The following is a 57,671-nucleotide window of genomic DNA, read 5'->3' on the forward strand; positions in this document are numbered from 1 at the left end:
ACCCTTAAACCCACCGCCCCTATCCACCACGGACAGAGGGATGCCAAAACGTGACGGCTCTTTCGACAAGAGCGACCACGCCATAAAAGACCGAACCCGCAAGTGCTGCAACTGCGATTTCGGCCCAGACCATGTCGATGTTCATCCGCCCGACCTCGGTCGAGATGCGGAAGCCCATGCCGACGACGGGCGTGCCGAAGAACTCGGCGACGATGGCGCCGATCAGCGCCAGCGTCGAGTTGATCTTCAGCGCGTTGAAGATAAAGGGGGCGGCTGCCGGCAGCCTGAGCTTGATCAGTGTCGGCCAGTAGCCCGATGCATAGGTGCGCATCAGGTCGCGCTCCATATGACCTGATGCGGCGAGCCCGGCGACGGTGTTCACCAGCATCGGGAAGAACGTCATGATGATGACGACCGCCGCCTTGGACTGCCAGTCGAAGCCGAACCACATGACCATGATGGGCGCCACGCCGATGATCGGCAGCGCCGAGACCATGTTGCCGATCGGCAAAAGCCCACGCCGCAGGAAGGGCACGCGGTCGGTGAGGATGGCGGTGATGAAGCCGGCGCCGCTGCCGACGACATAGCCGAAGATCACCGCCTTGAAGATGGTCTGCCGCACATCGGCGCCGAGCACCGGCAGCGAACCGGCAATGCGCGCGCCGATGGCGCTCGGCGGCGGCAACAGGATGAAGGGAATGCCGGCGCCGCGCGTCACCGCTTCCCAGATGATCAGGATCCAGGCTCCGAAGATGGCGGGGATGATCAGGCGCAGCGCGTTGCGGGCCGAGCCCGCCATCGGGCGAAGCCCCGACAGCACCGCCACGCAGCGCCAGCCAAGCAGCCAGGCGGCCGTGAGCAGCAGGAAATACGGCGCCAATGCCGTGCCTTCGAACCCCGCAATGCCCGAGATCAGCAGCGAGGCAACGAGATGGGCGCCGACAAACAGCACGCCGGCCTCCGCGAGCGATGGAATCCTGACCATCGAGACCAGCGCCGCCAAGATCGCCAGGCCGAGCATCAAGCCCTTGGTTCCGAGATAGGGATAGTTGATGCTGGCGGTCGGGTCCGCAAGCGCTGCCGCTTCCGGCTTCGACATCGCGCCGAGCGCGATTGCGATCACGCACAACACGATCGCCAGCACGGCTTGCCACGAAGGTTTCAGCCAGTTCATGCCGACCTCCCGCCCATGGCGCGGTCGACGATGCGCCCGGCCATGCCAACCACCATGACCAGCAGTGCCGCCACGATGGAACCCGCGACCAGAGCCGACCAGATGTCGATGGACTGGCTGTAATATGCGCCGGCGAGCAGCTTGGCACCGATGCCGGCGACCGCACCGGTCGGCAGTTCGCCGACGATGGCGCCGACCAGGCTCGCGGCCACCGCCACCTTCATAGAGGTGAACAGGAACGGTACCGAGGCCGGCACGCGCAGCTTCCAGAAGGTCTGCGAGGGGCTGGCATTGTAGGTGTGCATCAGGTCGAGATGCATGATTTCGGGCGAGCGCAGCCCCTTCACCATGCCAACCGTCACCGGGAAGAACGACAGATAGGTCGAGATCATCGCCTTCGGGATCAGCCCGGTGACGCCGATCGCCGCCAACACCACAATGATCATCGGCGCCACCGCCAGGATCGGAATCGTCTGCGAGGCGATGATCCACGGCATCAGGCTGCGGTCGAGCGTCGCCACATGCACGATGCCGACGGCGATGATGATGCCGAGCGCCGTGCCGAAGGCAAAGCCGAGCAGCGTCGACGACAGCGTCACCCACGCATTGTAGACGAGGCTGCGGCTAGAGGTGATGGGCCGCAGAAATGTGTTCTCGAAGAAGTTCATCGCCACCTGATGCGGCGCCGGCAGCGTCGGCTTCGGCTGCGCCAGTGTCTTGCCGATGAACTCGACGGTGCCGGGCGTTTCGTTGGCCCGGGTGTCGAGATCGCGCTGGAACGGCGCGTTGAGGATGACGGCGAAGACGTACCAGAGCACGACCACGCCGGCGAGGATCGAGGTCACGGGGACGAGCTTGTCGCGGAAGCTATCCATCTAGCGCTTCGCCTCAATCATCATAGCTGTGCCCTGCCCTCAAACCATCGCGCACGCGCGCGGCGATCGCCAGGAACTCGGGCGTCTCGCGGATATCGAGCGGCCGCTCCTTGGGCAGCGTCGATTCAATGATGTCGCTGACCCGGCCAGGGCGCGGCGACATGACGACGATGCGCGTCGACAGATACACGGCTTCCGGAATCGAGTGGGTGACGAAGCAGATGGTCTTGTTGGTGCGCGCCCACAACTGCAGCAATTGCTCGTTGAGGTGGTCGCGAACGATCTCGTCCAGCGCGCCGAACGGTTCGTCCATCAACAGCAGATCGGCGTCGAAGGCCAGCGCTCGGGCGATCGAGGCGCGCTGCTGCATGCCGCCGGAAAGCTGCCAGGGGTACTTCTTCTCGAAGCCCGCGAGGTTGACGAGGTCGAGCGTGCGCTTGATGCGCTCCGCCTGCTCGGCCTTCGACAGGCCCATGATCTCCAGCGGCAGGGCGACATTGCGCTCGATGGTGCGCCACGGAAACAGCGCGGCGGCCTGGAAGACATAGCCATAGGCGCGTTTCTCGCGTGCCTGCTCCGCGGTCATGCCGTTGACCGAGATCGTGCCCGAGGTCGGCTTCTCCAGATCGGCGATGACGCGCAGCAGCGTGGTCTTGCCGCAGCCGGACGGTCCGATGAAGGAGACGAACTCCCCCTTGCCGATGGTCAGATCGACATTGGACAGTGCCTGGACGGGGCCGTCATTGGTCTGGAAGGTGAGGCCAAGTTTGCTTGCCGCGACGACGGCTGGCGAAATCCCTGTCATCGGCTGCTGCCTGCCTGTTCCCGCCAAAGGGGCGCCGGCAGGAATCCGATTGCTTTTATCGCGATGTTGTTTTCCACTCGCCCTGTCCCATTGGCCCTGTTCCACGCAAATCGACGCCCGGAGTTCCCCGATGTCGCCCAAACCCACTTGTCATCTTATCCGCCCTGAAAGCACTTATGAAGGCAAGCAGGGATTGACCTATTTCGCCGGCATCGCCACGGAGTCGGTCGGCTCCTCCGGCATCTGCATGCATGTGCTCACCATGCCGCCCGGCGCCCGCGCCAAGGCGCATCTGCACGAGAACCATGAAACGGCGATCTACGTGCTCTCCGGCGAGGTCCATACCTGGTATGGCGACCGGCTCGAGCACCACATCGTCGTCAAGGCCGGCGACCTCTTCTACATTCCGGCCGGCGTACCGCATCTGCCGGCCAATCTGAGCAACGCTCCGTCCTCCGCCGTCATTGCGCGCACCGACCCCAACGAACAGGAGAGCGTCGTCCTGCTGCCGGAACTGGATGCGCTGGTCGCCTGAGGTCGACGGGATCGCCGTCATTTGCACCGCGAGACTTCCCCCATCACATTGCCTTCCGCATCGGCGATCGTCAGCTTCTTGCCGTTCTTGGCACTGCGCTTGATGGTGAAATTGGTCGGCGCCTGTCCCTCGTCGCCTTCCGCCTCACATGTCGCTGTCACCACCAGCGATCCGTCGGCCTGCGCTTGCGTCTTCGTGAACGTGCAGGCGCTGGCGGCGGTAATCAATTCCTTGTCGGTCAAAAGCAGCATCTGATCGGCGGCGACTTCCTGGCCGTTGCGGTTGATGCAGCCATATTTGTCGCCATAGGGTTTCGACAGATCAATGCTTGCCGCGGAAGCCTGACCGGCAGCCAACACAAGCGTCATCGCAACAGACAAGCCGAAACCGCGCATACTCATCCCCCAGGTCCCAATGCTCAAACGTCACGAACATGATTGCAGCGGCCCCAGTTCCTCAAGGCCGGGAATGGTGACGAAGAAGCCATCCGCACCCTTGTTGGTGACCACAATTGTTTCGATCGTCGTTCCTGCCTCGCCTTCGGCGGAACACGTAGAACGCAGCGACTGCGGACCCGGTACCGGGGCCAATTGCTGCTCGAACCGGCAACCGCTGCCATAGGTCTCGATGCCTTCCGCGGTCAGGAGGATGTAGGCATCACTGTTCTGGTAACCGGCCTTGATGCCGGCACAGCCGACATCATTGCCCCAGGAGCCTGCCAGCACGCCAGCCGCGCTCGCCGGGCCACCGGCAACTGCCGCCAAGACCATCGAGATGAGCGCGGCCGAACGCGCCAAGCTTAAACCCCCGTCGCCGGGATGCCGGTGCGTTCCACCTTGCGCGGCGCGGTGATCTCTTTCCACGTCGACAGCGCCCGGTTGACCGCGGCGTTCGGCTCGCGGCCGACGAATTGGCCGTGACCGGGCTTGGCCTTCACCTCCGCCTCCTCGATCGACAATTCGCCGCGCGAGAACACGAAGCGCGGCAGGCCGGTCACCTCGACGCCTTCGAAGACGTTGTAGTCGATCACCGACTGCTGCTTCTTCGAGGTGATGGTTTTCTTGCGCTTCGGATCCCAGACGATGATGTCGGCGTCAGCGCCTTCGACGATAGCGCCCTTCTTCGGATACATGTTGAGGATCTTGGCGATGTTGGTCGAGGTCACCGCGACGAACTCGTTCATCGTCAGCCGCCCGGTGTTGACGCCCTTGGTCCACAGCACCGGYAGACGGTCTTCGAGGCCGCCTGTGCCGTTGGGGATCTTGGTGAAATCGCCGACGCCGAAGCGCTTCTGCTTGGTGGTGAAGGCGCAATGGTCGGTCGCCACCACCTGCAGCGACCCAGCCTGCAGGCCGGCCCACAGCGAATCCTGATGCAATTTGTTGCGGAAAGGCGGGCTCATCACCCGGCGCGCCGCATGGTCCCAGTCCTTGTTGAAATACTCAGTCTCGTCGAGCGTCAGATGCTGGACCAGCGGTTCGCCGAACACCCGCATGCCCTTTTGCCGTGCCCGCCGAATGGCCTCATGCGCCTGCTCGCAGGAGACATGCACGACATAGAGCGGCACGCCGGCCATGTCAGCAATCATGATGGCGCGATTGGTCGCCTCGCCCTCCACTTCGGGCGGTCGCGAATAGGCGTGACCTTCCGGACCGTTGTTGCCCGCGGCCAGCAGCTTCTGCGAGAGGGCCGCGACCACGTCGCCATTCTCGGCATGCACCAGCGGCAGCGCGCCAAGGTCGGCGCAGCGCTGGAACGACGCATACATCTCGTCGTCATCCACCATCAGCGCGCCCTTGTAGGCCATGAAGTGCTTGAACGAGGTGATGCCTTTGTCGACGACGGTCGCCATCTCGTCGAACACCTGCTTGCCCCACCAGGTGATGGCCATGTGGAAGGAATAGTCGCAGGCAGCCTTGGAGGTCTTGTTGTCCCACATCTGCAGGGCCTCCAGCAGCGACTGCTGCGGCGCCGGCAGGCAGAAATCGACCACCATCGTCGTGCCGCCGGCAAGGGCGGCCCGCGTGCCGGATTCGAAATCGTCGGCCGAATAGGTGCCCATGAACGGCATTTCGAGATGCGTGTGCGGGTCGATGCCGCCCGGCATGACATAGCAACCGGTGGCGTCATACTCATGGTCGCCATGCAGGTCCGAACCGATGGCGACGATCTTGCCGTGGCTGAACAGCACGTCGGCCTTCCAGCTGCGGTCGGCGGTGACGACGGTGCCGTTCTTGATGACTTTGGTCATTGTCTTGTTCCCTTGTTCTCTTCGCGCTTCTTTGCGAGCGTCGTTTGGAATCTAGATGGCTAAGTTCACTCCACGATGACGGCGGTCTCCACCACCGCGTGGAACAGCACGTCGGCGCCGGCGCCGGCCCATTCCTTGGTGATCTCCTCGGCTTCGTTGTGGCTCAACCCATCGACACAAGGACACATAACCATTGCGGTCGGCGCGACGCGGTTGATCCAGCAGGCGTCGTGGCCGGCGCCCGAGACGATGTTGCGGTGCGTATAGCCAAGCCGGTCGGCGGCATCGCGGATGGCCTTGACGCAGCCGGCATCAAAAGTGACGGGATCGAAATGGCCGACTTGCTCAACCTTGTACTGGATGTCGAGCGCCTCGCAGATCGTGTCGATGCCTTCGCGGACGCGCGCATCCATGGCGTCGAGCACTTCCTTCTCGGGCGAGCGGATGTCTATGGTGAAGACGGTGCGGCCAGCGATGATGTTGCGCGAATTTGGATAGGCTTCCATATGGCCAACCGCCCCGACGGCGTCGGGCTGGTAGTCCATGGCGATCTCGTGCACCAGCTCGATCACGCGGGCCATGCCGAGCCCGGCATTGCGGCGCTTGGGCATCGGCGTCGAGCCGGTATGGGCTTCCTTGCCGGTCAGCGTCACCTGCAGCCATTTCAGGCCCTGGCCATGGGTGACGACGCCGATGTCGATGTCCTCGTCCTCGAGGATCGGCCCCTGCTCGATATGCAGTTCGAAGAAGGCGTGGATCTTGCGATCGCCGACCTTCTCGGTGCCCTTCCAGCCGATGCGCTCCAGCTCCTCGCCGAATTTCTTGCCGTTCTTGTCCGTGTGTCCATAGACGTCGGCCTGGTCGAGCACACCGGCGAACACGCCCGACGCCATCATCGCCGGTGCGAAGCGCGCGCCTTCCTCGTTGGTCCAGTTGGTGACGACGATCGGATGTTTTGTCTTGATGCCGAGATCGTTGAGCGAGCGCACGATCTCCAGGCCGCCAAGCACGCCGAGCACGCCATCATATTTGCCGCCGGTCGGCTGCGTATCGAGATGGCTGCCGACGTAAACCGGCGGCAGGCTGGGGTCGGTGCCTTCGCGGCGGGCAAACATCGTGCCCATCTCGTCGACACCCATTTCGAGCCCGGCGGCATCGCACCAGCGCTTGAACAGATGCCGGCCCTCGCCGTCCTCGTCGGTCACGGTCTGGCGATTGTTGCCGCCGGCAATGCCGGGGCCGATCTTCGCCATCTCCATTATCGAATCCCACAAACGGTCTGAATTGATTCGCAGATTCTCGCCGGGTGCGGCCATTCAAAGTCCTTCCATTTCAAGATCTGGGCGGGTGGCGGTTCCCATCGCCACCCACCCAGGTAAAAGCAAGTTTAGTCGATCGACCTCAGCACTTCACGCACATGGTCGATCAGTTCGTTGATCTGGCCCTTGGTGATGATCAGCGGCGGCGACAGCGCGATGATGTCGCCGGTGGTGCGGATCAGCGCGCCGCGCTCGAACGCCTTGACGAAGGCCGAGAAGGCACGCTTGGTCGGGCTGCCGGCGATCGGCGCCAGCTCGATCGCGCCGATCAGGCCGATGTTCCTGATGTCGATGACATGCGGCTCGCCCTTCAGCGAGTGCAGCGCGTCTTCCCAATAGGGCGCCAGTTCTTCACCACGGGTGAGCAGGCCCTCTTCCTTGTAGGTGTCGAGCGTACCCAGGGCCGCGGCGCAGGCAATCGGATTGCCCGAATAGGTGTAGCCGTGGAAGAACTCGATCATGTGCTCGGGGCCGGTCATGAAGGCGTCGTGGATTTCCTTCTTCACGAACACCGCGCCCATCGGGATGACGCCGTTGGAGACGCCCTTGGCGGTGGTCATGATGTCGGGCGTGACGCCGAAATAGTCGGCCGCGAACGGCGCGCCGAGACGGCCGAAACCGGTGATGACCTCGTCGAAGATCAAAAGGATGCCGTGCTTGGTGCAGATTTCGCGCAGCTTCTGCAGATAGCCCTTGGGCGGCAGGATGACGCCGGTGGAGCCGGCGACCGGCTCGACGATGACGGCGGCGATGGTCGAGGCGTCATGCAGGGCAACGATGCGCTCCAGTTCGTTGGCGAGCTCCGCGCCATATTCCGGCACGCCCTTCGAGAAGGCGTTCTTTTCCGGCAGATGCGTGTGCGGCATGTGGTCGACGCCGCCGAGCAGCGTGCCGAACATCTTGCGGTTGGAGACGATCCCGCCGACCGAGATGCCGCCGAAATTGACGCCGTGATAGCCGCGCTCGCGGCCGATGAGACGGGTACGCGCGCCCTCGCCCTTCATGCGGTGATAGGCAATCGCCATCTTCAGCGCCGTTTCGACCGATTCCGAACCGGAATTGGTGAAGAAGACATGGTCCATGCCCTTGGGCGCGATGTCGACCAGGCGGTTGGCCAGCTCGAACACGATCGGATGACCCATCTGGAAGGCTGGCGCGTAATCGAGTTCGGCGACCTGGTGCTGGATCGCCTCGGTGATCTTCGGCCGGCAGTGGCCAGCATTGACGCACCACAGACCGGCGGTGCCGTCGAGCACCTTGCGGCCATCGCTGGTCGTGTAATGCATGTCCTTGGCGGACACGAACATGCGTGGCGCCTGCTTGAACTGCCGGTTTGCCGTGAACGGCATCCAGAATGCACTGAGATCGTTCGGCGTGACTTTCAGCCGGTTGGACATGACCAAGACTTCCCCTTGTAACCTGTTTCGGTGCGTCCAACGCTTGGTCCTTGCGCCATTTTCATGCTACGCAAATTTTTGACCGATTGGACAAACGTTAGCACCGCCCTGTCGGCGGTCAAGGGATTACTAGCGGAAATGCGGCTCCTGAAGTGCGTTCCACAGCCTAGGGAAAAACTGGTCCAGAGAATTGGTCCAGATGACCTTGAATGCGAGATTTGGCAACATGAGGGTTCGCAACGGTGAACACCGGCACGGAAGCCCCTCGCCGCACGCGCATCCAGCAGGAAAAGCGCGAACTCATCCTGGAGGCCGCGCTCGAAGTGTTCTCCACCCATGGCTTCCGCGGCTCGACCATCGACCAGATCGCCGAAGCGGCCGGCATGTCGAAGCCCAACCTGCTCTATTACTTCCGCCGCAAGGAGGACATTCACGAGACGTTGATGCAGCGCCTGCTCGACACCTGGCTGGCGCCGCTGCGCGAACTCGACGACATCGGCGATCCGATGACCGAGCTGCGCAGCTATATCAGGCGCAAGCTCGAAATGGCGCGCGATTTCCCGCGCGAGAGCCGGCTGTTCGCCAACGAAATCCTGCAAGGCGCGCCGCGCATCATGCCGCTGCTGGCGGGCGAATTGAAAACGCTGGTCGATGAGAAAGCCGCCGTCATCAAGGGTTGGATGCGCGCCGGCAAGATCGCGAAGACCGATCCCTGGCACCTGATCTTCTCGATCTGGGCAACGACGCAGCACTACGCCGATTTCGACGTCCAGGTGCGCGCCGTGCTCGGGCCGAACCGTGGCGGCGACGGCCGCTTCGAGGACGCGGCAAGGTTCCTGGAGCAGTTGTTTCTTGAGGGGCTGAAGCCGAAGGGCTGACCCTGCCACGACGGCTCAGGCGCTACGCCGCTCGGCGGGGAGCGCGTCCAGCAAGGACTGCAGCTTGACGATCGAGTTCTGCTCGGCGAGCGGCGTGTAGACGATAAGCCTCATGTCAGAACCATCGTCGATCGACAGGCTCATGTGCTCGAATGTCATCGCACCCGCAATGGGGTGCCGCACATGCTTCACACCCGTCAGTCTTCGCGCCACGTCCCGCAGAGGCCACCAGTCACGGAACTCGGGGCTCGAGCGCATCATCAGCGCGATCAGCCGGTCGAAATCGGGATCACCGACATATTTGGCGCTTTCCGCGCGAAACGACGCGAGCACCACGCGGGCGAGTTCTTCCCAGTCGACCAGCAGACGGCGGTGGTGCGGGCTGGTGAACACCATGTGGACGATGTTGCGAGCGTCACCCTCCAGCAGGCCGTAGTCGCCGAACACCGCGACGGCCGCTCTGTTCCAGGCGAGTACGTCCCAGCGCCGACCAACGACGTAGGCGGGTTGCAGGACGAGGCTTTGCAACATGTGCAGCAAGGGACCATCGGCCTTCTCCGGCGCGGCGACGCGGCGCTCCGGCTGCTGACGCCCGGCAAGGATGAACAGGTGCCGCTTCTCGACGGCATCGAGGCGCAGCGCACCGCTAAGCGCCGTCAGCACCTCCACCGAAGGTCGCACGTCCCTGCCCTGTTCCAACCAAGTGTACCAGGTGGTGCCGACACCGGCGATCATCGCCACCTCTTCGCGGCGCAAGCCTGGCGTGCGGCGCCTGAGACCAGTCGAGATGCCGGTCGCCGAGGGTGTCAGCCTTTCGCGGCGCGAGCGCAGGAAAGCCCCAAGCTCGCGCCGGCGGCTGTCTTCAGCGGAATGAGACGGAGCATCCATGACGCGTACTATAGCAGTATTGATACCAGGATAAAGTTTGAACTGTTTGAGATCGGCCAGACGTCCCATCTTGCCTTCAGAGCAGCAGACAGGAGGCTCTGGACATGGACCTGAAAGACAAGACAATCCTCATCACCGGCTCGACCGACGGCGTCGGCCGCGTCGTCGCGCAAAGGCTGGGTGCCGACGGCGCCCGGGTGCTGGTGCATGGCCGCGATGCGGCGCGCGGCAAGGCAGCGGTCGCCGAGATCGAATCGGCCGGCGGCAAGGCCGAGTTCCTCGCCGCCGACCTTGCTTCGCTGGCCGAAATTCGCCACCTCGCCGAGGCGGTACGTGCCCGAACGAACCGGCTCGATATCCTCATCAACAATGCCGGCATCGGCACGGCAGGCGCCAAGCGGCAGGTCAGCGCCGATGGCTACGAATTGCGTTTCGCCGTCAACTATCTTGCCGGCTTCCTGTTGACCTCGGAGCTTCTGCCGCTGCTGAAGGCCAGCGCTCCGGCGCGCATCGTCAACGTCGCCTCGGCCGGCCAGCAGGCGATCGATTTCGGCGACGTGATGCTCACCCACGGCTATAGCGGCGTACGCGCCTATTGCCAGAGCAAGCTGGCGCAAATCCTGTTCACCGTCGATCTGGCGGAACAGCTGAAAGGCACCGGCGTCATCGTCAACGCGCTGCATCCGGCGAGCTACATGAACACCACCATGGTCCGGCAGGCCGGCGTGACGCCATGGAGTTCGGTCGAGACCGGCGCCGAAGCCATCGTCAACCTTGCCGCCTCACCCGCGCTCGCAGGCCGCAGCGGCCTCTATTTCGACGGACTGCGCGAAACCCGCGCCGATGCCCAGGCTTACGACGCCAGGGCACGGCAACAATTGCGAAAGCTGAGCCTCGACCTTATCGGCCCGGCCTCCTCAAAATCGAAGGACCTGAATTCATGAGCGACAGAACGGAACACACAGTCATTATCGGCGGCTCGTCCGGCATCGGCCTGGCGACCGCGCGAAAACTGCTCGGCCCGGGCATGAAGGTGACGATCACAGGGCGCAACCAGGACAAGCTTATCAGCGCCTGGAAGAGCCTCGGCGGCGCCGCCGACAAGGCTGCGTTCGATGCGTCGAAACCGCATGAGGTCCACCAGTTCTTCGAGCGCCTCGGCCCGTTCGACCACCTCGTCCTGGCGGCCAGCGGCGGCAAGGGCCTTGGCCCGTTCGAGACGCTTGACCTTGCCGATATCGGCAGCGGCGTCGAAGAGAAGGTGCGGCCGCAACTGTCCTGCCTGCAGGCGGCATTGCCGACGCTTAACAGATCTGGATCGGTGACCTTCATATCTGCGGTGTCGGCTCAGGCCACAATGCCCGGCATCGCGGGTATCGGCGCGATAAACGGCATGCTCTTGACCGTGGTGCCGATCCTGGCGGTCGAGCTGAAGCCCCTGCGCGTCAACGTCGTGGCGCCCGGCGTCATCGACACGCCGTGGTGGGATTTTCTGGCGGACGACCAGCGGCAGGCGGTCTTTGCTGAATATGCCGGCAAGACGCCGGTCGGCCGCATCGGCCGCGCCGAGGATGTCGCCTCGGCGATAGCCTTCCTCGTCTCAAACGGCTTCATGACCGGCCAGGTGCTGACCTGCGATGGTGGGTTGCGGTTTGCGGCCTGACTCCTGCCCCTAAAGCGACTGAGCGATCAACGTCAGGAAACCGCCGCCCAGCGCGACATTGCCGACGAAGCCGTTGATGCGCGCCGCGCGGTCCGGGCCTTGGTGGTCCCAGAAATTGTGGAACATCGGCGTGGCGGCAATCAGGAACAGCACCAGCACCGCGCAGGCGGTTGCCGTCCACAGGCCGGCCATCACCAGGAGACCGGCGATGATCTGGAGCACAATGCCGGCCCACAGCGCCAATCGCGCTTGCGGCACGCCGCGCGCCGCCATCAGCCCGGTCAGGAAGACCGCGTTCTGGATGTTGCGCAGGCCGGCGAAGACGAAGGCGCCGCCAAGCAGCAGGCGGCCCAGAAACAACAAGGTCGATGGCAAATCGGCAGGCATAAAACACTCCCTTTGAAACAATGGGGAGCGCCGTCTCCTCGACGGCGCTCCAATAGCGATAAGATTAGGCGGCCTTGGCGGCCGGCATCGGATGAATGGCCTGGAACGGGACGCAGAGCCGATTCCAGGTGTTGATCATGCCGAGCGCCACCGACAGCTTGACCAACTCCTCTTCCGAGAAATGCTCAAGCGTGCGGGCATAGAGCTCATCCGACACACCATTGTTGGCGATCAGGGTCACCGCCTCGGTCCAGGCGAAAGCGGCGCGCTCGCGTTCGGAAAACAGCGGCGATTCCTTCCAGGCCGCGACGAGATAGAGCCGCTGCTCGGTTTCGCCGTCGCGCCGCGCCTCGCGGCTGTGCATCTCGACGCAGAAGGAACAGCCGTTGATCTGCGAGGCCCTGAGCTTGATCAGATGCAACAGGCTGACCTCCAGCCCGCATTCGTCGACCGCCTTGTTCAGCGCCGACACCGCTTTCATGATCTCCGGCGCCTTGGCGAAGAATTGCATCCTCTGTTTCATCGAATGTCCTTTCACATCTGCTTTTGGGGGGTTGAACTGGATTTCTGCGGCCGCTGGTGGCGCGCCACGAAAGCGCAACTGGCGGCAAAGGATCGCGGATCGCCTTCTGCCGCGTAATCCGCCACGATGTCGGACAGCTTCACTTCAGCAAGCGCTGCCCGATAGGCGCGCTCGGCCTTGAGCATCGCGGCATTGATGCCGCAGGGTTTGACATAGGCCGAGGCATCGATCTTGACCGGACCGTTGCGGCGGATCTCACCGCAGCGGAATGCCGGTTCGCGCCCTTCTATGGCCAGCACGATATCGAGCAGAGTGATGCGTTCGGCCGCCCGCGCCAGCCGATAGCCACCCGCCGGCCCCGGCACCGATTCCAGGATGCTCGCGGCGGTCAGCATGTTGAGATGCTTTAGCAGATAGCTCGCCGACAGGCCGAAACACTCAGCGAGAGCAGCGCCCGGCATGGTGCTGTTGCCCTCGACGCTCGCCAGCGTGGCGGTGCAGTGGATGGCCGCCTCAACGCCCTCGCCCAGCTTCATGATGCCGATCTCCCTTTCGTGGATATCTTTTATCGTGGATATTTCTTATCTGCAATAGGAAAGTGAAAAACGGCGCCCGAAGGCGCCGCTTTTTTGTTGAATGCCGCCCCTACTCCGCGGCCACCTTGGCCATCGGGTTGTTCGGATGCGTCGTCCAGTTGGCGTAGATCGGCGACACCGGCTTGCCGGTGCGCTGGTCCATGACGCCGGCGGCCAGCGGCTCCATGGTGATGCAGTTCTCGACCGGGCAGACATTGACGCACAGATTGCAGCCGACGCATTCGGCCTCGATCACCTCGAAATGCCTCACGCCATCGACCATGCTGGTGATCGCCTGGTGCGAAGTGTCCTCGCAGGCGATGTGGCAGCGGCCGCATTTGATGCAGGCGTCCTGGTCGATATGCGCCTTGGCGACATAGTTGAGGTTGAGATACTGCCAGTCGGTGACGTTGGGCGTGGCGCGGCCGATAATGTCGTCGAGCGAGCGGTGGCCCTTCTCGTCCATCCAGTTTTCGAGACCCGCGATCATCTCCTGCACGATCTTGAAGCCGTAGGTCATCGCCGCCGTGCACACCTGCACATTGCCTGCGCCGAGCGCCAGGAATTCGGCCGCGTCGCGCCAGGTGGTGATGCCGCCAATGCCCGAGATCGGCAGGCCGTGTGTCTCCGGATCACGCGCGATTTCGGCCACCATGTTCATGGCGATCGGCTTCACCGCTGGGCCGCAATAGCCGCCATGCGAGCCTTTGCCGTCGATGGTCGGCATCGGCGCGAAGCTGTCGAGGTCGACACCGGTGATCGAATTGATGGTGTTGATCAGCGACACCGCGTCCGTGCCGCCGGCATGCGCCGCACGCGCGGGCTTGCGGATATCGGTGATGTTGGGCGTCAGCTTGGTGATGACGGGCATGCGCGTATACTGCTTGCACCAGCGCACCACCATTTCGATATATTCCGGCACCTGGCCGACGGCGGCACCCATGCCGCGTTCCGACATGCCGTGCGGGCAGCCGAAATTGAGCTCGATGCCGTCGGCGCCGGTCTCCTCGACCAGCGGCAGGATGGCTTTCCAGCTTGCCTCTTCGCAAGGCACCATGATCGAAGCGATCAGCGCCCGATCGGGCCAGTCCATCTTGACCTGCTTCATCTCGCGCAGATTGGTCTGAAGGTCACGATCAGTGATCAGTTCGATGTTGTTGAGGCCGAGCAGGCGCCGGTCGGCGCCCCATATCGCGCCATATCGCGGGCCGTTGACGTTGACGACCGGCGGGCCTTCCTCGCCCAGCGTCTTCCACACCACGCCGCCCCAGCCTGCCTTGAAGGCGCGGATGACATTGTAGGCCTTGTCGGTCGGCGGCGCCGAGGCCAGCCAGAACGGATTTGGCGATTTGATGCCGACGAAATTGTTGCGGAGGTCTGCCATGACAGGTCCCTTTCAGCCGAGACGAAGAAGCAGTTCAACGGGTGCGAGAATACCGCCTTCAAGCGCGGCGGTGACATTGGCGATCTTGGTATGGGCGTCTTCGCCCATGACGAGGCCGACGCCGGGCGGCGGCTTCTTGCCTTCCGCTTGCGCGGCGGCCATCCGGGCACGCGTCGCGGCGAAGAATTCGACGGCGAAAGCACCGCGCCGCCGCTCGGCGACGACGGAGAAGCCGGAAGCCGTGGCAGCCGAGCGATAGTCGTCGGGCGTGGCAACGAAGGACATGCTCTCGTCCGAAGCCCATGGCAGCGGATAGGTCAGCGCGCCGTCCTTGAGCCGCATCACGTCGTAGACGGCGAAGACGCCGCCCGGCTTGAGCACACGCGCGGCCTCGCCCATCAGCTTTTTCTTGTCGGGAAGGTTCATGCCGACATGCAGGATCATGGCCGCGTCGAAGCCAGCATTGGCGAACGGCATGTCCAGCGCGCTGCCTTGCACGAAGTGCGTCCTGTCGGCCATTTCAGTGCGCTTCGACAGGCTGGTCGCGATATCGACATAACTTTGCGTGAGATCGATGCCGGTGACATCGGCCCCGGCTTCGTTGGCGGCAAAACGGGCGGGACCGCCCACGCCGGAACCAATATCGAGCAGCATGGCTCCTGGTTTCAGCCCCATCTGCCCGATGAGTTCCCTTGTGGCGGCGATACCGCCAATGTGGAATTCGTCGACCGCTTCGAGATCGCCGGCACGCAGATGGGCAACGTCCAAGCCCGTATCGGCGAGCGCGGCAAGGATGCGCTGCTCGAGACCCGCTATGTCGTAGTGACGGGCGATGCCCGGTTCCACCGTGGCCATGATGCTTATCCCTGCGTCAGACTCCTGTGTATGCTTTCCGCCGCATCGCGCCCTTGCGCCACGGCCGAAACGGTCAGGTCGTCACCGCCAAAGATGCAGTCGCCGCCGGCCCAGACTTTCGCCAGCGAGGTGCGCCCTTCCCCATCGACCTTTATACGCCCGGCTTCGAGCTCGATCGAGGCCTCGCTGCCGTTGAGCGCGGCCGGGACAAAGCTCTGGCCGATCGCCTTGAACACCTGGTCGGCGACGAGCGTCAGCGTCTCGCCGGTACCGGCAAGCTTGTCGCCCTTCAATGCCGTGTATTCGAGTTCGATGCCCGACACTTGGCCGGCGTCAGCGATCACCCGCTTCGGCTGCAGCCAATGGCGTATGGTGACGCCGTTGGCGGCGGCCAGGTCCTGCTCGAACCCGGAGGCGTTCATATGCTCCTGGCCGCGACGGTAGCAGATCGTCACCTCCTCGGCGCCGAGCAGCTTCGACTGCACGGCGGCGTCGATCGCCGTCATGCCGCCGCCGATGACGACGACGCGGCGGCCGACAGGCAGGCTGGCGAGATCGCCGGCCTGGCGCAGCTCGGCGATAAACTCTACCGCATTGGTGACGCCGGCGGCATCCTCGCCATCGGCGCGCAGCGCGTTGACGCCGCCAAGCCCCATGCCGAGGAACACCGCGTCATAATTGCGGATCAGGTCGGAGAGCTGGTAGTCGCGGCCGAGCGCCTTGCCGTTCTGGATGTCAATGCCGCCGATCGCCGTGACATAATCGACCTCGGCCTGGGCGAAATTGTCGACGCTCTTATAGGCGGCGATGCCGTATTCGTTGAGGCCGCCGGCCTTCGGCCGCGCCTCCAATATGGTCACGTCATGGCCATGGCGGGCGAGCCGGTGCGCGGCGGCAAGGCCGGCCGGGCCGGCGCCGACCACGGCAACCGTCTTTCCGGTCGGCTCCGGGCGAGGATAGAACTGCTTGTTCTCGGCCATGGCGACATCGGTGGCGTAGCGTTGCAGGCGGCCGATCTGCACCGGCTTGCCTTCCGCCACCTCGCGCACGCAGACCTCTTCGCAAAGCGTCTCGGTCGGGCAGACGCGGGCGCACATGCCGCCCAAAATGTTCTGGTCGAAGATCGTCTTGGCCGAACCGATCGGATTGCCGGTCGAGATCTGGCGGATGAACAGCGGGATGTCGATCGAGGTCGGACACGCGTTCATGCACGGCGCGTCGTAGCAGAAATAGCAGCGGTCGGATTCGACCAACGCCTCGTGATGATCGAGCGGCGGATGCAGGTCGGAAAAATTGTCCGCATACTGCTCGGCTGGAAGCCGGCCGCCGACGATACCTTCCTTGAACTGGCCTTCTGGCATTGTCAGTTCCCCATGTTTTCGTTTTGGGGAAGGCTAGCACGTTTTATTTTTTTATCAATTGGTCAATTTTTGGCACAAGCTGCTGAAAAGGCTCGATAAAAACATGATTTTTTTACTCATGTTATGCAGTGGACGGCTGCTCTTGCCTGGGTGCGCTACCCTCGTCGACCGGCCGGCCATGGAGTGCCCGGACCTCGTCCGCCACCAGTTCCTGCAGTCGCCACAGATTTCGGTCATGGATGCCGAACGCTTCGAGATGGCTGACCGTGTTGTAGAGATATTCGGCGCCGGAACCGATATGGCCGCAGGCCCTGGCCAATATGCTCGCCACTCTGTCCAGCGGCTGGCTGAGCGACGTTCCCCTGCCCTTCACGCCGACCCAGAAACCCAGCGCCCGCAGCGCGCCTTGCGCCGTATGCACCGGCAGCCACCTGACCGAGCTGACGCTCTCATGGTCGCTGATCTCGCGGCGCAGCAGCCTTTCGATCTGCGCCGGCTTTTCACCCTCCGGTAATCGGTAGATCACGCCGTTGCAGCGACCGCCGCGTTCGAGCGCCATCATCAGCCCCGGCTGCGCAGCACTGCCGCGCCAGCGGACCATGTCGAGGCAGAAGGAGCGATGCCAGCCGAAGGCCGTGGCGAGCCGTTGCTCGACCGATTCGAATTCCGGCTTCCAGATCAGCGAGCCGTAGGCAAACACCCACAGCGGCCCCTCATCCGCTTCGCCGGACAGCCGCGATGCAAGGGTCTGGAAATCCCCGTCCTTCAGCTCCGTCCAACTCAAGTCTGGGCCAGGATCGGCCTCTTCCCTGTGGCACAGTGCGACAAGCTCCGGCGTGAGCGACATCTGGCGCATGAACACCCCCTTTGCCGTAGAGAAATCTAAAATCGCGGGGCACGCAACCGGGAACGCATGTCATGGGCAGGCATTATTGTCCGGGCGGTTGTCGGAATCCCGTATCCTGGATCGTCCTGCGGTGGATCGGACAACGATCGATGCTGAACCGTGAGGAGACCGACCATGCCGAAATCCCCAATGCCCTTCTTCTGGTACGAGCTGATGACTTCCGACCTCGACGCCGCCGAGGCCTTTTACACCAAGGTTGTCGGCTGGACGGCGCAGCCCTTCGACAAAGCGCCCGGCATGCCGCGCTACATCGTCATGAATGTCGGCGAGCGTGGCGTCGGCGGGCTGATGACGATGCCCGAGGATGTCAGGAAGATGGGAGCGCCGCCGGCCTGGCTGGGCTACATCCATACCAACGACGTGGACGCCTCGACCAAATCCTTGAAAGCCGCCGGCGGCGGCGTTCACTGCGAACCCAGCGACATTCCGGGCGTCGGCCGCTTCGCCGTGGTCGCCGACCCGCAAGGCGCGACCTTCATGTTCCTGCAGCCCAACGGCCCCGACCAGCCCGTCGTGCCGGCCAGCACACCCGGCCATATCGGCTGGCACGAGCTCTACACCAGCGACTGGAAGGCCGCGTTCGACTTCTATTCCGGCCAGTTCGGCTGGACCAATGCCGGTGATTTCGACATGGGCCCGATGGGCATCTACCAGACGTTTACGGCCGGCCCCGAGTCCGGCGGCGGCATCATGAACAAGCCTGCGCAAATCCCCGTCCCGGTCTGGCAGTTCTATTTCAACGTCACCGGCATCGACGCGTCCGCAAGACGCGTCACCGACAATGGCGGCAAGATCTTGATGGGCCCGATGGAGGTGCCCGGCGGCAGCTGGATCGTGCAGTGCCAGGATCCGCAGGGCGCGCATTTCGCGCTGATGGCGCCGGTGCGCTGACGGCAGCTTCGCCGGCACGAAGCGGCGGCCTTTCATCTCACCACCGATGAAAGGCCGTATTGCTCTATTTGCCGCTCTATTCCGGCGTCAGCACCGCAACCTTCAGCTCGGCCTTTTTCGCCCCGCTGAACTGAACGATGGCCGGTCCAGCCGCGAGCTTGAAGCGCACGCTCTTGCGGATGCCGGGGCAGGTTTTCACACCGCTGTAGCCGGCCGACTTGATGGCCTTGCCGTCCTGGATGACGTCGATCCAGGCTTCGCCCGACAGGCTGATCTGAATGGCTCCGCTGGCCGGCACCTCCACGCTGGCGACGGCACCGAACGTGCCCCCCGCCGGCGCGCGCTCGGGCGGCAGCGTAAAACCGGCTTTGTCCGCCGGAACCAATGCCAGATCCGCGGCGGCACCCACCGCCAGCTCCGCTCCAGCCGGCGTTGCGGGCGCCGCGGCAAACAGCGCCTGTTCCCGCGTCACCGGCCATTTGAAGGCCTCGCAACCGGCGTCCTCGGCCATGGCCAAGCTGGTGCCTGCAAGGAGTGCGAATAGGCTGACGACGAGTTTTTTCATGGCAAGAGAACCCACAGGTTTAGAGTGCCCACATCAATACAACCATAGCGATACAAATGCAACCCTGACGAGAACGATATGAAAGGGCATACCGGAGCACATTTCCAATCACCGATTGTTGATGGCGCGCCATGGGAAGTGAATGGTCCATCGTCGGACCATGATCTATGGCCGGGCCGGGAGGGCGAAAAGGAGTTCAGATGAAGCTTTTTGATGGCCTCTCCAGATACCTGCCGCAGGCACTCGGCGTGCTGCGCATCATGACCGCGCTGCAGTTCATCGAACATGGCAGCCAGAAACTGTTCAACTTCCCCGTAAGCGCCCAGCCTCACGCCCTCACCGGGTTGACGACAGCCGCCGGCATCCTCGAATTCGCCGGCGGCATCCTGCTGGCGCTCGGCCTGTTCACACGCCCGGTGGCGTTCCTTCTGGCCGGCGAAATGGCGATCGCCTATTTCATGGCGCACATGCCGCGTGACTTCTTCCCGGTCAACAACAGCGGCGACGCGGCAATCTCCTTCTGCTTCATCTTCCTCTATCTGGTCTTCGCCGGCGCCGGCGCCTTTGCGCTGGACAATCGCAGCGAGGCCTGATGTCCCCGCTGGGGATGAACCTTCACCCCCGCATGCGCTCAAAATTCGCGTCGAACAGCGGGGCTGCCTGAATACGCGCCGCATGGCGCTTGCCCAGCAACTCGATCTCGAAGCCGTCGCTCTCGTCGGCGATCTCCTTCGGCACATAGCCGACGGCGACCGACTTCTTTGAATGATGGGCGTAGCCGCCCGACGTCACCCAGCCGCGCACCGCGCCGCCGAACCAGATCGGTTCGTCGCCGATGACATCGGCATCGTCGGCGTCGACAATGAAGCTGCGCAGCCGCAATTTGCCGCCTTGCTTGCGCTCGGCCAGCGCTGCCGTCTTGCCGATGAAATCCGCCTCCTTGCCATAGGCGACGAAGCGGTCGAGCCCGGCTTCGAGCGGCCCGTAGATCGGACGGTATTCGCGTCCCCATGAGCCATAGTTCTTCTCCAGCCGCAGCGCAGTGAGCGCGCGCGAGCCGAACAGGCCGATACCGAATTCCGCGCCCGCTGCCGTCAGCGCATGATAAGCCGCGCGCTGATATTCCGGCGCCACCCAGATCTCGTAGCCGAGATCGCCGGTGTAGCTGACGCGGCCGACCAGGCACGGCGCCATGCCGATATCCATCCTGGCCACCGCCATGAACGGAAACGCCGCATTGGAGACATCGGCGCGGCTGACCTTGGCCAGCACTTCCCGCGCCTTGGGGCCGGCAATGGCAAGGCCGGTGAGTTTCGCGCCCAGCGCCTCGATATGAACCGAACCGTCGCCAGGCAGATGCGCCTCGAACCAGCGCATATGGTACTGCTCGGCAATGCCGGAGCCGGCGAGGAACCAGCCATCGCTGCCCAGATTGGCCAGCGTGAAATCGCCGATCAGCCTGCCGTCATCCTTCAGCATCGGCGCCAGCGTCATGCGGCCGGGTTTCGGCAATTTGCAGGCGAGCAGGCGGTCGAGCCAGGCCGACGCCCCCTCGCCCGTAACCTTATATTTGGCAAAGCTCGAAATCTCCGACAGGCCGACGCCGTCGCGCACCGTCGCGACTTCCCTGGCGACATGGGAAAAATCGCTGGAACGGCGCCAGGAGAACTCGTCCTTGACGCCTTCCGGCGCGTACCAGAGCGGCACTTCCAGCCCATAGGCGACGCCAAACTGTGCGCCCTTGGCCGACAGCAGATCGTAGACCGGCGTCGTCTTCAGCGGCCGTCCGGCGGGCAGCTCCTCATTGGGGAAGCGGATCGAAAAGCGCCGGGAATAGTTTTCGCGCACCTTGGCGTTGGTGTAGGCCATCGTCGCCCAGTCGCCATAGCGCGCCACATCCATGGCCCAGATATCGGCGCCAGGGTCGCCTTCGATCATCCAGTTGGACAGCGCCAGCCCGACGCCGCCGCCCTGTGAGAAGCCGGCCATGACCCCGCAGGCGACCCAGAAGCCCGGCAGGCCGCGCACCGGCCCGACCAGCGGGTTGCCGTCGGGCGCGAAGGTGAAGGGCCCGTTGATGATCTGCTTGATGCCGGTGTTCTGGAAGGCCGGGAAATGCCGGAACCCGACCTCCAGCGACGGCGCGATGCGGTCGATGTCGGGCGCCAGCAATTCATGGCCGAAATTCCAAGGCGTCTGGTATTCCGACCACGGCTTGTTGGCTTTCTCGTAGGTGCCCATCAGCATGCCGCCGCGCTCCTGGCGCAGATAGAGCTCGCCATCGAAATCGACCGCATGGATGATCTCGGTGCCGGTCTTGGCGTTCCAGGCGGCGACTTCCGGCATGTCCTCGGTGATCAGGTACATGTGCTCCATGGCCAGCACCGGCAATTCGAGCCCGACCATGCGGCCGACCTCGCGCGCCCACAGGCCGCCGGCATTGACGACATGCTGGGCCACCACCTCGCCCTTGTTGGTGATGACGCGCCATAGGCCGTCGGGCCGCCGCACAATGTCCTCGACCTTGGTGAAGCGTTCTACTTCCGCCCCAAGCTTCCGCGCGGCCTTGGCATAGGCATGGGTGACGCCGGAGGGATCGAGATGCCCATCCTCCTTGTTGCGGACGGCGCCAACGAACTGCTTGGGGTCGAGCAGCGGCATCAGTTCGGCGGCCTCTTTCGCAGAGATCACTTCCAGGTCGATGCCGAGATAGCGGCCCTTGGCGACGACACCGCGCAGCCAGTCCAGCCGTGCCTCGGTCGCCGCGAGCAGCACGCCGCCGGTCAGGTGCACGCCGGTCGCCTGGCCTGACAGTTCCTCGATCTCCTTGTAGAGGCTGATCGTGTATTTCTGCAGCTTGGCGACGTTGGGGTCGCCATTGATCGTGTGCATGCCGCCCGCCGCGTGCCAGGTCGAGCCTGATGTCAGCTCGTCGCGCTCCAGAAGCACCACGTCGGTCCAGCCATGGCGAGCGAGATGAAACAGCACGGAACACCCGACGACGCCGCCGCCAATGACCACGACCTTTGCATGCGATTTCATGGATTTTTCTCTGATATCAGTGAGTTGTATGGGTGAGATGAATCGATATGGGAGGTATCACGGCTCACCCTGCCCGATCGCTTCCTTGCGCCTGGCCATGTAAGCCTCCAGCGCCTCGCGCACAGCGATATCCATCACCGGCTCGACATAATCCTCCAGTGCCTTCTTCCACAGCCGGGTCGCGCGCGCCGTTGCATCGAGGCTGCCGGCCTCCTGCCAGGCTTCGAAATTCTGCCAGTTGGACAGCATCGGCTGGTAGAAGGCGGTGGCGTAGCGCTCCAGCGTGTGCGGCTCGCCGAAAAAATGGCCGCCGGTCGGCACCGCGCCCAGCGCCTCGACGGCGAGTTCCGCCTCGTCGACCACGATCGGCCGCAAGAACTCCATCATGTGCTGGATCATCTCGACATCGATGATGAGCTTTTCGAACGATGCCGTCAGCCCGCCCTCCTGCCAGCCGGCGGCGTGATAGACGAGATTGCCATGGCCGAGCACCGCGCCCCACAGCGCCATCAGCGTCTCGTAGGCGCCTTGCGCGTCGGCCGCATTGGAGGCCGAACCGGGCGTCGTCCGGTAGGGCAGCCCGTAGCGCCGCGCCAATTGCCCGGACGCAATGTTGGCCTTGGTGTTTTCAGGCGTGCCGAAGGCCGGCGCCCCGGACTTCATGTCGACATTGGAGGTGAAAGCGCCATACATCACCGGCGCGCCCGGCCGCACCAATTGCGTCAGCACGACGCCGAACAGCGCTTCGGCATTCTGCTGCGCCAAGGCACCCGCCAGCGTCACCGGGCTCATCGCCCCCATCAGCGTGAACGGCGTCACCGCCACCGACTGGCCGAACTCGGCCATGGTCATCAGGCCCTCGGCCATCATCTCGTCGAAGCGGCGCGGCGAGTTGACCGAGATGATGGTGGCGATGCCGGGATCGTCGCGCAGCTGATCCAATGTCAGCCCGCGCGCGATCGCCATCATCTCGATGCCGTCCAGCGCCCTGCCCCGGCCGATCGCCGAGACATGAAAACTCTTGTCGGTCAGCGTCAGGTTGGTGAAGTAGGTGTCGAGGTGGCGCGAATTGGCCGGCAGTTCGACCGGCGCGCAGACCTGGTTGCCGAGCATGTGGACGCAGTTGAAATGCTGCGCCAGCCGGGTGAGATCGGCATAGTCGCGCAGATTGCCGGCGCGGCGGCCGCGCTCCATGTCGTGCACATTGGGTGGGCCGGCGACGAGGGTGAAATTGATGGTGTTGCCACCAAGATGGATGGTGTTGGCCGGATTGCGCGGCGTCAGCGTATAGCTGGACCGGGTGGTTTTCAGTGCCTCGTCGACCATGCCGCGATCGAGGCGGACATTGGCCGAGGCGTGGTCGACCCTGGCACCCGCCTGCTCGAACAGCGACAGCGCCCGCGGGCTCATCACCTCGATGCCGAAATTCTCCAATATATGCATCGACGCTTGATGGATCGCCTCGATCTGGTCTGGAGACAGCAACGCCATCGGCGGATAGGGATTGGTCACCCGCCTCTGCGGCAGCTGCGGGATGGGCGCCGGCCCCCGGTTGCTGGTGCGCTCGGCGCCACGCTTGCGTCTTGGTTCGTTCATGCCAGGCATCAAAGCCTTGGCAAACCAGGCAAGCTGTCAGAAATACGCCGTTTACAGGCGCGATTTTAGCCAAGGCGGCATTTATGCAGCGCGATTTTATCAAAAGCGACAGAAGGCGTCGGAATATATACAGGGCCTTTTCCCGAGCGCTCGTGACTGCGAGGCGTTAACGGCGGCGGCAAGATTCCCTTTATGATTTCGGCCTATTGCTCATCCAATGCGTAGGTCGAGTTTTAGTAAAATTGTAGCAGTTGGCGTGTTGCTGGCACTTTCGGCCTGCGCGACAGCGCCCAGCCACATCAACAATGTCTGCGCCGTCTTCGACCAGAATGACGGCTGGTTCGACAATTGGCAGTCGGCAGCCGAACGCACTGAGCAGAAATATGGCGTGCCGGTCCCCGTGCTGATGGCGACGGTGCGCAAGGAATCCGGCTTCAAGAGCAATGCCCGGCCGCCGCGCACCAAGCTCCTCGGCTTCATTCCCTGGAAGCATGTCTCGTCGGCCACCGGCTTCTCGCAGGCGCTGGACGGCACCTGGTCGCAATATCAGCGCGAAACCGGCAACTGGGCGGCGCGGCGCACCAAATTCGCCGACGCCGTCGATTTCGTCGGCTGGTACCATTCCAAGACGGCAGACACTTACGGCGTCGCGCGCAACGACACCTACAATCTCTACCTCGCCTACTATCTCGGCTGGACCGCCTATGGCCGCGGCAATCGTGGCGACGCCGGCGTGCAGGGTTACGCCCGGGCGACCGACAAGATGGCGCGGGATTATGAATCGCAGCTACGCCAGTGCGGAAGCTGACACTCAGCCCTGGCTAGTGCCGCCTTGTCGTATCTTTCGGCTTGGAGACACCGGTTTCGGAAGTCTCGTCGCGCACTTCGTGGCGACGGGCTCGCATGCCAGCCTCGCTTTGCTCCACGGCGTCCCCGATCTGGTCGGCTTCCGCGCTGCCCGTTTTGCCACGCGGCCGGTTGGGCGCCGTTCCGGTCGGACCCGGCCCGGTGCCGTGCGCATCGTCCGGAACACCTTCATGCGCCGCGTGTTCCTTGTCGAACTTGATCACCGGCTCCATCGTCGCCAGCACATCGTCGGACAGCCAGCACAGGCTCATATGGCCGTCGCCGAGATGCTTGACCGGCGGCACCTTGGTTTCGCACAGATTGTCCGGCACCAGCTTCTTGTAGCCGCAGCGTGTCTGGAACGGACAGCCGGACGGCGGGTTCATTGCCGAGGGAATGTCGCCTTCCAGCACGATGTGCTTCTTCACCACGCTTGTGTCGGCGATCGGGATCGCCGAAAGCAGCGCCTCGGTATAGGGGTGATAGGGCGGCGCGAAGATCTGGTCGGTCGTGCCTTGCTCGACGATGTAGCCAAGATACATGACGACGACGCGGTCGGCGATGTAGCGCACGACCGACAGATCGTGGCTGATGAACAGCATCGTCGTCTTGTTCTTGCGCTGGATGTCCATCAAGAGTTCGGTCACCGCCGCCTGCACCGACACGTCGAGTGCCGAGACCGGCTCGTCGGCCACCACCACCTTGGCATCGCCGGCAAAGGCGCGCGCCACGCCGATGCGCTGCTTCTGGCCACCGGACAGCTGGCGCGGCTTGCGCGTCTCGAAGGCGCGCGGCAGCTTCACCAGGTCGAGCAGTTCCAGCATGCGCTTGCGCCGGTCGGCGACCGTCTTGCCGACATTGAATTTCTCCAGCGTGCGGATGATCTGCGAGCCGACCGAATGGCTGGGGTTCAGCGTGTCGAACGGGTTCTGGAACACCATCTGGATCGACGACACGGTTTCGACGCTGCGGCTCTCGATGCCCGTCGACTGGATTTCCTTGTTGCCCAGCGTCACCGTGCCGGCACTCGCCGTCTCCAGCCCGAGCAGCACCTTGGCCAATGTCGACTTTCCGCAGCCGGATTCGCCGACGATGGCGACGGTCTCGGATTCGCGCGCCATGAACGAGATCGTCTCGTTGGCCTTGACGACGCGGCCTTCGCTCGAGCCGAACACCTCGCTGCCGCCGACCTTGTAGTATTTCCGCAGATCCTCGATCTTGAGCACCGGCGCGCCGGGCACGACACGCTCATTGACCTTCTTGGCGCCGGGCGGCAGCGCCTCCCAGTCGATCTCGTTGAAGCGCACGCAGCGTGAGAAATGGCCTTCGTGGCCGGCGACCTCGACCATCGGGATTTCGGCGGCGTTGCAGACGCCCTCGACGAAATGGTGGCAGCGCGGACCGAAATTGCAGCCCTTCGGCCGCTCATGCGGCAGCGGCAACTGGCCGGGGATGGAGATCAGCGGCCGCGAATTCTTGTCGGCGCCCGGCAGCGGGATCGAACGGAACAGCCCTTGCGTATAGGGATGGCGCATCCGGTCGAACACGTCCTTGATCTTGCCGGTCTCCACCGCCTCGCCCGAATACATCACGGTGATGCGGTCGCAGGTCTCGAGGATGAGGCCGAGATTGTGCGACACGAAGATCATCGACGTGCCGAACTTCTCGCCCAGCCCCTTGACCAGTTCGACGATACCCGCCTCCACCGTCACGTCGAGCGCCGTCGTCGGCTCGTCGAGCAGAAGCAGCGCCGGCTTCGACAGCAGCGCCATGGCAATGACGATGCGCTGCTGCTGGCCGCCGGAGAGCTGATGCGGATAGGAGCGCATCATGCGCTCGGGATCGGGCAGCTTGACCGCGCGCACCATCTCGAGGGAGCGCTTGTAGGCCTCTTCCTTCGACACCTTGTCGTGGATCAGCGGCACTTCCATCAACTGCTGGCCGACCTTCATCGCCGGATTGAGGCTGGCCATCGGCTCCTGGTAGATCATGGCGATCTTGTTGCCGCGAATGGCGCGCAGCTCCTCGTCGGAGAGCTCGCCCATGTCCTTGCCCTGGAACTTGATCCTGCCGCCGACGATCTTTCCGATGTTGGAGAGGTCGCGCATGATGCCGAGCGACACGGTCGACTTGCCGCAGCCGGATTCACCGACGATGCCCATCGCCTCGCCGGGCATGACCGTGCAGGAAAAATCCATGACCGCCGGTATTTCGCCCTTGCGGGTGAAGAAGGAGATCGACAGGTTTTCGATCTCGATGATCGGCTCTGCGGGATTTCGAACTGCCTCGTCCATGGGTCGCTCCAATCCAAATTCTACCAGATGCGGGCCGGAGCCCGTCAATCAGTCCTTCATCGATTGTTCACGCAGCGAGTCGGCCAACAGGTTGAGCCCCAGCACGAACGACATCAGCGCGATCGTCGGCGGCAGCGCCGGATGGATGAAGGAGCGCAGCAGCCGGCTGGCATCCTTGATCGCCGTGCCCCAGTCAGGGCTTTCCGGTGCCAGGCCGAGGCCGAAATAGCCCAGCGTGCCGAGCAGGATCGTGGTGTAGCCGATGCGCAGGCAGGCATCGACGATCAGCGGTCCGCGTGCATTGGGCAGGATTTCCCAAAGCATGATGTACCAGGGCGATTCACCGCGCGTCTGCGCCGCCGCCACATAGTCGCGCGTCTTGATGTCCATCACCAGGCCGCGCACGATGCGGAACACGCCCGGACTAGAGGCAAACACCACCGCCACGAAAATATTGAGCTGGTTGGGATCGATGTGGACGATGTGCAGCGGGTCCTTGTCGAACACGAGGCCGAGATAGATCCAGCCGCCTATGATCAGCGTCAGGCCGAGCAGGATGTACAGCCGGTCTGGGCGGTTCTTGTAACGCGTCCAGAACAGCACGCTGAAGAAGATGATCGGAAACAGGAAGAACACGCCGGCCATGGCATAGGGGATCGGCGTGTCCATGATGCCCGGCGTCACCAAGAGGTAGAACAGCAGGATCACCGGGAAGGCCAGCACGAGGTTGGCCAGAAACGACAGCACCGTATCGATCTTGCCGCCGTAATAGCCGGCGGGCAGGCCAAGGGTGATGCCGACCATCAGCGCGAAGCCGGTCGCCGCCGGCGCGATGATCAGCACGATCTGGCTGCCATAGACCATGCGCGAAAACACGTCGCGCGCCAGCTTGTCGCCGCCGAACAGATAGACAAGCCCCGATTGCGGCTCAATGGCGCCGGGCAGCATGTCCTTCATCACCGGGACCTGTGCCAGCGGATCGAAAGGCGAGATGGTCGATGCGAAGATCGCCGTGAACAGCCAGAACAGGCAGATGCCGACCCCGACGATGCCGACGCCGCTGTCGAACAGCTGTCCGTAGAGCGCCAGCCTTTTCTTGTAGGCGAAGCTCGCACCCATGACGATGATGAGCGCAACCCAGACCGGCCAGAAGCGCGAGAGCACTTCGAGAACGACGCTGAAGGCACTGATATATTGGACCTGCATCCGCTTCGCCCCCTACTGAACTCTGATACGCGGATTGAGAAACGCGTAGCCGACATCGGAAATGAGCTGTGTGATCAAGACGATGAACACCGAGACCAGCGAGCAGCCAAGCAAAAGGTCGATGTCGTTGTTGCCAGCGGCCTCGACCAGCGTGTAGCCGAAGCCCTGGTAGCGGAACATCACCTCGACGATGACGACGCCGGTGAGCAGCCAGGGAAATTGCAGCATGATGACGGTGAACGGTGCGATCAGCGCGTTGCGCAGCGCGTGTTTCACCACCACCCCGCCGAAGGAGAGCCCCTTCAACCGGGCGGTGCGGATATATTGCTGCGTCATCACCTCGACCATCGAGGCGCGGGTCATGCGGGCGATGTAGCCGATGCCGTAGATCGCCAGCGTCATCACCGGCAGGGTGAAATTGTAGAAGGTGATGCCCTGGCTGGCCGACGCGGCCGAACCGTTCAACCAGCCGAGCCATGAGGCGAAGATGACGGTGAAGATGACGCCCGACACATATTCGGGCGTCGCCGTCGAGGCGATCGAGGCCACCGAAAGCACCCGGTCGGTTCGCGATCCCTCGCGCATGCCGGCCAGGATGCCGATCAAGAGCGATACCGGCACCATCACCGCCAACACACAGAACATCAGGATCCCGGTGGCGCCAAGTGCCGGGAACAGCTTAGAGGCGACGGTCGTCTTGAACTTGGTCGAGCAACCGAAATCCCCTTCGAGGACGCCGGAGAAGGTTGGTACGACCGGGTCGTTGCAGAAAGTGAAACGCTGCGTCGGCTTGCCGGTCGCTGGGTCGGTCACCGGCTGCTTGGGAAGCAGGCCCAGCCACTGTCCGTAGCGGACGAAGAAATTCTGCCGGTAGCCATGGTTGACCAGCCAGTCCTCCAGCTGTTCGGCCGAAGTGTGCATTTCCGTCTGGCTGATCGCCAGCTTCTTCAGGTTGGGTTCGAGGTTGATCAGGAAGAAGACGATCATCGTCAGGCACAGCATCGTCAATGCCATGGTGCCAAGACGCCTGATAATGAAGGAAAGCATGACGGCCCCCTGCCGATGGGGTTGGGTTTTGAGCCGGCTTCAAAGCCTCGCCTGCCGTCACCGGCGGACTGGCCGTCAAACAGGCCCTCGAATGCGATCAACCCTGTTTTTATTGCACGGCCTTCCCGGGTGAGTCCGTATTTTTTGCGGACGAACCTGCAATGGCGACGCAAAGAGGGAGGGAAAGGGGCAATGCCCCTTTCCCAGGTCCGATCGATCAGGCCTGATCGAGCCAGACCTTGCCGTAGTCGCGCTCGAAGGTCGGATGCATCTTGTAGTTTTGCACCGCCTTGACCGAGTGGCTGTAGAGCTTGCGCCAGTAGGGCTGGATGATGATGCCGGAAGCCTGCAGGATCTGCTCGATGTCCTTCATCATCTCCTTGCGCTTGGCAGCGTCGGCTACGGCGAGTGCCGCATTGAGCTTGGCATCCCAGTCGGGGTTCGACCAGCCAGCCTCGTTCCAGGCCTCGCCGGTGCGATAGGCGATGGCCAGAACCTGGACGCCGAGCGGACGCATGTTCCAGTTGGTCATTGACAGCGGATACTTCGTCCAGTCGTTCCAGAACGTCGAGCCCGGTAGCACCGTGCGCTTCACCTTGATCCCGGCGTCGCGCAGCTGTGCGGCGATCGCGTCGCCGGTGTTCTTGTGCCAGTCCTCGTCAACCGTGATCAGCTCGTGTTCGAAGTCGGCTTGGCCGGCTTCCGCCATCAGCGCCTTGGCCTTGGCCGGATCACGGGCAACCTTCGGCAGCTCGTAATATTCGGGATGGATCGAGCAGACATGGTGGTTCTCGGCGACCGAGCCGGCATTGCCATAGCCGAGCTGGAGGACCACATTGTTGTCGACCGCGAGCTGCAGCGCGTTGCGCACCTTCTGGTCGCCATAGGGCTTGTTGTTGACGTTGGTGCGGCAGACGATGGTCGAAGCCGTGACGATCTCCGACTTGACCAGGTCCATCTTGTCGAGGATCGACACATAGTCGGCCGACGTTTCGAAGTTGGTGTGCACTTCGCCAGCCTCGAAAGCGCTGACCATGGCGGCCGGATCGGTGCCGTAGTCGATGAATTCGATGCCGTCGAGGAACACTTCGCCGTCCCACCACTTGTTGTCTTCGCGGCGCTTGTAGACGACTTTCTGGCCGACGTCGTAGGAGACGAGCTCGAATGGGCCGGTGCCGATCGGGCAGGCCTTGAAGTCGCCGCCCTTCTCGTCGAAAGTCTTGTGGACGATCAGGCCAGGATAGTCGCACATGTTGGGGATAAGCGCGATGTCAGGCTTGCTGAGCTTGAGCACGACCGTGTGGTCGTCCGGCATCGTCACGGCGCTTTCGTCGAGCTTGTCATCCTTGACCAGCGAGCCGAGACGGCCGGGCATCGAATTGCCTTCGGCCTTCTTGTCGGCCCAGCGCTTCAGGTTGAAGACGACGTCAGAGGCTATGAAGGGGTCGCCGTTCGACCAGGTTACGCCCTTGCGTACATGCAGCGTGTACTGGGTGGCGTCGTCGTTCACGTCCCAGCTTTCCAGCAGATAAGGGCGGAACGTATATTCGCTCGTGTACTTGACCAGCGGCTCCAGCGCCTGGCGCTCGGCATTGGCAATTTCCGACCAGTCGGCCTTGCGAGGATCCTTGGGATCCTTGATCCACTGCGCGACCTTCAGCGTGCCGCCTTTCTTGCCTTTTACCTCTTCTGCCCTTGCGGGCGTCGGATCGGCGAGACCGAGAAGGCCATAAGCCATCGCCGTCGAGGCGCCGAAGACGCTTGCCATGGCCAGGAATTCGCGGCGATCGACCTTACCTGCCTTGGCTTCTTCGGCCATGGCCAGGATGTGATCCGGAACGCGATCGCCATTACTCTTGTAGATTGTCATGACTAACTCCCATTGTTGGCTTTCCGCCGATTAACATTCCGCATCCAGGCCATGATGTCAAAGACGGCTTGGATTGGGAACATGGTGACGAATGTGCAACTTTGAAAAGGGAGCGGTACGCGCGATAGCGACAGTCTTGACGCAAAATTGCTAGTGCGCCCAGATTTCGCCAAAATCTACTCAAGGCGATTAAACTGAGACATTGGCACGGGTTACGACAGCGCCAGTCCCGGCCATGGTGAGGGCCAGGCCCTCAATATTCCTTTTCGTAGAAGATGCCGCCCTTGGCCTCGCCGGCGTCCGTCGCCTCGCCGCGCAACTTGACGCCACGCCCGACGTTGAGGTCGATGGTGGCCTTGCCCGAACCGGGCTTGTCGCCCTTCTGGATGGTCACGTAGGTGCGGTCGTTCAGGTACTTGCCGGCCGAGACCGCCGTGCCGCCCTTGTCGTCGGTGGTGACGTCGAGATCGTCGACGCCGATGGCGCTACGCAGATTCTCAAGCAGCGACGTCGAGCCGCCGACACCGGCCAGTTGCCCGGCCGCTTCGGCCAGTTGCGCGATCTGCAGCGGCGACAGGTTCGACATGGACCGGCCGAAGATCAATTGCGCCAGCACCTCGTCCTCGGGCAGCGCCGGCACCGAGGAGAAGGTGAACTTAGGATTGGTCGCCTCGCCCGACACCACGATGGTGACGGTGGCGCTGGCGGTCGTCGTGGTCGCCGTCAGGTTGAGATAGGGCACCAGCGAGCCGGAGAAACCCACCGTTCCCTCGGTGAAGGTCAGCCGCTTGCCCAGGATCGACAGCCGGCCGCGCTGCAAGGTGAAGGTGCCGACCGCCTGTGGCGACGAGGCCGGCCCGGTCAGCTTGAGCGAGCCGCCGAATTCGGCATCGACGCCCCTGCCCTGGATGAAGATCTGGTTCGGCGCATTGACGGTGACGTCGAGCGCAAGCCCGCTACCGCCGCTCTTGCCCGACGTCGTTGGCGGCCGCAGCGCCTTGTCCTGCGCCCTGACGGCGGCGGGCGCGTTCTTGTGCTTGACGTCGAGCGCCGAGAGCGAGCCCGGCAATTTGTCCGGAACCGTGATGACGGTCTTGGCGAGATTGACGGTGCCGGCAATCACCGGTGCCGATACCAGCGGTCCCTTGATCGTCAGGTCGCCGCCGAGATTGGCGGTCACCACGCGTCCGTCCGTATAGCGCCCGTCGGTGAGCTTGATCGACAGGTCGGCCGGAAACCCTTGCGCCGGGTTGATGCCGACCGTGCCGCTGGCCGAAAGGCTGCCGCGCGTCGACAATGTTCCGGTCAGCCGGTTGATCCTGGCGACGCCGCCGCCGATCGAGACGTCGGCGGCGAGATCGTTGACGGCCAGGCCCGAGCGGGCATCGACCAGCCGCGCGCCCGATGTGCTGACGCTGCCGCCGATGACAGGCGACGTCGCCGGGCCACGCACCTGGACATTGACGGTGGCCGTTCCCGACAGCGACAAGCCCTGCGCGGCAAGCTTCTGGCTGAGCATGCCGAACGGCACGGCGCCATTGAAGTCGAGCACCAGCGCCGGCGTGCCCGCCGTCGTCACCGTGCCGCCGCCCTTGAGGCCAAGGCCGGCGCCATCGCCGACATTGGCGTTGAAGGTCAGCTTGTTGCCGGCAAAGGTACCGGAGGAGGACACGCTCACCGCGCCGACACCGGCGCCTCGGGTCTGCGACGTCTGCACGCCGGCCGCGTCTATATTGAAGGCTACGGAAGGGCTCGCCGGCGCGCCCGTCACCTTCACCGTGCCGGAAATCGAACCGGCGGCATCGAGCCCCGGCGAGAAACCGTTGGCGAGCGACATCGGCACCTTGGCCAGCGCCGCATTGATGTCGAGCGCCTGCCCGACCTTGCCGGTTACCGTCGCCGTGCCGCCGCCAAGGTTGAGCACCAGCCGGTCCAGCGTCGTCGTGCCGTTGGCGATGCTGACCGTCGAAGCCTGGGCGATGGCCGCCCTGATGCCCTGGACGGTCGCCTGGCCGGAAGCGAGTTCGATGGTGGTCGTGCCATTGGCCACCTTCACGCGGCCGGCGGCCTTGGCCGGAATGCCCTTGACCGTGGCGCCACCGGAAAAGCCGGTCCAGTCGCCGTCGCGCTTCAGGTCGACATCGATGCCGCTGATCACGGTGCCGCCCGATGTGACGGTGTCGGCGCGGATATTGCCCGAAATCACCGGTGCGGCGAGATAATTGGCGATCAGCGCATCGATGGAAACCGCCTTCGCCTGGAGATCGCCGCGCGTGATCGAGGCGGTGGCCGCCTTGATGGCGACCTGAGGTGCGGCACCGTTCTTCGTGAAGGCGATCGTGCCACGCACGTCGCCCTCCGCCTTTTCCAGCGCCAGCGCGGCGAGCGGGCCGATATCGGGCAGGTCGAGCGAGATGGTGCCTTCGGGTACGAACTTGTCGTCCAGCGCCAGATCGCCGGAAATCCGGTTCTTGCCGAGCGACAGGAGCAGGCCGTTGATGGCGCTTTTGCCATCCGACGTCGCCAGCACCGCGCTGCCCTGCAAGGCTTGTCCCGCGACATTGCCGGTCAGTTGCACGTTCGCGGCCGGGTTGGCGGCATCCGCCTTGCCGGTGGCGGTGAGCTTCAGTCCGGTGATCTCGCGCTCCGCCACCAAAAGCCGATCGCTGTTGACCGTCAGCGACAGATCGGGGGCGATGGCCGGGCCCTGTGCGTTCAGCGCAAACGCAATGGCGCCCTTGGCGTCCTTCGACAGCGGCGAGATATCGGCAAGGGCGCCGGTGATGTCGGCGGCCAGCTTGTCGTCGGCAAGGCTCGCCTGCCCCTGTGCGGTCAGTCCGCCCGAGACCAGCTTCAGCCCGTCGACATTGATGCTGCCGTTAGGATCGCGCTTCAGCGTGGCGCTGATCTGCGCACGCTCGCCAAGCATGCCGCGCGCCGCCGCCGGCAAAGCCGATGACGGGGCATCCGCACTCAGCTTGAGGTCGATGGCGCCATCGCGCAACGACACCTGCCCGGCGACCTGGCTGTTCAGCGCATCGCTCTTGAGCGAGCCGCTGTCGATGGCGACGCCGTCCGACGTCAGCCGGGCGTTCAGCGCGGCCGTCACCTTGCCGGCGATGAGCGGCGCTATGGCGGCATTGTCGAGACCGACCTTGTCCACCGACACCGTGCCGGAAACCGGTCCAGCGCGGTTCTTGAGATCGAACGCATCCGAGTGCAGTGCCAGGACAAGCCCGTCCACCTTCGCCGGGCTGGTGGTGACTGACGGCAGGATCGCGGAGACGTCAAGGCGGGCCTGCGTGCTCTCACCCGCCACCTTCGCCGACAAGGACCGGATCTCGAGCTTCACCGGGCTCTCGGCGCTTCCGACCGTCAGCGGCAGGCTCGGTCCCGACGATGTAAGGTCGAGGGCAAAATCGCTGGCGCCATTCGGATTGATGGTGCCGGAGGCCTCGCCGGAAATCTTGTCGCCGGACAGCGTCGCATGGTCGAGGACGACGCCGCCGGCCAGGGTGTAGACACCGGCCGCATCGACCGCAAGCGGCCCGAGCCCGGCCTGGCGGGTCTGGCTGGTTTCGGCGGCCTCAAGCTGCGCGTTGAACCGAACTTCGGGAGCGGATGGCGACCCGGTCACTTGCGCAGCGCCGCCGAGCGTGCCCGCCGCATCGAGCCCGGGGGCAAAGTCATTGGCCAGGGCCGCCGGCAGCGCGGAGAACTGTGCCGCGAGATCGAGCGTCTGGCCGGCGCTGCCCGACAGCGTCACCGAACCGCCGCCGACATCAAGCGCCAGCTTCTCGATGCTGGTCGTGCCGTTGGCGATGCTCAGCGTCGAGGGTGCAGCGATTGCCGCCTTGATGCCGCGAACCGTGGCTTCGCCCGAGGCGATCTCGACGCTGGTGGTGCCCTCAGCGATCTTGACTCGGCCGGCGGCAGTCGCCGGAATGCCCGCGATCGTGGCGCCGCCGGTGAAATTGGTCCACTCGCCGTCACGCTTCAGGTCGACGCCGATGCCGCTGATTTCGGTGGCGCCTGAGGTGACGCTGTCGGCCTTGATGGTGCCCGAGATCGCCGGCGCCTTGAGATAGTTGGCGATGAGCGCGTTGATGGCGATCGCCTTGGCCGTCACTTCGCCACGTGCGACCGACGTGCTTTTCGCATCGATGGTGACGGAGGGCGCGTCGCCGTCCTTGGCAAAGAGGATGGTGCCGTTGATGTCGCCGGTCACGGCCTGGCCGGCGAGTGCCGCCAGCTGATCGATTGCCGGTGCGGCGAGCGTCAGCGTGCCGAGCGGCATGAGCTTGTCATCGAGCGCCAGGTCGCCGGAAACCTTGTTGTCGCCGAGCGAGACCAGGAAACCGTTGATCGAGCGCTTGCCCTCGCTGGTCACCAGCGCCGCCTTGATATCGAGCGGCTGGTCATTGACCGACCCGGTCAGCGAAACATCGGCCGAGGGGCTTGTTATGTCGGCCTTGCCGCTTGCCGTCAGCTTGATCGCCTTCACCGTGCGGCCCGAGGCCGTCAGGCTGTCGCTGTCGGCGGAGATGGTGAAATCCGGCGCCGTCCTGGCGCCGCTTGCCGAAAGGGCGAAATTGACGCCGCCGGCCACTGGCACGCCGACCATCGGCGACAGCACCGAAACATCGCCTAGCGTGCCCTTGATGTCGGCCTGGATGTCGGTGCCTTGCGCGCTGGCGGTGCCGCTGGCGCTGAGCGAGCCGGAGGTCAACGAGATCGAATTGGCGGCAAAGGCCCCTTGCGGATCGCGCGTCGCGGCGGCCGAGAACTTCACCCGCTCGCCGAGCACGGAACTGATCTGCGGCGGCAAGGCGGTCGACACCGCATCGGCATTCATCTTGAGCTGCATCGACAGATCCGCAAGCGCCACCGTCATGGTCAGCGAGGCGTTGAGCGCATCGGAGCGCAGCGTGCCCTGGTCGATGGCGATGGCGTCCTTGCTCAGCGATCCCGCCAGGTCGACATCGACCTTGCCGGTGACCAGCGGCGCCAGCGTCGCCACGTCGGTCTTCAGCCCGCCCGCCGTCAGCTTGACGGCGACCGGGCCGGCGCGGTTCGGGATGTCGAAGCCGTCGGAGTGGATCTGCGCCGAAATATCGTTGAGCTGGGTGCCGCCCGCCACCACTGAAGCCAACGAGGCACCGATGTCGACGATCGGCGCCTTGCCGTCGCCGAAGGCGCGGGCGGTGGCGTTCCTGATCGCAATGGTGATCGGTTGCGCCGCACTTCCAACAACGATCTGCACCGGCGCGCTTTTGGCCGCGATTTCGACCGACAGATCGCTGGCGCCGGCCGGATCGGCGATGCCGGTCGCGGAGCCATGGATGGCGTCGCTTTCGATACTAGCCCGATCGACGCTAATGCCGCCGGCCGATGTGGCGGTGCCCGCGACATCGAAGCTGGTCTTGCCCGTAAACAGCGGCCTCAGATTTTCCGGCAGGAAGGGCGCGAACTCGCCGTCGCCCTTGGCCTCGACGTGGTTGCCCTTGTCGGTGAGCTGATGACGGCCCGTCAGTTGCGTGACGATCTTACCGTCGACCATGAATGTGGCGATGCCATTCCAGTTGGCAAGCGGTCCCGTGCCCGAGACGGCTATTTCGACCGGCGGCGTATCGGTCAGCTTGAGCAGATTGGCGATGATGCCGCCGGCCGGCTCCGAGGCCTTGAGGTCGAGGTCGAGCCTGTTGTCTGCCGGTGCAAAGTGGATCTTGGCGTCGACATTGCCTTGCTTGCCGTCATGGCGGGTGACGTTGAGCACCGTCTCGACCGCCAGCGGCGCCGCGTCGGCCTTGAGCATCCCCTTGGCGGCGAGTTCGGCGATGCCGCTGCCGGCCAGTTGCTGGCCAAGCGCGATTTCCGGCAGGTCGATCTGCCTGATGTCGATGGAAACCGGCAGCGTCGTCGTGCCGCCCTGCGCCGGCGGCTGTGTGCCCGCCACCGGCAGCCGTGCCAGTTCGATGCGCTCGGCGGCTATGCGGTCGGCGCTGAAGCTTTTCGACAAAAGCGCCAGCGGTGACCAGTCTACGGCAACCTTGCGCGCCACCAGCCAGGCGCCCTGGCGGTCTTCCAGCACCACATGGTCGACGCTGAGCGCGCCAGACCAGATGCCGTCAATGCCGCTGACCGTGATCTTGCGGTCGTCGTTCGAAGCCAGTCGCGAAATGATGCCGGCGAGATTGTCGCGTCCGCGCTCTGTCTTGGTCAGGACAACGAGCGCGCCGATCGCGCCCGCGACCACGATCAGCAGCGTGTAGAGGACAATGCGAAGGATGCGCCACACCGTCTTCATGTCAGAACGCCTGCCCGATGCCTGCGTAAATGCCGAAATGCGGATCGCTGGGATCGCGGTTGAGCGGCACGGCCGCATCGATGCGCAGCGGCCCGAACGGCGTGACGTAGCGCAGGCCGACACCGGCGCCGACCTTGACGTCGGAGAAGTTGGGCATCGACTTGGTCGACACCGTGCCGGCATCGACGAACGGCACGATACCGATCGTGTCGGTGACGGCGATGCGCATTTCGACCGAGGTCTCGAAGAAGGACAGGCCGCCGATCGGCTGGCCGGTGAAGTCTTTCGGGCCGATGCCCTGATAGGCATAGCCGCGCACCGAACCGCCACCGCCGGAGTAGAAGCGCCGGTCGGCCGGAACGTTCTGCAGCCCGGTGCCGACGATCGAACCGATGGCGACACGCTCGGCCAGCACGAATTTCGACGCCGTATCCAGCGACTGATAGGCCGATCCCTCGCCCTTCAGCTTGAGGAAGGCGGCACCGCTCAATATGTCGTAGCTCGGCTCGGCATAGGCCAGCACCCGGAAGCCCCTGGTCGGGTTCAGCCTGCTATCCCTGTTGTCGTAGACATATTGCAGGGGAACGCTGGCGATAAGGTAGGTGTGCTTGCCGAACGCATCCGTGATCCTGGAATAGTCGAGCGCCACTTCCGCCGAGACCGTCTGCTTCTTGTCGAGTTCGTAGGACAGGCCGGTGCTGCCCTTGACCGAGAAATGGTCATACGCATCCGGATGCTCGAGCACCGTCTTGAAGCTGGCAAAGAACTTCGACGCCGGCCCGATCACGCCGGGTTTCTCGAACATGATACCGGCATTGTAGTTCAGATCGGACAGATTGTTGCTGCCGATGCCGCTGATGGCGCCATCAATGCGCAGCTTTTCGGCGTGACCAAACAGGTTGCGGTGTCCCCAATAGCCTTCCAGGCCCAGGCCCTCGGTGTTCGAAAAGGTGCCGCCCAGGCCGAAATAGCGCGGCTTGCGCTCGCTGACCTGGACGCCGATCGGAATGTTGCCGTCGGCGTCGAGCTTGTCGGCTTCCTTGAAGGTGACGCTGTTGAAGACCTCCAGCGCCAGCAGCCGGTCGCGCGCGTCGCTGATCTCCTGCGGCGAGTACTGTTTGCCACGCTTCAGCCCGGTCATGTATTCGGTGAAGTCGCGATCGACCTTTTCGGTGCCCTCCACCGTGGTCGCGCCATAGCCGGCGACCGGCCCGGCCGCGACCGTCAGTGTCACGTCCAGCGTCGAGGTGGCATGGTCGGCGACAATCTGCCGGTCGGTCACCTTGGCCAGCGGCCTGCCCTGCTCCTTCAGCGTCCGCACGATCAGCGCCTCGGCCTTGAGTACGGCGCCGGATCCGGCGTCACCGCCGGATATCAAGCCGTAATCGGCGCTCATCAACCCCGCCGCGTCGCCCTCCAGCCTGATATCGCCAAGCGTGAATTTGGGGCCAGCGGAGACGGTGATCGCCACCGGAATCGGCTGCGGGCCCTTGAATTCGGCGTCCGGCGGCAAGTCGTCGAGCGGCTTGCCGTCGATGGTGATGGTGACCACGCCTTCGTAGCGGGCATCGGCGTAAAGGGCGGCAACCAGTTGTTCACGGTCGCTGCGCGCCTTGGCCATCAGCCCGAGCGAACCGGAAACCGGCCGATCCTCGTCGCCCTTCAGCGCCGAGGCGTTTTCGAGCTTCTTGACCAGATCCTTGTCGGCATCGGGCGCGGTGATGGTCACGGCGTAGCGCAGCGGATCGACGATATCGGCGTCCTGGTCTTTGGACGATCCCCACAGCTTGATGCCGAAAAGCTCGAACGCGGCCGCAGGACTTGATTCGGCGGCCAGCACGCTCACGCACATCATGGCCAAAAGCAGGGCGCGCGGAAGCACGCGCCCTGGCGCGGTCCCTCCTGACATCTGCTCTTCATGCGCCGGCATTAAGACAACCTAGGTTACAAAACTAAAATTGGAATGAAGTTCTGAAGCGCTCGTAAAGGGGCCACAATCCAATTGTCTGAAATAGGACGGGCTTGGAATTCACACCTTTTGCGTCGCCGCAAGAATGCGTGATCCCCTGTCCTATGGAGGTACTACCGGTCATCGGCCGGAAAGGAAACCGTTGGCAGGCGGAACCCTGCCGCGTCCTGCGTTGACAAGCTTGACTGAAGCTTGAACATGCCTGGACGTCTGCAATTGTCTGGAGGGTGTTATGGCAATGCGCGCGGCTCGTGGTCTGTCGATCCTGATCCTTCTCTTCTTCGCCTGGGCCAATGTCTTGGCCTGGAATGGTGTCGCGCAAGCGGCCGAGGCCCGGCGAATCGCAACGACGGACAATTCCGACTATTTCGGCTTTGATCTCAGATCCGACCAGAATGTCACCCTCGACCAGTGCAAGACGACATGCCTTGGCGATCGGGCCTGCCGCGCCTTCACCTACAACACCAAGGCCAAATGGTGCTTTCTCAAATCCGACTACAACCAACTGAAACCGTTCAACGGCGCGGTCGCCGGCAAGGTCGTCAACATTGACGGCGATCCCGATATCGGCGCGCCGCCGGAACTGACCTTCTTCCCCAACTGGATGGCCGACCAGGCCCAGCAATACCGCAACAGGCTGCTTGGCCCGGCCTTCGACAAGCCGACCGAAGGCATGGCCGCCCTGATCAACTCGGCCGAACAGGCCATGCTGACCGGCGACCATCGCTCCGCGATGCAGAAATACGAGGCTGCGGTCTCGGTGATGCCCGATGATGGCCAGCTCTGGCTCAATCTGGCGCGTGAAACGCTGGCCGTGCAGCCCGCCGCCAACACCTCCGAAGCCTCGACCTTGCCGATGAACGCCACTTCGGCCGCCTTCAACGCCTATAAGCTCTTGCGCACCACCAAGACCCGCGCGGACGTGCTGGCGCTGCTTGGCGCCGGCCTCGACAAGCGCGATCTCTACCGCCCGGCCCTGCAGGCCTATGAGGCGAGCCTTGCGCTCGTGACGTCGCCGGCCGTGCAGGCCGACTATGCCGATCTCAAGGCCCGCAAGGGTTTTCGTGTCGTCGACCACAGCGTCGATGCCGACACCAGCGCGCCCCGCATCTGCGCGCAATTCTCCGAGGAACTGGTCAAGACCGGCGTCGACTACGCGCAGTTCGTCACCGTCGACAATGCGCCGCCGAAGGGCGTCGAGGCCAAGGACAAGCAGATCTGCGTCGAAGGCCTCGAACACGGCCAGCATTATGATGTCACCTTCCGCGCCGGCCTGCCGGCGGCCATCGGCGAAGTGACCGCCGCTCCCGTGGTGCTGTCGATCTATGTGCAGGACCGCGCCCCTTCCGCCCGCTTCACCGGTGACAGTTTCGTGCTGCCGTCCGGCGCGCGCCGCGGCATTCCGGTCGTCACCGTCAACATGAACGCCGCCGAGATGAAGCTCTACCGCATCGGCGATCGTTCGCTGGCGCAGCTTCTGTCGGGCTACCAGTTCCTGCACCAGCTCGACGGCTATGACATTTCCAACATTTCCGAGCAGATGGGCGCCCCGGTCTGGCAGGGCAAGCTCGACATCGTCAACGACCTCAACAAGGAGGTCACCACCTCCTTCCCGGTCGACGAAGCGCTGCCGCAGCGCAAGCCCGGCGTCTATGTGCTGACCGCACAGGCCGTCGACGGCAAAGGCGACGACTACAATTCGTTGGCCACGCAGTGGTTCGTCGTCTCCGACATCGGCCTGTCGACCTATACCGGCCAGGACGGGCTCAATGTCTTTGCCCGTTCGCTGGGCTCGGCCAAGCCGATCGCCGGCGCCGAACTGACGCTGGTTGCCAGGAACAACGAGGTTCTCGGCACCGCGACATCGGATGCCGACGGCCATGCCGTCTTCAATCCCGGCCTGACGCGCGGCGACGGCGGCATGGTGCCGGCCGTGCTGATGGCCAAGCAGGGCGACAGTGATTTCGTCTTCCTCGACATGTCCAAGGCCGGCTTCGATCTGTCGGACCGCGGCGTCACCGGGCGCCCGGCGCCCGGCGCGCTCGACGTCTATGCCTGGACCGAGCGTGGCATCTACCGCGCCGGCGAGGATGTCCATGTCGCGGCCCTTGCCCGCGATGGCGCCGCCAAGGCGGTCGAGAACCTGCCGCTGACCTTCATCTTCTCGCGTCCCGACGGCGTCGAGGACCGCCGCATCGTCAGCGACGGCGCTTCGGCCGGCGGCCATGCCGTCGACCTGCCGCTAGAACCCAATGCCATGCGCGGCACCTGGTCGGTGTCGATCTACACCGACCCGAAGCAGCCGGCGGTCGCCAGCCAGATGTTCCTGGTCGAGGATTTCGTGCCGGATCGCATCGAATTCGACATGAAGGCCGACAAGCAGGAGATCGAGCGCGGCGAAACCGCCAACATCAACATTGACGGCCGCTTCCTCTATGGCGCGCCGGCGGCGGGCCTGGCGCTGGAAGGCGAGCTGACGCTGTCGACGGCGCGCGACTGGGACCGCTTCCCCAACTTCTCCTTCGGCCTCGCCGATGAGCAGTCGGCCGAGCCCACGGTCACGCCGCTGACCAACCTGCCGGTGGTTGGCGATGACGGCAAGGCGACCTTCCCTGTTACCGTCGACCAGTTGCCCTCGACCACCAAGCTGGTCGACGGCAAGGTGACGGTGCGCATGCGCGAAACCGGCGGCCGCGCCATCGAGCGCTCGCTCAACATCGGTATCCGCCCGCAAGGCCATATGATCGGCATCCGTCCGGACTTCGCCGACGATGAGGTGCCGCAGGGCGGCACGGCCAAGTTCAGCCTGATCGCGGTCGATCCGGCCGGCAAGCGCGAGGCGCTGAAAGGCGCGCAGTGGACGCTGGTCAAGGTCGAACGCAATTACCAATGGTACCGCTCCAACAATTCGTGGAGCTACGAGCCGGTGACCTTCACCAAATCGATCGCCAATGGCCAGATCGACCTCGGCGCCGATGGCGACGCCACCGTCTCCGTGCCGGTCGATTGGGGCCAGTACCGGCTCGAGGTCGAGACCTCGGACCCCGAGGGTCCCGCGACCAGTTATGAGTTCGACGCCGGCTGGTATGTCGCCTCGACCACCACCGAAACGCCTGACGGCCTCGAAATCGCTCTCGACAAGGACAATTATGCCGCGGGCGAAGTGGCCAAGCTGAAGGTCTCGCCGCATTTTGCCGGCGAACTTCTGATCAACATCGGATCCGACAAGCTGTTTAAGACCATCACGGCGACCGTTCCGGCCGGCGGCAGCACCGTCGACATTCCCGTCGGTGACGACTGGGGCGCCGGCGCCTATGTCACGGCAACCCTGTTCCGGCCGGGCGATGCGCAGGAGACGCGCATGCCGGCCCGCGCCATCGGCGTGAAATGGCTGACGGTCGATCCGGGCGCCAAGAAGCTCGCGGTCACGCTGACGCCGCCGGACAAGACCATGCCGCGCCAGCAGCTGTCGATCCCGGTTTCCGTGGCCGGCGTGCAGCCAGGTACCAACGCCTATGTCATGGTCGCCGCCGTCGATGTCGGCATCCTCAACCTGACCAACTACAAGGCGCCGGACCCGGAGAACTGGTTCTTCGGTCAGCGCATGCTGGGCATGGAGATCCGCGACATCTACGGCCGCCTGATCGATGGTTCGCTCGGCACCACCGGCAAGCTCAGGACCGGCGGTGACGGCGCCAACATGCAGGCGCAAGGCAGCCCGCCCACCGAAAAGCTGGTCGCCTTCTTCTCCGGTCCGGTCCAGCTCGACGCCGACGGCAAGGCACGGATCGACTTCGACATCCCGCAGTTCAATGGCACCGTGCGCGTCATGGCCGTCGCCTGGACCAAGGAAGCGGTCGGCCATGCCCAGTCGGATGTGATCGTGCGCGACCCGGTGGTCATCACCGCCGGCCTGCCGCGCTTCCTGGCGCCCGGCGACAATGCCGTCATGCGGCTTGACGTGGCCGACACCGACGGCCCGGCCGGCGACTATGCCTTCTCGATCGACACGACAGGCGACCTGTCGACGGGCGACAAGCCCTTGCCCCAGAAGCTGACGCTCGCCCAGGGCAAGCGCCAGACGCTGACCGTGCCGCTGATCGCCAAGACGCCGGGTAATGCCTCGCTCACCATCAAGCTGGCGCACGCCGACGGCACCAAGGTCGAGCAGACGCTCTACGTGCCCGTGCGCCCGGCGCAATTGCCGGTCACCACGCGCCTTGTGGTCGACCTCAAGGGCAATGGCGGCGCGCTGCGCGTCGACAAGGAACTGCTGGCGGCAAGCCTGCTTGAGGGTGCTTCCGTCAGCGTCGGCGTTTCGCAGGCGGCTGCCTTCGACGTGCCCTCGCTGCTGATGACGCTCGATCGCTACCCCTATGGTTGCGCCGAGCAGACCACCAGCCGCGCCATGCCGCTCCTCTATGTCAACGAGATGGCCTCGGGCATCGGCATGGAAAGCGACCCCGACCTGCATGGCCGTATCCAGGATGCCATCTACAAGGTTCTGAGCTACCAGTCCTCGAGCGGCAGCTTCGGCCTGTGGGGTCCGGGCTCCGGCGATCTGTGGCTCGACGCCTATGTCAGCGAGTTCCTGACCCGGGCACGCGAGCAGAAATACGACGTTCCGGCGCAGGCCATGAACCAGGCGCTGAGCAATCTGCAGAACTCGCTCGGCTACGACCAGAGCGTACAGGACCGCGGCAGCGAGATCGCCTACGCCCTCTACGTCCTGGCCCGCAACAAGAAGGCCTCGATCGGCGACCTGCGCTACTATGCCGACACCCAACTCGAAGCCTTCTCGAGCCCGATGGCCGTTGCCCAGCTTGCGGCGAGCCTTGCGCTCTACGGCGACACCCAGCGCTCGGAGGCGACGTTCAAGACCGCGCTGCAGCTCGCCAAATCGAGCACCGACTACGACTGGTACCGCTCCGACTACGGTTCGGCGTTGCGTGACGGCGCGGCGATGCTGTCGCTGGCGGCGGAATCGAAGCCGGTGTCGTCGGTCGTGCCGGAGCTGATCAAGCTGGTGACCAGGCAACGCGCCGAAGCGCGCTGGACCAGCACCCAGGACGATTCCTGGATGCTGCTGGCGGCCCGCGCGCTGAAAGAAGGCAATGACTCGATTGCGCTCTCCGTCAATGGCGCGCCGCATTCGGGCGGCTATTCCAACCAGGTCAACGGCTCCGAACTGGTCGACAGCCCGCTCGAAATCGCCAACACCGGCAAGACCCCGCTGCAGGCCGTCGTCACCACCGTGGCGTCGCCGATCCAGCCCCTGCCGGCCGGCGGTGACGGCTTCACCATCAGCCGCACCTACTACAAGCTCGACGGCACCGAAGCCAATGTGACGGAGGCAACCCAGAACGAACGCTATGTCGTCGTGCTCAAGGTCACCGAGCAGAACAGCTGGCCGTCGCGCCTGCTGGTCACCGACCTGTTGCCGGCCGGCTTCGAGATCGACAATCCCGGCCTGGTCTCCAGCGCCCAGTTGACGAACTTCTCCTGGCTTGCGCAGACCGACGCCGCTCATCTCGAATTCCGCGACGACCGTTTCGTCGCGGCGTTCAACCCGGCCGACGGYGATCACGACCACAATCTGACGCTCGCCTATGTCGTGCGCGCCGTGACGCCGGGCACCTACGCCCATCCGGCGGCGACGGTGGAAGACATGTACCGGCCGCAATATTCGGCCCGCACCGCCACCGGCATGATGGAGATCAAGGCACCGTAAGGCGCCTGTGGTGGCGATCATGCAAATGGCGATGGCGATCATCACAGCTTCCTTCTCCCCGTCACTATACGGGGAGAAGGTGGCAGCAGCCGGATGAGGGGCGGCGCCATGCTTTCAAGAAAGTTCCTCCGCCGCGCCGCCATAACGGCAGCTTCCTGCGCCGGCATCCTCGCGCTATCGGTCGCCACCCTGTGGGAACTCGACCGCGCCTTCCCGCCACCCTTGCCGGCTGAGCTCACGGTCTCGACCGAAGTCCAGGACCGCGATGGCCAGCTGTTGCGCGCCTTCGCCACGCCGGACGGCTACTGGCGGCTCGAAACCCGGCTCGACCAGGTCGACAAGCAGTTCGTCGACATGCTGGTCACCTATGAGGACAAGCGCTTCTGGGACCATCAGGGCGTCGACGTTCTGGCGCTTGGCCGCGCCGCCGGCCAGCTCATCACCAGCGGCCACATCGTCTCCGGCGGATCGACGCTTTCGATGCAGCTCGCCCGCCTGATCGAGCCGCGCGAAAGCCGCAGCCTCGGCTCCAAGATCAAGCAGATGCTGCGCGCCATCCAGATCGAGCGGCGGCTGTCCAAGCGCGAGATCCTCGAACGCTATCTGACGCTGGCGCCCTATGGCGGCAACCTCGAAGGCGTGCGCGCCGCTTCGCTTGCCTATTTCGGCAAGGAGCCGAAGCGGCTCACCGTCTCCGAAGCCGCCCTGCTCGTCGCCTTGCCCCAATTGCCGGAGAAGCGCCGGCCCGACCGCAACTTGGCAATCGCCCACGCCGCCCGTGACCGTGTGCTGACCCGCATGGTCTCGTCGGGCCTGATCGGCGAACGCGAGGCCGCGCGCGCCGCGCTTGACGACGTGTCGGGCCTACGCCGCACCTTGCCGGCGCTTGCCCCGCACGCCGCCTATGCGATGCTGCCCAGGGCCGTCCCCGGCCAGCCGCTCAAACTCACGATCCGCAAAAGCGTCCAGGAAGGACTGGAACAGGTGGCGCGCGACGCCGCGACCAAGCTTGGACCGCGTCTGTCCGTCGCCATGGTGCTGGCCGATTCACGCACCGGCGAGATTCTCGGCGAAGTCGGCTCGGCCAATTTCTTCGATGCCAGCCGTTCCGGCTGGATCGACATGACCAAGATCGTGCGCTCGCCCGGCTCGACGCTGAAGCCGTTCATCTACGGGCTCGCCTTCGAACAGGGACTGGTGGCGCAGGAAACGCTGATCGAGGACAGCCCGGTCGATTTCGGCGGCTACCGGCCCAAGAATTTCGACATGGGTTATCAGGGCGATGTCAGCGTCCGCCAGGCGCTGCAATTGTCGCTCAACGTGCCGGCGATCCGCGTGCTCGACGCGGTCGGTCCGGCGCGGCTGACCGCGCGCTTCCGCCAAGCCGGCGTCAACCCTATCCTGCCGATCAACGAGGCGCCGGGCCTGGCCATCGGCCTCGGCGGCGTCGGCGTCACGCTGCGCGACCTGGTCCAGCTCTATACGGGGCTCGCCAATGGCGGCAAGACGCACACGCTGCATGACGGCACCGAGCCGGCCAATGCCGAGCGCACCACCGCCACCATCCTCAACGATCAGGCGAACTGGCAGATCATCGACATCTTGTCGGGGGTCAAGCCACCCGAAGGCGCCTTGCAGCGCGGCATCGCCTACAAGACCGGCACCTCCTACGGCTACCGCGACGCCTGGTCGGTCGGCTTCGACGGCCGCTATGTACTGGGTGTCTGGGTCGGGCGTCCCGATGCCAGCGCCGTGCCGGGCCTTTCCGGCTACGTCTCGGCCGCCCCCATCCTGTTCGAGGGCTTTGTCCGCTCGGGCCTTGCCACCGTGCCGCTGCCGAGCAAGCCGCCCGGCGCCTTCACCCCCAAGCGCGAGGACCTGCCGGTGACGCTTGCCCGCTTCGGCGCCGGCGCCGATGGCCTGGTGCAGGCGACGCCGACCGAGCCCGCGCCGACAATCATCTTCCCGCCGGACGGCGCCCGCGTCGACCTCGCCACGAATTCCGCCGACGCCACGCCGCTGGTGCTCAAACTGCAAGGCGGCCGTGCGCCGTTCCGCTGGCTTGCGAACGGCAAACCGCTGGTTGGCCTCGACCGCCGCCGTACCGCGACCTGGCAACCGGACGGCGCCGGCTATTCGACGCTGACCGTGATCGACGCGGCCGGGCGAGCGGCCAGCGTGAAAGTGTTCGTTGAATAGAGTGCGCCAGGCGATTCTGCGCGTTGGCTTTTTCGCGCTGACGGTTGTCGCTCCCGTTCTGCCGGCACTTGCCGACCCCCTGCCCGCCGGCTTCGTCCGCCTCGCCGATATCGCCCCGTCGATCTATCAGGACATCCGCTACGCCGGATCGGACAATTTCCTCCACCGCAAGGTGACCGGCTACGATGCACCTGTCTGCATTCTCACCTTGCAGGCGGCGCAAGCTCTTGCCAGCGTCCAGCAGGCCATCGCCGCTAAAGGCCTGACGCTGGTGGTCTTCGACTGCTACCGCCCTGCCCGTGCCGTCGCCGACATGGGCGACTGGACGCGACAAGGCGGGCCGCCCGATCCGCGATGGTATCCCGGGGTTCGGCGTGGCGACCTCATCGCCAAAGGTTATGTCGGCGAACTGTCGACCCATTCGCGCGGTTCGACCGTCGATGTCGCGATCGCGCGGGCCGACGGCCCATCCGTCGCCAAATCCGCTTGCGGCGCCATCGATGCCGATACGCTCGATTTCGGCAGCGGTTTCGACTGTTTCGACCCGATGAGCGAGACGGCGCATCGCCCGCTCGGCGATGAAGCGACAGCAAACCGCAGGCTGCTCGTCGAGGCCATGCGTGCCGGCAGCTTCAAGAACTACGCGCGCGAATGGTGGCACTATACGCTCCGGCATAAGCCCTTTCCCACCCAGCGCTTCGATTTCCCGGTGAGCGCCGAGTGATTTGCCGGACCAGCGCGCCTTGCCTCGGCACCGCGCATCCCTAGATAGAACCTCGAATCCGCGCCGAGCGCCGGCGAGGAAAATATTTCCCCATGCGACCGAAGATCGTCGAAGATTTTCTTCAGGAGGACAAAAAAGGCAACATTCGATGCATCTAATTTCTATCAATTCGCTAGATTTGGCGCGGGTTCAACGGAGGCAGAAATGACCAAACCTCATTTCCGGAAACTGCTCGGCGCACTGGTCGCCACATCTGTCCAGTTCGGCACGCTCGGTTTCGCGTTCGCCGACACCACCATCCTGAACGTGTCCTATGATCCGACGCGTGAGCTCTACAAGGCCTATGACGAGGCCTTCGCCGCCCACTGGAAAGCCGAGACCGGCGAGACGGTAACCATCCAGCAGTCGCATGGCGGATCGGGCGCCCAGGCGCGCGCCGTGATCGACGGCCTCGACGCCGACGTAGTGACGCTGGCGCTCGAAGGCGACATCAACGCCATCGTCTCCAAATCGAAGAAGATCAATCCCGACTGGCGCAAGAAATTCGAAAACAATTCAGCGCCTTACACCTCGACCATCATCTTCCTGGTCCGCAAGGGCAATCCCAAGGGCATCCACGACTGGAGCGACTTGGTCAAGGATGGCACCCAGGTGATCACCCCCAATCCGAAGACCTCGGGTGGCGCCCGCTGGAACTATCTCGCCGCCTGGGCCTACGCCAACGCCCATGATGGCGGCGACGAAGCCAAGACCAGGGAATTCGTCGGCAAGCTTTACGCCAATGCCCCGGTTCTCGACACCGGCGCGCGCGGCTCGACCGTCACCTTCGCGCAAAAGGGCATCGGCGACGTGCTGATCGGCTGGGAAAACGACGCCTATCTGGCGCTCGACGAATTCGGTGCCGACAATTTCGAGATCGTCTATCCGCCGACATCGATCCTGGCCGAGCCGCCGGTGGCGATCGTCGATGCCAATGTCGATGCCAAGGGCACGCGCAAGGTGGCGGAAGCCTATCTCGGCTGGCTCTATTCCAAGGAAGGCCAGACGATCATCGCCAAGAACCACTATCGTCCGGCCAAGCCCGAACTGGTGGCGCCGGCGGATCTGCCCAAGACCCCCGACATCAAGCTGATCTCCATCGACGATCCGCTTTTCGGCGGCTGGAAGAAGGCGCAGCCTTATCATTTCGGCGATGGTGGTATATTCGACCAGATCTACAAGCCGGCCCAGTGAGGTTGGGCAGTGCCCGAAGAAGCCCGCGAATGGGCTTCTTTCAGCGAAAATCTGGTTGAGTAAGAAGGGACGATCCAGAACCCCATGACCACAGCACCCGCGCAGGCGGGGTGGCGATTCAGGCAGCCGAGTGTCATTCCGGGTTTCGGATTGACGCTCGGCTTCTCGCTTGCCTACCTCACCCTCATCATCCTCATTCCGCTGTCCGGGCTGATCTGGCGCTCGGCCTCGCTCGGCTGGGCTGAATTCTGGGCGATCGCCAGCGACCGCCGCACCATCAACGCGCTGGAAATCAGCTTCGGCACCGCCTTCCTCGCGGCGGCCGTCAATGTCGTCTTCGGCACGCTCGTCGCCTGGGTACTGGTGCGCTACCGCTTTCCCGGCCGCCGCATTGTCGACGCCATGGTCGACCTGCCCTTCGCCCTGCCGACCGCGGTGGCCGGCATTGCGCTCACCACGCTCTATGCGCCGAATGGCTGGATCGGCAAATTGCTGATGCCGCTCGGCATCAAGGTCGCCTATACGCCGCTCGGCATCGTCGTGGCGCTCGTCTTCATCGGCCTGCCCTTCGTCGTGCGCACGGTGCAGCCGATCATGGAGGAGATCGACAAGGAGGTGGAGGAAGCCGCCGCCACGCTTGGCGCCAGCCGCTTCCAGATCATCACCCGCGTGCTGTTTCCGGGCCTGGCGCCGGCCATCATCACCGGCTTCTCGCTGGCCTTCGCGCGCGGCGTCGGCGAATACGGCTCGGTCATCTTCATCGCCGGCAACCTGCCCTACAAATCCGAGATCGCACCGCTGCTGATCGTCATCCGGCTGGAGGAATACAATTACCCGGCGGCGACCGCGATCGCTGCGATCATGCTGGCCCTATCGTTCGTCATGCTTCTGGTCGTCAATCTCGTGCAGACATGGAGCCGCAAGCGCTATGGCTGATCCCGAAATCAAATCCTACGAACCCTACCATGAGAGCCGCTCGGCGGCGGTGACCGAGAGCCGTCCGGCACAGGCCGTGCTGATGGCGATCGCTTTTATCTTCCTCGGCGTCTTCCTGCTTTTGCCGCTGATCATCGTCTTCCACGAGGCGCTGGCAAAAGGCGTCAGTGCCTATACGCAGGCATTGGGCGAGCCGGACGCACGCTCGGCCATCCACCTGACACTGCTTGTCGCGGCGATCTCGGTGCCGCTCAATGTCGTCTTCGGCATCTCCGCCGCCTGGGCGATCGCCAAGTTCGAGTTCAAGGGCAAGGCGTTTCTCACCACGCTGATCGACCTGCCCTTCTCGGTCTCGCCGGTCATCTCGGGCCTGGTCTATGTGCTGCTGTTCGGGGCGCAAGGGCTGCTCGGTGAGTGGCTGAAGGCACACGGCATCCAGATCCTGTTCGCCGTGCCCGGCATTGTGCTGGCCACCGTCTTCGTCACCTTCCCCTTCGTCGCCCGCGAACTGATCCCGCTGATGCAGGAACAGGGCAATGGCGATGAGGAAGCCGCCCTTTCGCTTGGCGCCAATGGCTGGCAGACCTTCTGGTATGTGACGCTGCCCAACGTCAAATGGGGCCTGCTCTACGGCGTGCTGCTGTGCAACGCGCGCGCCATGGGCGAATTCGGCGCGGTATCGGTGGTGTCCGGCCATATACGCGGCCTGACCAACACCATGCCGCTGCATGTCGAAATCCTCTACAACGAGTACAATGCCGTCGGTGCCTTTGCCGTCGCTTCACTGCTTGCCGGGCTGGCGCTCGTCACGCTGGTCTTGAAAACACTGCTCGAGATGCGCTACGGCGCCGAACTCGCCGCGACGCGCGGACATTGATGCATGTCGCCCAAAAGTGGCTACCGGTTTTGGGACAACGACATGCATCCACCAAAAAAGGTTTTGTAAATGGAAGTTCGCGTTGCCAACGTGCGCAAGGAGTTCGAGCGGTTTCCAGCGCTCCATGACGTGTCGCTCGACATCAAGTCGGGCGAACTGATCGCTTTGCTGGGGCCGTCAGGCTCCGGCAAGACTACGCTGCTCAGGCTGATCGCCGGGCTGGAACGGCCGACGCGCGGCAGGATCTTCTTCGGCGACGAGGATGCTTCGCAGAAGTCGATCCAAGAGCGCAATGTCGGCTTCGTCTTCCAGCACTATGCGCTGTTCCGGCACATGACGGTGGCCGACAATATCGGCTTCGGCCTGAAGGTCCGGCACGGGGCCTCGCGGCCGCCGGCAGCAGAAATCCGCCGTCGCGCTTCCGAGCTTCTCGACCTCGTCCAGCTTTCAGGGCTGGAGAAGCGCTATCCGGCACAGCTCTCCGGCGGCCAGCGCCAGCGTGTCGCGCTGGCGCGTGCCATGGCGATCGAACCCAAGGTGCTGCTGCTCGACGAGCCGTTCGGCGCGCTCGATGCGCAGGTGCGCCGCGAGTTGCGCCGTTGGTTGCGCGAGATCCATGACCGCACCGGCCACACCACCGTCTTCGTCACCCACGACCAGGAAGAGGCGCTGGAACTTGCCGACCGCGTCGTGGTGATGAGCCAGGGCCGCATCGAGCAGGTCGGCACCGCCGACGATATCTATGACACGCCGAACTCACCCTTCGTCTACGGCTTTATCGGCGAATCGAGCTCGCTTCCCGTCAAGGTCGAGAATGGCGAGATCTGGCTCGCTGATCGCCCGATCGGGCTGTCGGCGCCGCACGCGCCCGAGGGCGAGGCGACGCTCTATTTCCGCCCGCACGACGTCGAACTGCTCGATGGCTGCAGCGGCTGCATCGCCGGCACGGTCGCCGCCAGCCGCCGCGTCGCCGGCACCCGGCGCGTCGAACTCGAGATCGGCGGCGAACGCCAGCGGGTCGAGATCGAACTGCCCGTCGGACATCCCGCGGCGCAGAAGAGCCGGGTGGCGTTCCGTCCGGGGCGTTGGAAGCTGTTTCCCGCGGCCTAGGGCCACGGTGATTTGGTACGCCAAAGGGACATCTCGGACCGATGGCAGTGACCTAAGCTTTTACCAGGCCCTTCAACGATAGCACCAAGGTCATTGGATGCTTCGGAGAAGCCGCGAAGCCGTAGTGCTCGTAGAAGGCTTTCGCCTCATCCGATATGGCATGAACGAAAATGCCGCGAATCCCGAGGATCGTCGCGGCGTGGCCGGCGCGCAGAACGGCGTCTTGCAGGAGCGCGGCACCCAGCCCCTTGCCTTGCCAGCCTGCGTCCACGGCAAGGCGCCCGAGTACGACCATTGGGATGGGATCCGGCATGTTGCGACGGATGGGGCCAGGCGCCTCCGCAAGATCAAGCCCGCCCGAAGACAGGCAGTAATAGCCGACAACCCGAGCGCCTTCCGCCACCACATAAGTCCGAGACGCGCCACCGACTTGGTTGGCCCGCGCCCTACGGCGAAGCCATTGGTGGAGGCTTTCAGTCCCACTTTGGAAAAGTTCGAGATCGTGGTTTTCGGCCAGGGGCGCCGGCGCCAATAGCATCAGTCCTGCCATGGCTTGGGCGCGTTCATAAGGCGCGCAAAACCCTCCCCGCTTGGCGGTTTGTCAAGGATGTCGAGATAATGCCGGTAACTCTCCGGATCCACCTTGATCAGGGTCTGGTCGAGCAGCGTCTCCTCAGCCGAACGGTAGGCGGCGTCGATCATGAAGTCGGAGCGGGTTTTCCCGCGTATTTTCGCGGCGCGGTCAATTAGTATGCGCATGTCCTCTCGGATACGCAGATTGACAGGCTTGGCGTGGTTCTCAGGGGCGGCCTTTGTCATGGAGGACTCCTTTCCGGCATCATAGCACTTCGCATACACAATGTGTATCTACTTGTTGCCTTGCCAGGAGGGACTGAAGGGGCCGGCCAGACAGAGCGAACCCACCTGAAAGAAAATGCTACGATCCGCCAGTTCGGGCAACGGTTTTTCTAGCGACGAGCGCCAAGCTCTGGAACCCATGCCTCGCCCCGCCCCCTGCGCCACGGCTATGGTCTAGCCATAACGCATTGCATCCGGAGCCTTTTCATGAAGCGATTTTTCCTTGGCGTTGCCACCGTTGCCGGCCTGTTCCTCGCATCCTCCCAAGCTTGGTCGGCCGACAAGCTACTCAACGCCTCCTATGACGTCGGCCGCGAACTGTTCGTCCAGGTCAACAAGGCCTTCGTCGCCGGGCATCCGGGCGTGACAGTCGACCAGTCGCATGCCGGCACCTCGGCGCAGGCCCGCGCCATTGCCGAAGGGCTTGGCGCCGATGTCGTCACCTTCAACCAGGTCACCGATGTCGATTTCCTGGTCAAGAAAGGGCTCGTCTCCGCCGACTGGCAGAAGGACTTCCCCAACAACGCCTCGCCCTTCTATTCGCTGCCTTCATTCCTTGTGCGTGCCGGCAATCCCAAGCACATCAAGGACTGGAACGATCTGGTGCGCGACGACGTGCAGGTGATCTTCCCCAACCCGAAGACATCGGGCAATGCGCGCTACACCTATCTGGCCGCCACTGCCTACGCCAAGGAAGCCTTCAAGGGCGACGACGCCGAGGTGAAGGAGTTCATCACCAAGCTGTTCAACAATGTGCCGATCTTCGACACGGGTGGCCGCGCCGCGACCACCACCTTCGTGCAGCGCGAGATCGGCGACGTGCTGATCACCTTCGAATCCGAGACGCGCGGCATTCGCAAGGAGTATGGCGACGACAAGTTCGAGCAGGTCACGCCTTCGGTCAGCCTGCTCGCCGAATTCCCGGTGGCGATCGTCGACAAGGTCGCCGACCAGCACGGCACGCGCGAACTGGCCAAGACCTATCTCGATTTCCTCTACACGCCCGAGGGCCAGGACATCCTAGCCCAGAACGGCAACCGGGTGCGTGATGCAGCCGTCGCCGCCAAATACAAGGCCGATTTCCCGGACGTGCGCCTGCTGACGGTGGAAGACGTCTTCGGCGGCTGGGACAAGATCCAGAAAGAGCACTTTGCCGCCGGCGGCCTGCTCGACCAAGCCTATGGCAGCCGCTGACGGTTGCGGCATGGATTGAACAGATGAGGAAAGCCGGCAGTGAGCCGGCTTTCTTCGTTTTTGCCATCAGCCAGGACGAATACGGCATCATCCCGGCAAAACGTTACAAAGAATCAACGCGTTTGTGCCTAACGTGCTATTCGGCGTCTTGTTTTCGCGAAATATCATCGTGCGGCGAAACCGTCATTATTTGCACACAAACAGCCGCCAGATGCGGGGTGGTTGGGGCTTCAACGGGTTGACTCGGGCATGCTGACAAAAAAAGGCAAATACGGCCTAAAGGCCCTCGTGCATCTGTCTGGCCTGCCGGCGGGCCAACTGGCCTTCGTCAACGACATTGCTGTCGCCAACAACATCCCGAAGAAATTCCTCGATGCCATTCTGGGCGAATTGCGCAATGCCGGCTTTGTCCAGAGCCGCAAGGGCAAGGAAGGCGGCTATCGCCTCGCTCGCCCGGCTTCCGAGATCAAGATCGGCCATGTCGTGCGCGTGTTGGACGGCCCGCTGGCGCCGATCCCCTGCGCCAGCCGCACGCAGTACCAGCGCTGCGAGGATTGCGACGAGGCGACCTGCCAGGTCCGGCACATGATGCTGGAAGTGCGCCAGGCCATTGCCGAGGTGCTCGATAACAGAAGCCTCGCCGCCATGCGCGATGCCGATAACGACGATTTCCCGGTCGAGCTCTCCTCGCAGATTTAGTCTAGATCGACGGCTGGGGGCGGCGTTTGTCATAGCAAGGTTCCATGATCGCCCATGGCGATGCCATGACAGGCGACGGTACCGGCTCATGAATTGGCCAGCAGACGCATCGCGTCCGCAACGGCATCGGCGACGGGACGCGTCGCGTCGATTGTCAGCGCCCGCTCATCGCTCCCCGGCGGCTCGAGAATGGCGAACTGGCTGTCGACCAGGCTTGCCGGCATGAAATGGCCCTTGCGGCTGGCGACCCGCTGCCTTGCCGTCGCCGGATCGATCTCCAGATAGAGGAAGACGATGTCGGGGCAAAAACCGCGCAGGCGCTCGCGATAGCCGCGCTTCAGCGCCGAGCAGGCCGCGACCACGCCCTGCCCTTCGCCGACCGACGCCGCGATGCGCTCGCCGATGGCGTCGAGCCAGCCCTCACGCAACTGGTCGGTAAGTGGCTCGCCGCTTGCCATGCGCGCCACATTCTCCGGCGGATGCAGCCTGTCGCCTTCGATGAAGACGGCCCCCAGCGCGGCCGCCAGCGCAATGCCGACAGCCGACTTGCCGCATCCGGCGACGCCCATCACCACAATCGCCGGAGGCACCGAACCGGGAGCGCCCGCCCGCGCCTGCGCTGCTTCTTCGTCCACGGCTAGAACATGATGCCGAAAAGTGTGAAGCGGTTTTCGGACGACATCATGCTCTATCTCCTTGATTTAGAGGCGGATTCAGATTTCAGGTCGATCCGGCCTGAAATCATCCGGCTCTAGCGGCTTGCCGGCGCGCGGCCGTAGAGCAGCAGCATGGCGACAATGACGACGCCATAGATGATCTGCCGCCCCGCCTCCGGCATCTGCATGACCGACAGGATGGATTGCAGAAGCGTGATCAGGATGACGCCGGCGACGGTGCCGAGATAGGACCCGCGCCCACCGAGGATCGAGGTGCCGCCGAGCACCACTGCGGCGATCGACGGCAGCAAATACGCATCGCCCATCGACTGCGCCGCCTTCGAGGCATAACCGGCCAGCAACACGCCGCCAAAGGCCGAGAGTCCCCCGGAGACGGCGAAGGCAATCATCACCACGCGCCTTGTGTCGATGCCGGATAGATAGGCAGCGCGCTCGCGGTTGCCGATGCCGTAGACGGTGCGGCCAAAGCCGGTGCGAGTCAGCACGAAGACCATCGCCGCCCCGATCAGCGCCCAGATGATGACCGCATTGGGCACGCCTGGAACGGCAAAGCCGGTGGCGAGGTAGCGCATCGCGCCCGTGGCCGAATCCTGGGGCGAGAAACCGCCGGTATAGACCACCATCAGCCCTTGCGCGACGGCATTGGTGGCAAGCGTGATGATCATCGAGGGAATGCGCAGATAGGCGACGCCGATGCCGTTGACGACGCCGATCAGCACGCCGCAGAAGATGCCGAACGGAATGGCCAGCACCACGCCGACCGGGCCGTAGGCGGCCGCCGCGCAGGCCATCATGGCGCCCGCGGCCACCGACCACGGCACCGACAGGTCGATCTGGCCGAGCAGGATGACCAGCATCATGCCGGTGGCGATGACGCCGAGGAACGAGGCCACCTTCAACTGCTGCAGCAGATATTCAGGTGACAGGAAGCTTCTGGAATAAAGGCTGCCGAGGAACAGCAACAGCACGATGCAGGCGAATGCCGTCAGCACAGCCGGATCGGCGCGGCGGATGAATTTCGGCATGCGGCCGGCAATGCCGCCCAATGTCGTTTCGCTCACAGGAACCACTCCAGCCGGTTGCGGACCCGAAACAGGGCGAAGGCGCCGAGGCTGACCGCGATCAGCAGGATAACCCCCTGGAACAGCGGCTGCCAGAGCGGATCGAAATCGAACACGAACAACAGATCGCCGATGGTGCGGAAGGCCAGCGCGCCGAAGATGGCGCCGATGGCGCTGCCCTTGCCGCCGAACAGCGAGACACCGCCCAGCACCACGGCGGCGATCGAGAACAGCGTGTAGGCGTTGCCGCTGGCATAGGCAGCGTCGCCCGTATAGGTGAAGAAGGTCAGGAACAGCCCGCCGATCGCGGCCAGCAGCCCGGCCAGCGTGTAGGCGGCGAACTTGCCGCGCCTGATCGGAACGCCCGACATATAGGCCGCCGTCTCCGACGATCCCGCCGCATAGGCAGCACGGCCAAGCACCGAGCGGCTGAACGGCACCCAGATCAACAACACGATGGCGAACAGCACGACGAGGCTCGCCGGCACCACATCGAAGACGCGTCCGGTCATCGCATCGGCCAGGTCCTCATTGACCGAGCCGCCTGGAAAGGGCCGCAGCAGAAGGCCGATGCCGTAAAAGACGGCGCCGGTGGCGATGGTGGCGACGATCGGCTGCAGCCGGCCGTAGATGACGATGGCGCCGTTGATGGCGCCGCACAGAAGACCGACCGCCAGCACGGCGATGACGCCGAGCGTCGTCTGCATGGGCGTGCCCACCACCAGCCAGGAGGCCAGGCAGTTGGTAAGCAGAAAGATCATGCCGACGGACAGGTCGATGCCGGCGGTGATCACCACCAGCGTCTGCGCCATGGCGACGAAGGCGAGCAGCACGCCCTTGTTCGCCGCCGTCTGCACCACATTGGCGGTGAAGCCGGCCGGGTGGTTCGAGGTGTAGATGATGAACATGACGATGAAGATGCCGAGCGCCAGCAGCGTTCCGCGCTGCTCTGCCAGCCAGTA

At 64.0% G+C, this 57,671-nt stretch carries 46 protein-coding genes (1 of these 46 cut by a window edge); 16 read left to right on the top strand and 30 right to left on the bottom strand.

The features are described from left to right. Window positions 1-19 precede the first annotated feature (19 nt). From AB4Z43_RS03885 to AB4Z43_RS03895, 3 genes are read right to left on the bottom strand one after another with little or no spacing between them, the layout of a single operon-like run. Window positions 20-1,174 (bottom strand): ABC transporter permease, encoded by a 1,155-nt coding sequence (locus AB4Z43_RS03885; protein WP_069092503.1) that lies wholly within the window; start codon window positions 1,172-1,174, stop codon window positions 20-22. After that, window positions 1,171-2,049: an ABC transporter permease gene (locus AB4Z43_RS03890; RefSeq protein ID WP_069092504.1), complete on the bottom strand. Its 879-nt coding sequence runs from the start codon at window positions 2,047-2,049 to the stop codon at window positions 1,171-1,173. Before AB4Z43_RS03890 ends, AB4Z43_RS03885 begins: the two co-directional genes overlap by 4 nt. A gap of 13 nt (window positions 2,050-2,062) precedes the next feature. Beyond that, window positions 2,063-2,854 (bottom strand): ABC transporter ATP-binding protein, encoded by a 792-nt coding sequence (locus AB4Z43_RS03895; protein ID WP_069092505.1) that lies wholly within the window; start codon window positions 2,852-2,854, stop codon window positions 2,063-2,065. Window positions 2,855-2,984: 130 nt separating this feature from the next. Here AB4Z43_RS03895 and AB4Z43_RS03900 point away from each other — a divergent pair, with 130 nt between their 5' ends. After that, entirely contained in the window at window positions 2,985-3,389 is a 405-nt protein-coding gene (locus AB4Z43_RS03900) for a cupin domain-containing protein (protein WP_015317160.1), read from the top strand. Between the two features lie 17 nt (window positions 3,390-3,406). On the opposite strand, the gene AB4Z43_RS03905 is transcribed toward AB4Z43_RS03900, so the two are convergent. From AB4Z43_RS03905 to AB4Z43_RS03925, 5 genes are all read right to left on the bottom strand, one after another. Then, a complete protein-coding gene (locus tag AB4Z43_RS03905) occupies window positions 3,407-3,784 on the bottom strand; it encodes a hypothetical protein (protein ID WP_441935986.1) in 378 nt (125 codons plus the stop codon). Window positions 3,785-3,814: 30 nt separating this feature from the next. Then, window positions 3,815-4,186 carry a hypothetical protein gene (locus AB4Z43_RS03910; protein ID WP_441935987.1) on the bottom strand — a complete coding sequence of 124 codons (372 nt, stop codon included), beginning with the start codon at window positions 4,184-4,186 and terminating at the stop codon, window positions 3,815-3,817. Between the two features lie 2 nt (window positions 4,187-4,188). Beyond that, window positions 4,189-5,640, bottom strand: coding sequence for a dihydropyrimidinase (gene hydA, locus AB4Z43_RS03915; protein ID WP_441935989.1), 1,452 nt, complete (start codon window positions 5,638-5,640; stop codon window positions 4,189-4,191). Window positions 5,641-5,705: 65 nt separating this feature from the next. Continuing rightward, entirely contained in the window at window positions 5,706-6,956 is a 1,251-nt protein-coding gene (locus AB4Z43_RS03920; RefSeq protein WP_019859161.1) for a Zn-dependent hydrolase, read from the bottom strand. Between the two features lie 71 nt (window positions 6,957-7,027). Then, window positions 7,028-8,356 (bottom strand): aspartate aminotransferase family protein, encoded by a 1,329-nt coding sequence (locus AB4Z43_RS03925; protein ID WP_441935991.1) that lies wholly within the window; start codon window positions 8,354-8,356, stop codon window positions 7,028-7,030. A gap of 242 nt (window positions 8,357-8,598) precedes the next feature. Here AB4Z43_RS03925 and AB4Z43_RS03930 point away from each other — a divergent pair, with 242 nt between their 5' ends. Beyond that, window positions 8,599-9,234 carry a TetR family transcriptional regulator C-terminal domain-containing protein gene (locus AB4Z43_RS03930; protein ID WP_019859163.1) on the top strand — a complete coding sequence of 212 codons (636 nt, stop codon included), beginning with the start codon at window positions 8,599-8,601 and terminating at the stop codon, window positions 9,232-9,234. 15 nt (window positions 9,235-9,249) lie between these two features. Here AB4Z43_RS03930 and AB4Z43_RS03935 read toward each other — a convergent pair whose 3' ends face one another. Continuing rightward, a complete protein-coding gene (locus AB4Z43_RS03935) occupies window positions 9,250-10,122 on the bottom strand; it encodes a helix-turn-helix transcriptional regulator (protein WP_019859164.1) in 873 nt (290 codons plus the stop codon). A gap of 104 nt (window positions 10,123-10,226) precedes the next feature. Here AB4Z43_RS03935 and AB4Z43_RS03940 point away from each other — a divergent pair, with 104 nt between their 5' ends. Both AB4Z43_RS03940 and AB4Z43_RS03945 read left to right on the top strand, forming a co-directional pair. Further along, complete coding sequence (locus AB4Z43_RS03940; protein WP_441935994.1) at window positions 10,227-11,066, top strand: SDR family oxidoreductase; 840 nt, start codon at window positions 10,227-10,229, stop codon at window positions 11,064-11,066. Then, window positions 11,063-11,785, top strand: a complete 723-nt coding sequence (locus tag AB4Z43_RS03945) for an SDR family oxidoreductase (protein ID WP_441935996.1) — start codon at window positions 11,063-11,065, stop codon at window positions 11,783-11,785. Before AB4Z43_RS03940 ends, AB4Z43_RS03945 begins: the two co-directional genes overlap by 4 nt. A 9-nt stretch (window positions 11,786-11,794) precedes the next feature. On the opposite strand, the gene AB4Z43_RS03950 is transcribed toward AB4Z43_RS03945, so the two are convergent. From AB4Z43_RS03950 to AB4Z43_RS03980, 7 genes are all read right to left on the bottom strand, one after another. Continuing rightward, complete coding sequence (locus AB4Z43_RS03950) at window positions 11,795-12,172, bottom strand: DoxX family protein (RefSeq protein WP_027047033.1); 378 nt, start codon at window positions 12,170-12,172, stop codon at window positions 11,795-11,797. Window positions 12,173-12,236: 64 nt separating this feature from the next. After that, window positions 12,237-12,695, bottom strand: coding sequence for a carboxymuconolactone decarboxylase family protein (locus tag AB4Z43_RS03955; RefSeq protein ID WP_019859170.1), 459 nt, complete (start codon window positions 12,693-12,695; stop codon window positions 12,237-12,239). 11 nt (window positions 12,696-12,706) lie between these two features. Next, on the bottom strand, window positions 12,707-13,231 hold the full coding sequence (locus AB4Z43_RS03960; RefSeq protein ID WP_010910321.1) for an RrF2 family transcriptional regulator: 525 nt from the start codon (window positions 13,229-13,231) through the stop codon (window positions 12,707-12,709). A gap of 109 nt (window positions 13,232-13,340) precedes the next feature. Then, window positions 13,341-14,654, bottom strand: coding sequence for an NAD-dependent dihydropyrimidine dehydrogenase subunit PreA (gene preA / locus AB4Z43_RS03965; protein WP_019859171.1), 1,314 nt, complete (start codon window positions 14,652-14,654; stop codon window positions 13,341-13,343). A gap of 12 nt (window positions 14,655-14,666) precedes the next feature. After that, window positions 14,667-15,509, bottom strand: a complete 843-nt coding sequence (locus AB4Z43_RS03970) for a class I SAM-dependent methyltransferase (RefSeq protein WP_441935999.1) — start codon at window positions 15,507-15,509, stop codon at window positions 14,667-14,669. A gap of 5 nt (window positions 15,510-15,514) precedes the next feature. Next, window positions 15,515-16,870: an NAD(P)-dependent oxidoreductase gene (locus tag AB4Z43_RS03975; RefSeq protein ID WP_019859174.1), complete on the bottom strand. Its 1,356-nt coding sequence runs from the start codon at window positions 16,868-16,870 to the stop codon at window positions 15,515-15,517. A 121-nt stretch (window positions 16,871-16,991) separates the two neighbouring features. Beyond that, window positions 16,992-17,726, bottom strand: a complete 735-nt coding sequence (locus AB4Z43_RS03980) for a gamma-glutamylcyclotransferase (RefSeq protein ID WP_027047034.1) — start codon at window positions 17,724-17,726, stop codon at window positions 16,992-16,994. Window positions 17,727-17,891: 165 nt separating this feature from the next. Between AB4Z43_RS03980 and AB4Z43_RS03985 the strand changes: the two genes are divergently transcribed. Next, window positions 17,892-18,668 carry a VOC family protein gene (locus AB4Z43_RS03985; RefSeq protein WP_038647808.1) on the top strand — a complete coding sequence of 259 codons (777 nt, stop codon included), beginning with the start codon at window positions 17,892-17,894 and terminating at the stop codon, window positions 18,666-18,668. Window positions 18,669-18,744: 76 nt separating this feature from the next. Here the strand turns inward: AB4Z43_RS03985 and AB4Z43_RS03990 are convergent, their stop codons facing one another. Further along, window positions 18,745-19,233, bottom strand: a complete 489-nt coding sequence (locus AB4Z43_RS03990; RefSeq protein WP_080643765.1) for a hypothetical protein — start codon at window positions 19,231-19,233, stop codon at window positions 18,745-18,747. Between the two features lie 200 nt (window positions 19,234-19,433). Here AB4Z43_RS03990 and AB4Z43_RS03995 point away from each other — a divergent pair, with 200 nt between their 5' ends. Next, entirely contained in the window at window positions 19,434-19,826 is a 393-nt protein-coding gene (locus AB4Z43_RS03995; RefSeq protein ID WP_038647810.1) for a DoxX family protein, read from the top strand. A gap of 22 nt (window positions 19,827-19,848) precedes the next feature. Here the strand turns inward: AB4Z43_RS03995 and AB4Z43_RS04000 are convergent, their stop codons facing one another. Further along, window positions 19,849-22,275: a GcvT family protein gene (locus tag AB4Z43_RS04000; protein ID WP_441936002.1), complete on the bottom strand. Its 2,427-nt coding sequence runs from the start codon at window positions 22,273-22,275 to the stop codon at window positions 19,849-19,851. Between the two features lie 57 nt (window positions 22,276-22,332). After that, on the bottom strand, window positions 22,333-23,871 hold the full coding sequence (locus tag AB4Z43_RS04005) for a trimethylamine methyltransferase family protein (RefSeq protein ID WP_441936004.1): 1,539 nt from the start codon (window positions 23,869-23,871) through the stop codon (window positions 22,333-22,335). A gap of 217 nt (window positions 23,872-24,088) precedes the next feature. Here AB4Z43_RS04005 and AB4Z43_RS04010 point away from each other — a divergent pair, with 217 nt between their 5' ends. Beyond that, a complete protein-coding gene (locus AB4Z43_RS04010) occupies window positions 24,089-24,679 on the top strand; it encodes a transglycosylase SLT domain-containing protein (RefSeq protein ID WP_019859181.1) in 591 nt (196 codons plus the stop codon). Between the two features lie 13 nt (window positions 24,680-24,692). Here AB4Z43_RS04010 and AB4Z43_RS04015 read toward each other — a convergent pair whose 3' ends face one another. The 6 genes from AB4Z43_RS04015 to AB4Z43_RS04040 all read right to left on the bottom strand — a co-directional run bounded on the left by AB4Z43_RS04015 (window position 24,693) and on the right by AB4Z43_RS04040 (window position 39,371). Then, window positions 24,693-27,011, bottom strand: a complete 2,319-nt coding sequence (locus AB4Z43_RS04015) for a dipeptide ABC transporter ATP-binding protein (protein WP_441936006.1) — start codon at window positions 27,009-27,011, stop codon at window positions 24,693-24,695. Between the two features lie 48 nt (window positions 27,012-27,059). Next, on the bottom strand, window positions 27,060-28,217 hold the full coding sequence (locus AB4Z43_RS04020) for an ABC transporter permease (RefSeq protein WP_019859184.1): 1,158 nt from the start codon (window positions 28,215-28,217) through the stop codon (window positions 27,060-27,062). Between the two features lie 12 nt (window positions 28,218-28,229). After that, window positions 28,230-29,264: an ABC transporter permease gene (locus AB4Z43_RS04025; RefSeq protein ID WP_019859185.1), complete on the bottom strand. Its 1,035-nt coding sequence runs from the start codon at window positions 29,262-29,264 to the stop codon at window positions 28,230-28,232. 217 nt (window positions 29,265-29,481) lie between these two features. After that, window positions 29,482-31,134, bottom strand: coding sequence for an ABC transporter substrate-binding protein (locus tag AB4Z43_RS04030; protein WP_019859186.1), 1,653 nt, complete (start codon window positions 31,132-31,134; stop codon window positions 29,482-29,484). Between the two features lie 253 nt (window positions 31,135-31,387). Continuing rightward, entirely contained in the window at window positions 31,388-37,441 is a 6,054-nt protein-coding gene (locus AB4Z43_RS04035; RefSeq protein WP_441936009.1) for a translocation/assembly module TamB domain-containing protein, read from the bottom strand. A 1-nt stretch (window position 37,442) separates the two neighbouring features. Beyond that, window positions 37,443-39,371 (bottom strand): autotransporter assembly complex protein TamA, encoded by a 1,929-nt coding sequence (locus AB4Z43_RS04040; protein WP_441936011.1) that lies wholly within the window; start codon window positions 39,369-39,371, stop codon window positions 37,443-37,445. Window positions 39,372-39,642: 271 nt separating this feature from the next. On the opposite strand from AB4Z43_RS04040, the gene AB4Z43_RS04045 reads away from it, so the two are divergent. The 7 genes from AB4Z43_RS04045 to AB4Z43_RS04075 all read left to right on the top strand — a co-directional run bounded on the left by AB4Z43_RS04045 (window position 39,643) and on the right by AB4Z43_RS04075 (window position 52,220). Then, window positions 39,643-45,141, top strand: a complete 5,499-nt coding sequence (locus AB4Z43_RS04045; protein WP_441936013.1) for an MG2 domain-containing protein — start codon at window positions 39,643-39,645, stop codon at window positions 45,139-45,141. A gap of 108 nt (window positions 45,142-45,249) precedes the next feature. After that, complete coding sequence (pbpC, locus tag AB4Z43_RS04050; RefSeq protein WP_019859190.1) at window positions 45,250-47,340, top strand: penicillin-binding protein 1C; 2,091 nt, start codon at window positions 45,250-45,252, stop codon at window positions 47,338-47,340. Next, window positions 47,333-48,064 (top strand): M15 family metallopeptidase, encoded by a 732-nt coding sequence (locus AB4Z43_RS04055; protein WP_441936015.1) that lies wholly within the window; start codon window positions 47,333-47,335, stop codon window positions 48,062-48,064. Before pbpC ends, AB4Z43_RS04055 begins: the two co-directional genes overlap by 8 nt. A gap of 204 nt (window positions 48,065-48,268) precedes the next feature. Continuing rightward, the gene (locus AB4Z43_RS04060) at window positions 48,269-49,297 is read left to right on the top strand and encodes a sulfate ABC transporter substrate-binding protein (protein ID WP_019859193.1); all 1,029 of its coding nucleotides are present in this window, start codon (window positions 48,269-48,271) and stop codon (window positions 49,295-49,297) included. An 84-nt stretch (window positions 49,298-49,381) separates the two neighbouring features. Then, on the top strand, window positions 49,382-50,233 hold the full coding sequence (cysT, locus tag AB4Z43_RS04065) for a sulfate ABC transporter permease subunit CysT (RefSeq protein WP_019859195.1): 852 nt from the start codon (window positions 49,382-49,384) through the stop codon (window positions 50,231-50,233). Beyond that, complete coding sequence (gene cysW / locus AB4Z43_RS04070; RefSeq protein WP_441936018.1) at window positions 50,226-51,110, top strand: sulfate ABC transporter permease subunit CysW; 885 nt, start codon at window positions 50,226-50,228, stop codon at window positions 51,108-51,110. The genes cysT and cysW overlap by 8 nt, the downstream gene beginning before the upstream one ends. Window positions 51,111-51,179: 69 nt before the next feature. Further along, window positions 51,180-52,220, top strand: coding sequence for a sulfate/molybdate ABC transporter ATP-binding protein (locus AB4Z43_RS04075; protein ID WP_441936020.1), 1,041 nt, complete (start codon window positions 51,180-51,182; stop codon window positions 52,218-52,220). 52 nt (window positions 52,221-52,272) lie between these two features. On the opposite strand, the gene AB4Z43_RS04080 is transcribed toward AB4Z43_RS04075, so the two are convergent. Both AB4Z43_RS04080 and AB4Z43_RS04085 read right to left on the bottom strand, forming a co-directional pair. Further along, on the bottom strand, window positions 52,273-52,758 hold the full coding sequence (locus AB4Z43_RS04080; protein ID WP_441936163.1) for a GNAT family N-acetyltransferase: 486 nt from the start codon (window positions 52,756-52,758) through the stop codon (window positions 52,273-52,275). Continuing rightward, a complete protein-coding gene (locus tag AB4Z43_RS04085) occupies window positions 52,758-53,039 on the bottom strand; it encodes a type II toxin-antitoxin system TacA family antitoxin (RefSeq protein ID WP_064983733.1) in 282 nt (93 codons plus the stop codon). The genes AB4Z43_RS04080 and AB4Z43_RS04085 overlap by 1 nt, the downstream gene beginning before the upstream one ends. A 246-nt stretch (window positions 53,040-53,285) precedes the next feature. Here AB4Z43_RS04085 and AB4Z43_RS04090 point away from each other — a divergent pair, with 246 nt between their 5' ends. Together AB4Z43_RS04090 and AB4Z43_RS04095 are read left to right on the top strand one after the other, a co-directional pair. Then, entirely contained in the window at window positions 53,286-54,272 is a 987-nt protein-coding gene (locus AB4Z43_RS04090) for a sulfate ABC transporter substrate-binding protein (RefSeq protein WP_019859200.1), read from the top strand. Window positions 54,273-54,521: 249 nt separating this feature from the next. Beyond that, window positions 54,522-54,971: an RrF2 family transcriptional regulator gene (locus AB4Z43_RS04095; protein WP_019859201.1), complete on the top strand. Its 450-nt coding sequence runs from the start codon at window positions 54,522-54,524 to the stop codon at window positions 54,969-54,971. Window positions 54,972-55,057: 86 nt separating this feature from the next. On the opposite strand, the gene AB4Z43_RS04100 is transcribed toward AB4Z43_RS04095, so the two are convergent. The 3 genes from AB4Z43_RS04100 to AB4Z43_RS04110 all read right to left on the bottom strand — a co-directional run. Then, window positions 55,058-55,606 (bottom strand): gluconokinase, encoded by a 549-nt coding sequence (locus AB4Z43_RS04100; RefSeq protein WP_202359633.1) that lies wholly within the window; start codon window positions 55,604-55,606, stop codon window positions 55,058-55,060. 116 nt (window positions 55,607-55,722) lie between these two features. Beyond that, window positions 55,723-56,709: an ABC transporter permease gene (locus AB4Z43_RS04105; protein WP_019859204.1), complete on the bottom strand. Its 987-nt coding sequence runs from the start codon at window positions 56,707-56,709 to the stop codon at window positions 55,723-55,725. Beyond that, window positions 56,706-57,671, bottom strand: partial view of an ABC transporter permease gene (locus AB4Z43_RS04110; protein WP_019859206.1) — the 3' portion only. It continues 15 nt past the right edge of the window; the window shows 966 of its 981 coding nt (coding positions 16-981); its start codon lies off the right edge, out of view — the gene reads right to left on this strand; the stop codon is at window positions 56,706-56,708. The genes AB4Z43_RS04105 and AB4Z43_RS04110 overlap by 4 nt, the downstream gene beginning before the upstream one ends.

This window comes from Mesorhizobium sp. 2RAF45 (genome assembly GCF_052115225.1).
GTDB classification, from domain to species: Bacteria; Pseudomonadota; Alphaproteobacteria; order Rhizobiales; family Rhizobiaceae; genus Mesorhizobium; species Mesorhizobium jarvisii.

Bases quoted from the DNA above. Each gene is read 5' to 3' on its own strand.
- AB4Z43_RS03970 (WP_441935999.1), bottom strand. From the start codon at position 15,509: ATGGCCACGGTGGAACCGGGCATCGCCCGTCACTACGACATAGCGGGT.
- AB4Z43_RS03990 (WP_080643765.1), bottom strand. From the start codon at position 19,233: ATGAAAAAACTCGTCGTCAGCCTATTCGCACTCCTTGCAGGCACCAGC.
- AB4Z43_RS04000 (WP_441936002.1), bottom strand. From the start codon at position 22,275: ATGAAATCGCATGCAAAGGTCGTGGTCATTGGCGGCGGCGTCGTCGGG.
- AB4Z43_RS03975 (WP_019859174.1), bottom strand. From the start codon at position 16,870: ATGCCAGAAGGCCAGTTCAAGGAAGGTATCGTCGGCGGCCGGCTTCCA.
- AB4Z43_RS04005 (WP_441936004.1), bottom strand. From the start codon at position 23,871: ATGAACGAACCAAGACGCAAGCGTGGCGCCGAGCGCACCAGCAACCGG.
- AB4Z43_RS04015 (WP_441936006.1), bottom strand. From the start codon at position 27,011: ATGGACGAGGCAGTTCGAAATCCCGCAGAGCCGATCATCGAGATCGAA.
- AB4Z43_RS03890 (WP_069092504.1), bottom strand. From the start codon at position 2,049: ATGGATAGCTTCCGCGACAAGCTCGTCCCCGTGACCTCGATCCTCGCC.
- AB4Z43_RS03940 (WP_441935994.1), top strand. From the start codon at position 10,227: ATGGACCTGAAAGACAAGACAATCCTCATCACCGGCTCGACCGACGGC.
- AB4Z43_RS03885 (WP_069092503.1), bottom strand. From the start codon at position 1,174: ATGAACTGGCTGAAACCTTCGTGGCAAGCCGTGCTGGCGATCGTGTTG.
- AB4Z43_RS03955 (WP_019859170.1), bottom strand. From the start codon at position 12,695: ATGAAACAGAGGATGCAATTCTTCGCCAAGGCGCCGGAGATCATGAAA.
- AB4Z43_RS03950 (WP_027047033.1), bottom strand. From the start codon at position 12,172: ATGCCTGCCGATTTGCCATCGACCTTGTTGTTTCTGGGCCGCCTGCTG.
- AB4Z43_RS04010 (WP_019859181.1), top strand. From the start codon at position 24,089: ATGCGTAGGTCGAGTTTTAGTAAAATTGTAGCAGTTGGCGTGTTGCTG.
- AB4Z43_RS03895 (WP_069092505.1), bottom strand. From the start codon at position 2,854: ATGACAGGGATTTCGCCAGCCGTCGTCGCGGCAAGCAAACTTGGCCTC.
- AB4Z43_RS03905 (WP_441935986.1), bottom strand. From the start codon at position 3,784: ATGCGCGGTTTCGGCTTGTCTGTTGCGATGACGCTTGTGTTGGCTGCC.
- AB4Z43_RS04090 (WP_019859200.1), top strand. From the start codon at position 53,286: ATGAAGCGATTTTTCCTTGGCGTTGCCACCGTTGCCGGCCTGTTCCTC.
- AB4Z43_RS03945 (WP_441935996.1), top strand. From the start codon at position 11,063: ATGAGCGACAGAACGGAACACACAGTCATTATCGGCGGCTCGTCCGGC.
- AB4Z43_RS04085 (WP_064983733.1), bottom strand. From the start codon at position 53,039: ATGACAAAGGCCGCCCCTGAGAACCACGCCAAGCCTGTCAATCTGCGT.
- AB4Z43_RS03920 (WP_019859161.1), bottom strand. From the start codon at position 6,956: ATGGCCGCACCCGGCGAGAATCTGCGAATCAATTCAGACCGTTTGTGG.
- cysT (WP_019859195.1), top strand. From the start codon at position 49,382: ATGACCACAGCACCCGCGCAGGCGGGGTGGCGATTCAGGCAGCCGAGT.
- AB4Z43_RS04080 (WP_441936163.1), bottom strand. From the start codon at position 52,758: ATGCTATTGGCGCCGGCGCCCCTGGCCGAAAACCACGATCTCGAACTT.
- AB4Z43_RS04060 (WP_019859193.1), top strand. From the start codon at position 48,269: ATGACCAAACCTCATTTCCGGAAACTGCTCGGCGCACTGGTCGCCACA.
- AB4Z43_RS04095 (WP_019859201.1), top strand. From the start codon at position 54,522: ATGCTGACAAAAAAAGGCAAATACGGCCTAAAGGCCCTCGTGCATCTG.
- AB4Z43_RS03960 (WP_010910321.1), bottom strand. From the start codon at position 13,231: ATGAAGCTGGGCGAGGGCGTTGAGGCGGCCATCCACTGCACCGCCACG.
- AB4Z43_RS04030 (WP_019859186.1), bottom strand. From the start codon at position 31,134: ATGACAATCTACAAGAGTAATGGCGATCGCGTTCCGGATCACATCCTG.
- AB4Z43_RS03900 (WP_015317160.1), top strand. From the start codon at position 2,985: ATGTCGCCCAAACCCACTTGTCATCTTATCCGCCCTGAAAGCACTTAT.
- AB4Z43_RS03925 (WP_441935991.1), bottom strand. From the start codon at position 8,356: ATGTCCAACCGGCTGAAAGTCACGCCGAACGATCTCAGTGCATTCTGG.
- cysW (WP_441936018.1), top strand. From the start codon at position 50,226: ATGGCTGATCCCGAAATCAAATCCTACGAACCCTACCATGAGAGCCGC.
- AB4Z43_RS03935 (WP_019859164.1), bottom strand. From the start codon at position 10,122: ATGGATGCTCCGTCTCATTCCGCTGAAGACAGCCGCCGGCGCGAGCTT.
- AB4Z43_RS04020 (WP_019859184.1), bottom strand. From the start codon at position 28,217: ATGCAGGTCCAATATATCAGTGCCTTCAGCGTCGTTCTCGAAGTGCTC.
- preA (WP_019859171.1), bottom strand. From the start codon at position 14,654: ATGGCAGACCTCCGCAACAATTTCGTCGGCATCAAATCGCCAAATCCG.
- AB4Z43_RS04075 (WP_441936020.1), top strand. From the start codon at position 51,180: ATGGAAGTTCGCGTTGCCAACGTGCGCAAGGAGTTCGAGCGGTTTCCA.
- AB4Z43_RS03985 (WP_038647808.1), top strand. From the start codon at position 17,892: ATGCCGAAATCCCCAATGCCCTTCTTCTGGTACGAGCTGATGACTTCC.
- AB4Z43_RS03980 (WP_027047034.1), bottom strand. From the start codon at position 17,726: ATGCGCCAGATGTCGCTCACGCCGGAGCTTGTCGCACTGTGCCACAGG.
- AB4Z43_RS04035 (WP_441936009.1), bottom strand. From the start codon at position 37,441: ATGAAGACGGTGTGGCGCATCCTTCGCATTGTCCTCTACACGCTGCTG.
- AB4Z43_RS04025 (WP_019859185.1), bottom strand. From the start codon at position 29,264: ATGCTTTCCTTCATTATCAGGCGTCTTGGCACCATGGCATTGACGATG.
- pbpC (WP_019859190.1), top strand. From the start codon at position 45,250: ATGCTTTCAAGAAAGTTCCTCCGCCGCGCCGCCATAACGGCAGCTTCC.
- AB4Z43_RS04040 (WP_441936011.1), bottom strand. From the start codon at position 39,371: ATGCCGGCGCATGAAGAGCAGATGTCAGGAGGGACCGCGCCAGGGCGC.
- AB4Z43_RS03995 (WP_038647810.1), top strand. From the start codon at position 19,434: ATGAAGCTTTTTGATGGCCTCTCCAGATACCTGCCGCAGGCACTCGGC.